General features: G+C 68.7%; 50 protein-coding genes and 5 tRNA genes (2 of these 55 cut by a window edge). 35 read left to right on the top strand and 20 right to left on the bottom strand.

Annotation, left to right across the window (positions count from 1 at the left end; all coding sequences use genetic code 11):
- The 3 genes from KOL93_RS06440 to KOL93_RS06430 form a co-directional block, all read left to right on the top strand.
- A protein-coding gene (locus KOL93_RS06440; RefSeq protein ID WP_221584474.1) for a glutamine synthetase family protein crosses the window boundary here: on the top strand, positions 1-53 show its end. The gene continues 1,282 nt to the left of window position 1, outside the view; the window shows 53 of its 1,335 coding nt (coding positions 1,283-1,335); the start codon falls outside the window, past its left edge; it ends in the stop codon at positions 51-53.
- An 8-nt stretch (positions 54-61) separates the two neighbouring features.
- Positions 62-3,085 carry a bifunctional [glutamine synthetase] adenylyltransferase/[glutamine synthetase]-adenylyl-L-tyrosine phosphorylase gene (locus KOL93_RS06435; protein WP_221584473.1) on the top strand — a complete coding sequence of 1,008 codons (3,024 nt, stop codon included), beginning with the start codon at positions 62-64 and terminating at the stop codon, positions 3,083-3,085.
- 112 nt (positions 3,086-3,197) lie between these two features.
- Positions 3,198-3,866, top strand: coding sequence for a GntR family transcriptional regulator (locus KOL93_RS06430; protein ID WP_221584472.1), 669 nt, complete (start codon positions 3,198-3,200; stop codon positions 3,864-3,866).
- Between the two features lie 138 nt (positions 3,867-4,004).
- Here the strand turns inward: KOL93_RS06430 and glnA are convergent, their stop codons facing one another.
- Complete coding sequence (gene glnA, locus KOL93_RS06425) at positions 4,005-5,429, bottom strand: type I glutamate--ammonia ligase (protein WP_221584471.1); 1,425 nt, start codon at positions 5,427-5,429, stop codon at positions 4,005-4,007.
- Between the two features lie 158 nt (positions 5,430-5,587).
- Between glnA and KOL93_RS06420 the strand changes: the two genes are divergently transcribed.
- Positions 5,588-5,989: an RDD family protein gene (locus KOL93_RS06420; RefSeq protein ID WP_221584470.1), complete on the top strand. Its 402-nt coding sequence runs from the start codon at positions 5,588-5,590 to the stop codon at positions 5,987-5,989.
- Positions 5,990-6,051: 62 nt separating this feature from the next.
- Here KOL93_RS06420 and KOL93_RS06415 read toward each other — a convergent pair whose 3' ends face one another.
- Positions 6,052-6,762 (bottom strand): DUF4191 domain-containing protein, encoded by a 711-nt coding sequence (locus KOL93_RS06415; protein WP_221584469.1) that lies wholly within the window; start codon positions 6,760-6,762, stop codon positions 6,052-6,054.
- A gap of 134 nt (positions 6,763-6,896) precedes the next feature.
- Between KOL93_RS06415 and KOL93_RS06410 the strand changes: the two genes are divergently transcribed.
- The gene (locus KOL93_RS06410) at positions 6,897-8,228 is read left to right on the top strand and encodes a hypothetical protein (protein ID WP_221584468.1); all 1,332 of its coding nucleotides are present in this window, start codon (positions 6,897-6,899) and stop codon (positions 8,226-8,228) included.
- A gap of 53 nt (positions 8,229-8,281) precedes the next feature.
- Here the strand turns inward: KOL93_RS06410 and sucB are convergent, their stop codons facing one another.
- The 3 genes from sucB to KOL93_RS06395 all read right to left on the bottom strand — a co-directional run bounded on the left by sucB (position 8,282) and on the right by KOL93_RS06395 (position 13,405).
- A complete protein-coding gene (sucB, locus tag KOL93_RS06405; protein ID WP_221584467.1) occupies positions 8,282-10,390 on the bottom strand; it encodes a 2-oxoglutarate dehydrogenase, E2 component, dihydrolipoamide succinyltransferase in 2,109 nt (702 codons plus the stop codon).
- Positions 10,391-10,485: 95 nt separating this feature from the next.
- On the bottom strand, positions 10,486-11,883 hold the full coding sequence (gene lpdA, locus KOL93_RS06400; protein ID WP_221584466.1) for a dihydrolipoyl dehydrogenase: 1,398 nt from the start codon (positions 11,881-11,883) through the stop codon (positions 10,486-10,488).
- A 28-nt stretch (positions 11,884-11,911) separates the two neighbouring features.
- The gene (locus KOL93_RS06395; protein WP_221584465.1) at positions 11,912-13,405 is read right to left on the bottom strand and encodes a leucyl aminopeptidase; all 1,494 of its coding nucleotides are present in this window, start codon (positions 13,403-13,405) and stop codon (positions 11,912-11,914) included.
- Between the two features lie 88 nt (positions 13,406-13,493).
- Here KOL93_RS06395 and KOL93_RS06390 point away from each other — a divergent pair, with 88 nt between their 5' ends.
- The 3 genes from KOL93_RS06390 to KOL93_RS06380 all read left to right on the top strand — a co-directional run bounded on the left by KOL93_RS06390 (position 13,494) and on the right by KOL93_RS06380 (position 16,577).
- Positions 13,494-14,420 carry a proteasome assembly chaperone family protein gene (locus KOL93_RS06390; protein ID WP_221584464.1) on the top strand — a complete coding sequence of 309 codons (927 nt, stop codon included), beginning with the start codon at positions 13,494-13,496 and terminating at the stop codon, positions 14,418-14,420.
- A gap of 220 nt (positions 14,421-14,640) precedes the next feature.
- Entirely contained in the window at positions 14,641-15,885 is a 1,245-nt protein-coding gene (locus KOL93_RS06385) for an RNA polymerase sigma factor (protein WP_221584463.1), read from the top strand.
- The gene (locus KOL93_RS06380) at positions 15,885-16,577 is read left to right on the top strand and encodes a coenzyme F420-0:L-glutamate ligase (RefSeq protein WP_221584462.1); all 693 of its coding nucleotides are present in this window, start codon (positions 15,885-15,887) and stop codon (positions 16,575-16,577) included. Before KOL93_RS06385 ends, KOL93_RS06380 begins: the two co-directional genes overlap by 1 nt.
- Before the next feature lie 60 nt (positions 16,578-16,637).
- Here KOL93_RS06380 and KOL93_RS06375 read toward each other — a convergent pair whose 3' ends face one another.
- Positions 16,638-17,663, bottom strand: a complete 1,026-nt coding sequence (locus tag KOL93_RS06375) for a sugar-transfer associated ATP-grasp domain-containing protein (protein WP_221584461.1) — start codon at positions 17,661-17,663, stop codon at positions 16,638-16,640.
- Positions 17,664-17,748: 85 nt separating this feature from the next.
- Here KOL93_RS06375 and KOL93_RS06370 point away from each other — a divergent pair, with 85 nt between their 5' ends.
- Together KOL93_RS06370 and KOL93_RS06365 are read left to right on the top strand one after the other, a co-directional pair.
- On the top strand, positions 17,749-18,426 hold the full coding sequence (locus KOL93_RS06370; RefSeq protein WP_221584460.1) for an alanine racemase: 678 nt from the start codon (positions 17,749-17,751) through the stop codon (positions 18,424-18,426).
- Entirely contained in the window at positions 18,423-19,463 is a 1,041-nt protein-coding gene (locus KOL93_RS06365; protein WP_221584459.1) for an alanine racemase, read from the top strand. The genes KOL93_RS06370 and KOL93_RS06365 overlap by 4 nt, the downstream gene beginning before the upstream one ends.
- A gap of 73 nt (positions 19,464-19,536) precedes the next feature.
- On the opposite strand, the gene KOL93_RS06360 is transcribed toward KOL93_RS06365, so the two are convergent.
- Positions 19,537-19,758, bottom strand: a complete 222-nt coding sequence (locus tag KOL93_RS06360; RefSeq protein WP_221584458.1) for a DUF7455 domain-containing protein — start codon at positions 19,756-19,758, stop codon at positions 19,537-19,539.
- Between the two features lie 199 nt (positions 19,759-19,957).
- Between KOL93_RS06360 and KOL93_RS06355 the strand changes: the two genes are divergently transcribed.
- Positions 19,958-22,051 carry a DNA gyrase/topoisomerase IV subunit B gene (locus KOL93_RS06355; protein WP_374107112.1) on the top strand — a complete coding sequence of 698 codons (2,094 nt, stop codon included), beginning with the start codon at positions 19,958-19,960 and terminating at the stop codon, positions 22,049-22,051.
- A 111-nt stretch (positions 22,052-22,162) separates the two neighbouring features.
- Here KOL93_RS06355 and KOL93_RS06350 read toward each other — a convergent pair whose 3' ends face one another.
- A complete protein-coding gene (locus KOL93_RS06350; RefSeq protein WP_260405946.1) occupies positions 22,163-24,607 on the bottom strand; it encodes a DNA gyrase/topoisomerase IV subunit A in 2,445 nt (814 codons plus the stop codon).
- Between the two features lie 173 nt (positions 24,608-24,780).
- Between KOL93_RS06350 and KOL93_RS06345 the strand changes: the two genes are divergently transcribed.
- Complete coding sequence (locus KOL93_RS06345) at positions 24,781-25,851, top strand: alkaline phosphatase family protein (protein ID WP_260405945.1); 1,071 nt, start codon at positions 24,781-24,783, stop codon at positions 25,849-25,851.
- Between the two features lie 7 nt (positions 25,852-25,858).
- Here KOL93_RS06345 and sepH read toward each other — a convergent pair whose 3' ends face one another.
- Complete coding sequence (gene sepH / locus KOL93_RS06340; protein ID WP_221584456.1) at positions 25,859-26,878, bottom strand: septation protein SepH; 1,020 nt, start codon at positions 26,876-26,878, stop codon at positions 25,859-25,861.
- Between the two features lie 319 nt (positions 26,879-27,197).
- On the opposite strand from sepH, the gene KOL93_RS06335 reads away from it, so the two are divergent.
- The gene (locus tag KOL93_RS06335) at positions 27,198-27,488 is read left to right on the top strand and encodes a DUF4193 domain-containing protein (protein WP_221584455.1); all 291 of its coding nucleotides are present in this window, start codon (positions 27,198-27,200) and stop codon (positions 27,486-27,488) included.
- 1 nt (position 27,489) lies between these two features.
- Here KOL93_RS06335 and KOL93_RS06330 read toward each other — a convergent pair whose 3' ends face one another.
- The gene (locus tag KOL93_RS06330; RefSeq protein ID WP_221584454.1) at positions 27,490-27,975 is read right to left on the bottom strand and encodes a DUF3093 domain-containing protein; all 486 of its coding nucleotides are present in this window, start codon (positions 27,973-27,975) and stop codon (positions 27,490-27,492) included.
- A 12-nt stretch (positions 27,976-27,987) separates the two neighbouring features.
- On the opposite strand from KOL93_RS06330, the gene dut reads away from it, so the two are divergent.
- The 5 genes from dut (at position 27,988) to dxs (ending at position 34,881) form a co-directional block, all read left to right on the top strand.
- On the top strand, positions 27,988-28,440 hold the full coding sequence (gene dut, locus KOL93_RS06325) for a dUTP diphosphatase (RefSeq protein ID WP_221584453.1): 453 nt from the start codon (positions 27,988-27,990) through the stop codon (positions 28,438-28,440).
- Positions 28,441-28,465: 25 nt separating this feature from the next.
- Positions 28,466-29,065 carry a DUF3710 domain-containing protein gene (locus tag KOL93_RS06320; RefSeq protein WP_221584452.1) on the top strand — a complete coding sequence of 200 codons (600 nt, stop codon included), beginning with the start codon at positions 28,466-28,468 and terminating at the stop codon, positions 29,063-29,065.
- A complete protein-coding gene (locus KOL93_RS06315) occupies positions 29,065-29,826 on the top strand; it encodes a DUF3159 domain-containing protein (RefSeq protein ID WP_221584451.1) in 762 nt (253 codons plus the stop codon). The genes KOL93_RS06320 and KOL93_RS06315 overlap by 1 nt, the downstream gene beginning before the upstream one ends.
- Before the next feature lie 179 nt (positions 29,827-30,005).
- Positions 30,006-32,816 carry an aconitate hydratase AcnA gene (gene acnA / locus KOL93_RS06310; RefSeq protein WP_308291556.1) on the top strand — a complete coding sequence of 937 codons (2,811 nt, stop codon included), beginning with the start codon at positions 30,006-30,008 and terminating at the stop codon, positions 32,814-32,816.
- A gap of 97 nt (positions 32,817-32,913) precedes the next feature.
- Complete coding sequence (gene dxs / locus KOL93_RS06305; protein ID WP_221584449.1) at positions 32,914-34,881, top strand: 1-deoxy-D-xylulose-5-phosphate synthase; 1,968 nt, start codon at positions 32,914-32,916, stop codon at positions 34,879-34,881.
- Between the two features lie 80 nt (positions 34,882-34,961).
- Here dxs and KOL93_RS06300 read toward each other — a convergent pair whose 3' ends face one another.
- The 4 genes from KOL93_RS06300 to KOL93_RS06285 form a co-directional block, all read right to left on the bottom strand.
- Positions 34,962-37,100: a 3-hydroxyacyl-CoA dehydrogenase NAD-binding domain-containing protein gene (locus KOL93_RS06300; RefSeq protein WP_221584448.1), complete on the bottom strand. Its 2,139-nt coding sequence runs from the start codon at positions 37,098-37,100 to the stop codon at positions 34,962-34,964.
- 8 nt (positions 37,101-37,108) lie between these two features.
- Positions 37,109-38,320, bottom strand: a complete 1,212-nt coding sequence (locus KOL93_RS06295) for a thiolase family protein (protein WP_221584447.1) — start codon at positions 38,318-38,320, stop codon at positions 37,109-37,111.
- A 76-nt stretch (positions 38,321-38,396) separates the two neighbouring features.
- Positions 38,397-39,578, bottom strand: a complete 1,182-nt coding sequence (locus KOL93_RS06290) for an HRDC domain-containing protein (protein WP_308291555.1) — start codon at positions 39,576-39,578, stop codon at positions 38,397-38,399.
- 104 nt (positions 39,579-39,682) lie between these two features.
- Entirely contained in the window at positions 39,683-40,261 is a 579-nt protein-coding gene (locus KOL93_RS06285) for a DUF3000 domain-containing protein (protein ID WP_221584446.1), read from the bottom strand.
- 25 nt (positions 40,262-40,286) lie between these two features.
- Here KOL93_RS06285 and KOL93_RS16335 point away from each other — a divergent pair, with 25 nt between their 5' ends.
- Positions 40,287-41,477: an alpha/beta hydrolase family protein gene (locus tag KOL93_RS16335; protein ID WP_308291554.1), complete on the top strand. Its 1,191-nt coding sequence runs from the start codon at positions 40,287-40,289 to the stop codon at positions 41,475-41,477.
- Here the strand turns inward: KOL93_RS16335 and KOL93_RS06275 are convergent.
- Positions 41,462-41,902, bottom strand: a complete 441-nt coding sequence (locus KOL93_RS06275; protein WP_221584445.1) for a SufE family protein — start codon at positions 41,900-41,902, stop codon at positions 41,462-41,464. The two genes, KOL93_RS16335 and KOL93_RS06275, sit on opposite strands and share 16 nt — an antisense overlap.
- Positions 41,903-41,968: 66 nt before the next feature.
- Between KOL93_RS06275 and zapE the strand changes: the two genes are divergently transcribed.
- The 3 genes from zapE (at position 41,969) to KOL93_RS16150 (ending at position 45,157) form a co-directional block, all read left to right on the top strand.
- Positions 41,969-43,009 (top strand): cell division protein ZapE, encoded by a 1,041-nt coding sequence (gene zapE / locus KOL93_RS06270; RefSeq protein WP_221584444.1) that lies wholly within the window; start codon positions 41,969-41,971, stop codon positions 43,007-43,009.
- A gap of 206 nt (positions 43,010-43,215) precedes the next feature.
- Entirely contained in the window at positions 43,216-44,493 is a 1,278-nt protein-coding gene (locus KOL93_RS06265) for an ammonium transporter (RefSeq protein ID WP_221584443.1), read from the top strand.
- Between the two features lie 304 nt (positions 44,494-44,797).
- On the top strand, positions 44,798-45,157 hold the full coding sequence (locus tag KOL93_RS16150) for a type II toxin-antitoxin system PemK/MazF family toxin (protein WP_374107111.1): 360 nt from the start codon (positions 44,798-44,800) through the stop codon (positions 45,155-45,157).
- Positions 45,158-45,272: 115 nt separating this feature from the next.
- Here KOL93_RS16150 and KOL93_RS06255 read toward each other — a convergent pair whose 3' ends face one another.
- The 3 genes from KOL93_RS06255 to KOL93_RS06245 form a co-directional block, all read right to left on the bottom strand.
- On the bottom strand, positions 45,273-45,707 hold the full coding sequence (locus KOL93_RS06255; protein ID WP_221584441.1) for a hypothetical protein: 435 nt from the start codon (positions 45,705-45,707) through the stop codon (positions 45,273-45,275).
- Positions 45,704-45,853 (bottom strand): hypothetical protein, encoded by a 150-nt coding sequence (locus KOL93_RS06250; RefSeq protein ID WP_221584440.1) that lies wholly within the window; start codon positions 45,851-45,853, stop codon positions 45,704-45,706. The genes KOL93_RS06255 and KOL93_RS06250 overlap by 4 nt, the downstream gene beginning before the upstream one ends.
- Before the next feature lie 495 nt (positions 45,854-46,348).
- Positions 46,349-46,422, bottom strand: a tRNA-Val gene (locus KOL93_RS06245).
- A gap of 201 nt (positions 46,423-46,623) precedes the next feature.
- Between KOL93_RS06245 and KOL93_RS06240 the strand changes: the two genes are divergently transcribed.
- From KOL93_RS06240 to KOL93_RS06210, 7 genes are all read left to right on the top strand, one after another.
- A tRNA-Gly gene (locus KOL93_RS06240) sits at positions 46,624-46,696 on the top strand.
- A 51-nt stretch (positions 46,697-46,747) separates the two neighbouring features.
- A tRNA-Cys gene (locus tag KOL93_RS06235) sits at positions 46,748-46,818 on the top strand.
- A gap of 25 nt (positions 46,819-46,843) precedes the next feature.
- Positions 46,844-46,915 (top strand) — tRNA-Val (locus KOL93_RS06230).
- A gap of 33 nt (positions 46,916-46,948) precedes the next feature.
- Positions 46,949-47,021 (top strand) — tRNA-Gly (locus tag KOL93_RS06225).
- 155 nt (positions 47,022-47,176) lie between these two features.
- Positions 47,177-47,512, top strand: a complete 336-nt coding sequence (locus tag KOL93_RS06220) for an ankyrin repeat domain-containing protein (protein WP_221584439.1) — start codon at positions 47,177-47,179, stop codon at positions 47,510-47,512.
- Between the two features lie 89 nt (positions 47,513-47,601).
- Complete coding sequence (gene thrS, locus KOL93_RS06215; protein ID WP_221584547.1) at positions 47,602-49,533, top strand: threonine--tRNA ligase; 1,932 nt, start codon at positions 47,602-47,604, stop codon at positions 49,531-49,533.
- The gene (locus KOL93_RS06210; RefSeq protein ID WP_308291553.1) at positions 49,530-50,087 is read left to right on the top strand and encodes an HIT family protein; all 558 of its coding nucleotides are present in this window, start codon (positions 49,530-49,532) and stop codon (positions 50,085-50,087) included. The genes thrS and KOL93_RS06210 overlap by 4 nt, the downstream gene beginning before the upstream one ends.
- Before the next feature lie 71 nt (positions 50,088-50,158).
- On the opposite strand, the gene KOL93_RS06205 is transcribed toward KOL93_RS06210, so the two are convergent.
- Positions 50,159-51,484 carry an aminotransferase class I/II-fold pyridoxal phosphate-dependent enzyme gene (locus KOL93_RS06205; RefSeq protein ID WP_260405944.1) on the bottom strand — a complete coding sequence of 442 codons (1,326 nt, stop codon included), beginning with the start codon at positions 51,482-51,484 and terminating at the stop codon, positions 50,159-50,161.
- A gap of 93 nt (positions 51,485-51,577) precedes the next feature.
- On the opposite strand from KOL93_RS06205, the gene pdxS reads away from it, so the two are divergent.
- Positions 51,578-52,477: a pyridoxal 5'-phosphate synthase lyase subunit PdxS gene (pdxS, locus tag KOL93_RS06200; RefSeq protein WP_221584438.1), complete on the top strand. Its 900-nt coding sequence runs from the start codon at positions 51,578-51,580 to the stop codon at positions 52,475-52,477.
- Positions 52,471-53,064 carry a pyridoxal 5'-phosphate synthase glutaminase subunit PdxT gene (gene pdxT / locus KOL93_RS06195; protein ID WP_221584544.1) on the top strand — a complete coding sequence of 198 codons (594 nt, stop codon included), beginning with the start codon at positions 52,471-52,473 and terminating at the stop codon, positions 53,062-53,064. The genes pdxS and pdxT overlap by 7 nt, the downstream gene beginning before the upstream one ends.
- Positions 53,065-53,164: 100 nt before the next feature.
- Here the strand turns inward: pdxT and pdxY are convergent, their stop codons facing one another.
- Positions 53,165-54,016 carry a pyridoxal kinase PdxY gene (gene pdxY, locus KOL93_RS06190; protein WP_221584437.1) on the bottom strand — a complete coding sequence of 284 codons (852 nt, stop codon included), beginning with the start codon at positions 54,014-54,016 and terminating at the stop codon, positions 53,165-53,167.
- Positions 54,017-54,041: 25 nt separating this feature from the next.
- Between pdxY and KOL93_RS06185 the strand changes: the two genes are divergently transcribed.
- The 4 genes from KOL93_RS06185 to ruvA form a co-directional block, all read left to right on the top strand.
- Positions 54,042-54,935, top strand: a complete 894-nt coding sequence (locus KOL93_RS06185; RefSeq protein WP_221584436.1) for a L,D-transpeptidase — start codon at positions 54,042-54,044, stop codon at positions 54,933-54,935.
- A gap of 116 nt (positions 54,936-55,051) precedes the next feature.
- Entirely contained in the window at positions 55,052-55,813 is a 762-nt protein-coding gene (locus tag KOL93_RS06180; RefSeq protein WP_221584435.1) for a YebC/PmpR family DNA-binding transcriptional regulator, read from the top strand.
- A gap of 64 nt (positions 55,814-55,877) precedes the next feature.
- Positions 55,878-56,462, top strand: coding sequence for a crossover junction endodeoxyribonuclease RuvC (ruvC, locus tag KOL93_RS06175; RefSeq protein ID WP_221584434.1), 585 nt, complete (start codon positions 55,878-55,880; stop codon positions 56,460-56,462).
- A 9-nt stretch (positions 56,463-56,471) separates the two neighbouring features.
- On the top strand, positions 56,472-56,905 hold the 5' portion of the coding sequence (gene ruvA / locus KOL93_RS06170; protein ID WP_221584433.1) for a Holliday junction branch migration protein RuvA. It continues 184 nt past the right edge of the window; 434 of the gene's 618 nt are visible here — the first part of the coding sequence; its start codon is at positions 56,472-56,474; the stop codon falls past the right edge of the window.

Here is a 56,905-nt window from a genome sequence, read left to right as displayed (position 1 = left end):
ACCGCGAGCAGGTTACGTCGCTCGAGCTGAAGACGACGTTCGACATCATCTGATCTCGCCGGTGACACCTCCTGCACGCCCGTCCATCCGCTCGGTCCTCGCGCGGGCGGGCTTCGCTGACCTGTCCGATGCTTCCGCGGCATTGGACGAGCTGGCCGAGCTCACGGACGTCGGCCGAGACGATCTCGTCGCCGGCGCGGCGCGCAGCGCGGATCCAGATGCCGCAGTGCGCGCCGTCCTCGCGATCGCCCGGCGCGACGCGCGCCCCGTGCGCGAGGTTCTCGCCGATCCGCGCGGCACCCGCAACCTGTGGCGGGTGCTCGGAGCATCGCAGGGGTTCGGCGACTTCTTCCTGCGGCGGCCGGCGGTGCTCGCCGACTTGGTGACGGCCGGCGTCCGGCTGCCGGCAGCCGGCGAGATGCAGCGCCAGCTGCTCGCCGCCGTCGACGCGGCGGAGGGGTTCGCGGGCAGCGACGACGCCGACGCGTGGAACGCGCTGCGGGTGGCCTACCGTCGTGTCCTCCTCCAGATCGCGGCGTTCGATCTCGCGGCCCCGGATCCGGTCGAGGCCGTGCGCGACGTGACGGCGGCGCTGTCCGATGCGGCGGCAGCTGCGATCGAGGCGTCGCTTGCGGTCGCGCGCACGAAGATCTCGCAGGGCATGGGATCCCGTGGGCTGTTTCCACGCGATGAGGTCGTCGCGACGAAGCTCGCCATCATCGGCATGGGCAAGGCAGGCGCGCGCGAGCTCAACTACGTCTCGGACGTCGACGTCATCTTCGTCGCGGGCGTCGCCGACGACGCCGATCTCGATGAGGCGCGCGGCATCGACATCGCCACGCGCCTCGCAGCGCAGACGATGCGCGGCATCGACGCATTCGAGACCGAGCCTCCGCTGTGGGAGGTCGACGCGAACCTGCGACCCGAGGGTCGACAGGGGGCTCTCGTGCGCACACTCGATTCGCACATCGCCTACTACCAGCGCTGGGCGCACTCGTGGGAGTTCCAGGCGCTCCTCAAAGCCCGCCCGCTGGCCGGCGACGTCGAACTCGGTGCGCGTTATGTCGCGGCGACCGCGCCGTTCGTCTGGTCGAGCTCGGAGCGCGCCGGATTCGTCGACAGCGTGCAGGCCATGCGCGAGCGCGTCAGCGACAACATCGCCCGCGACGAGGTCGACCGGCAGGTGAAGCTGGGACCGGGCGGGCTGCGCGACGTCGAGTTCACCGTGCAGCTGCTGCAGCTCGTGCACGGGCGATCCGACGAGCTCGTCCGTGAGCGCGGCACGCTCTCGGCACTCGAGGCGCTCGTGGATCGCGGATACATCGGGCGCGGCGACGCGGCGGCCTTCGCGACCGACTATCGTCTGCTCCGCCTTCTCGAACACCGCCTGCAGCTGCAGCAGCTGCGACGCACGCATCTCATACCGTCCGATGACGAGCGTCGCAGGATTCTGGCGCGTTCCACGGGACTGTTCGACCCCGCGGTCGGAGCAGCGGGCGGAACCGCGACCGACATCACGGCCACATGGAGGCGTGTCCGCGACGAGGTACGCGATATCCACGTGCGCATGTTCTATCGGCCGCTTCTCTCCGCCGTGGCCGCGACCCAGGACGATGCGCGGGCGCTGACCGGCGACGAGGCCCACGACCGTCTCTCGGCGATCGGGTTCCGTGACGCGAAGAGCGCTCTGCGCCACATCGGCGCCCTGACACGCGGCGTCAGCCGCAAGGTCACGGTGCAGCGCACGCTGATGCCCGTCATGCTGCGCTGGTTCGCGGAGGGGGTGGATCCCGACTACGGATTGGTCGCGTATCGCCGCATCAGCGAGCGGCTCGGCGAGAGCTCGTGGTTCCTCCGGATGCTGCGTGACTCCGCTGGTGCGGCCGAATCGCTCACGATGCTGCTGAGCGGGTCGCGCTACGTGGGCGAGCTCATGGAATGGATCCCCGAGTCGGTCGGCTGGCTCGACAGCGCCGAGCAGCTCCGCCCGCGAGCGATGGAGGTGCTCGACCTCGAGGCGCGCGCGATCCAGAGGCGGCGCCCGTCGCTCGACGACGCGATGCGCGCGATCCGTGGGATCCGTCGTCGCGAGCTGCTGCGCACGGCCATCGGATCGATGCTCGGGGAGCTGTCCATCAAGGACGTCACGACGGCGCTCACGACGATCACCGACGTCACGCTTCAGGCGACCCTGCGTGCCGTCCGGCGCGACGTGGTGCCCGACGAGCATGCGAGCATCGAGTTCGCGATCATCGGCATGGGACGCTACGGGGGCGGCGAGGTGGGCTTCGGGTCCGACGCCGATGTGCTGTACGTCTACCGCGCGCCCGACCTCGACCCGCAGGTCGCGGAGTCGTATGCACGCCGCATCGTGAGCACGCTGCGCGAGGCCTCTCAGGACCACCGGGTCCCGCTCGACCTCGACGCCGACCTGCGTCCGGAGGGACGCAACGGTCCGATCGTGCGCACACTCGAGGCCTACCGCGCCTACTATGCGCGCTGGTCCGTGTCGTGGGAGGCGCAGGCGCTCCTGCGCGCTCGCGCCGTCGCAGGAACGCCCGAGCTGCGCGACGACTTCATGGCGATGGTCGACGAGGTGAGATACCCAGCCCAGGCGAAGACCGAAGACGTGCGCGAGATCAAGCGCATCAAGGCGCGGGTCGAGAGCGAGCGCATCCCGAAGGGGGTGGATCCGAGCCGTCATCTCAAGCTCGGCCCGGGCGGATTGAGCGACGTGGAGTGGCTCGTGCAGCTTCTCCAGATGCAGCACGCGCACCGCATCGCGGACCTCCGCACGCCCCGGACGCTGCACGCGCTGCAGGCGGCGTACGACGAAGGCATCCTGACAGAGGAGCAGGCGCAGCAGCTGGGCGCGGCCTGGCGTCTTGCGACCCGCCTGCGATCGGCGAACACGCTGCTGACCGGGTCCAACAGCGACGTGCTCCCGACCGACTCTCATGCCCTCGACGGCGTCGCGCGCATCCTCGAGATGCCGCCCGGATCCGCGTGGGAGATCGAAGAGGACTGGCTGCGCACGGCGCGCCGAGCGCGACGCACGTACGAGAACGTCTTCTACGATCTGTGATCATCATGGTGTGCGGGTAGTCAGACGCGATTGTGAACAATATGATCGACGATGACGCTCAGCGGCGGATCCAGGGCACACGACGCCTGACGGGTTCCGAAGGGGGACACGCATGACGACGACGAACACACGCGACGGCCAGAAGCTCGGCGTCGACGGGCTGACCGACGAACTGCGGCGGGCGATCAGCGCCGGCGAGCTGGCGCCGAATCAGCGACTCATCGAGGCGGACCTCGTCGAACACTACGGCGTCACTCGCAGCGTCGTGCGCACCGCGCTCGGCAACCTCGCGTTCGAGGGGATGGTCGAGCGCCTTCAGAATCGCGGCGCCCGGGTGCGCGCGATCGACGTCGTCGAGGCGCTCGAGATCGTCGAGCTGCGCGCGGCGATCGAGTCCCTGTGCGCCTGGCACGCGGCGACGGCGGCGAGTGATGAGCAGATCGCGCAGCTCGTCGCGATCGGCGACCGCATGCGCGTGTGCGTCGACGAGGGTGACGTCGAGGCGTATTCCGAATGCAACAGGGCGCTCCACGACCTCGTGCTCGAGGTGAGCGGTATGCGCATCGCGCCGACGATCGTCAACCGACTTCGCGCGCAGAACGCGCGATTCCGGATCCGACTGGCCCGCACGCGCAACCGCCCGCGCGTCTCGTTCCCCGAGCATCTCGCGATCATCGAGGCGATCCGCGATCGCGATCCCGAACGCGCCCGCGGCGCGATGGCGGTGCATCTGCGCAGCGTCGAGGCGGCCACACGCGAGCACTTCGTCGACGGCGACTGACACGGCGTCGCCGATGCACGCGGCGATCTGGCCGCGGCGCATGCTCAGACGCCGGACGCGGGTGGGGACGGCGAATGCCCGGGGAGAAGACCCCGGGCATTCGCAATCCGCACGGCGTCGTGGACGCCGCGGCGAGGATCAGACGCCGTAGTACAGCTCGAACTCGAACGGGTGAGGGCGCTGGGCCATCGGAATGATCTCGTTCTCGTACTTGTAGTCGATCCAGGTCTCGATGAGCTCCTGGGTGAACACGCCGCCCTCGAGGAGGAAGGCGTGGTCCTCGCGGAGCGCCTCGAGCGCTTCGGCGAGCGTGCCGGGGACCTGGGGGATGTCCTTGGCCTCCTCGGGGGGAAGCTCGTAGAGGTCCTTGTCGACCGGCTCGTGCGGCTCGATGCGGTTCTTGATGCCGTCGATGCCCGCCATGAGCTGGGCTGCGAACGCGAGGTACGGGTTGCCCGACGAGTCGGGAGCACGGAACTCCAGGCGCTTCGCCTTCGGGTTCGATCCCGTGATCGGGATGCGGACCGCGGCAGAGCGGTTGCCGGCGGAGTACACGAGGTTGACCGGGGCCTCGAAGCCCTTGACGAGGCGGTGGTACGAGTTGATCGTCGGGTTCGTGAACGCGAGAACCGCGGGAGCGTGCTTCAGCAGCCCGCCGATGTACCAGCGTGCGACGTCGGAGAGCTGCGCGTAGCCCTGCTCGTCGAAGAACAGCGGCTTGCCGTCGAGCCACAGCGACTGGTGCGTGTGCATACCCGAGCCGTTGTCGCCGAAGATCGGCTTCGGCATGAATGTGGCGGTCTTGCCCCACTGGTCGGCCACGTTCTTGACGATGTACTTGAACTTCAGGATGTCGTCGGCCGCGTGGACCATCGTGTCGAAGCGGTAGTTGATCTCGGCCTGGCCGGCCGTTCCGACCTCGTGGTGTGCGCGCTCGAGCTCGAGGCCCGCCTCGATCAGCTGGAGCGAGATGTCGTCGCGGATGTCGGCGTGCTTGTCGACGGGGGACACGGGGAAGTAGCCGCCCTTGAAGGGAGTCTTATTGGCGAGGTTCCCGCCCTCTTCCTCACGACCGGTGTTCCACGCGGCCTCCTCGGAGTCGACCGAGTAGAAGCTCTTGCCCTGCGTGACCTCGTATCGCACATCGTCGAAGATGTAGAACTCGGCCTCGGGCGCGAAGAACGCGGTGTCGGCGATGCCGGTCGACGCGAGGTACTTCTCGGCCTTCTTGGCGACCTGGCGCGGGTCCTTCGAGTAGATCTCGCCGTTGCGCGGGTTGTAGATATCGAAGACGATCACGAGCGTCTTGTTCTCGCGGAACGGGTCGAGATAGGCCGTCGAGACGTCCGGGATGAGCTGCATGTCGGACTCGTTGATGCTGGCGAAGCCGCGGATCGAGGAGCCATCGAACATCTGACCGATGGTGAAGAAGTCCTCATCCACGGTCGATGCGGGGATGTTGAAGTGCTGCTGGACACCGGGCAGATCGGTGAACCGGATGTCAACGAACTTGACGTCCTCGTCCTTGATGAACGCGAGCACCTCGGATGAGTCTTTGAACATGGAGGCTCCAGATTGGTGGGACTTCGGGTCGCCGCCCGTGAAGGGTGACCCGTCGAAGCTATCCGCGGGGCATTGCCCGAGAATGTCTCGAATGTTTCCTGGAGGTTACGTGGGTGCTCGCCGTCAGCACAAATGCGCCCGGCGAATAGGCTGGAGCGGTGAGCCCAGACACCCCCGCGCAGGAATATCCCGGCAAGTCGATCGGCCTGCCCCCCGCTGGTCCGGGGAGCATCGCCCCGCTGAGCCGACGCGTCGGCGCGTTCGTCACGGACTGGGCCGCCGTCGTCCTTCTCTCGATGGCCTTCTTCGACTACGAGTGGTGGTCGACGCTCCTCATCTTCATCGTGATCCAGACCATCTTCCTCCCGACCGCCGGCGGCAGTCCGGGCCATCGCCTCTGGCGACTGCGAGTCATCCGTCGCGGCGGCGGGTGGGTAGGGGTCTGGCGCCCCTTCATGCGGTCGGTGCTGATCGTGCTCGTGATCCCGGCGGCCATCTGGGACGAGAATCAGCGCGGACTTCATGACCTGCTCGCCGACACGGTCATCGTGCGTGGCTGACGCCCCACCGGATATGACGAGGCCCCCGCCGCGGCGGGGGCCTCGTCGTATCCGGCATGCCGTCAGCGCGGCCTCGGGGCTCGCACCTTGGTCGGGTCGACGCCCTTCGGGATCGGCAGCGATGAGACGCCATGGCCGATCGACTCGGTGCGCGCGATCAGCTGGTGCATCCCGGCCTTGTCGACGGCCTTCGGGAGCTTCTTGATCGACGACGCGAGGCGGGAGACGGGGATCTCGTCTTCGCCGTGGCCCACGTAGAAGACGGTGACGGGGATCGCGCCGTGCGTAATGCGCAGTGCCGTCGTCTTCTCCTTCTTGATGAGCTTCTCGAGGCGCTTGCGGGATCCCTCGCCGACGAGCGCGACTCCTCCGCGGCCGACAGCACGGTAGACCGCATCCTTCGTCTTGGGGTTGACGGCGACGGGCATGTCCTCGCCGCGCCAGCGCCGACCGAGCATATTGGCGATCACGTGTCCGGCGCCGCCTGGCATGCCGTCGATCTTCTTGTACATCGCCTTCGTCGCGAGGCGGTTCATGATGAGCATCGAGGCGATGATGCCGATCATCACGCCGAAGATGCCCCAGAGGATGTATCCCCACCATGGCTGTCCCGAGAAGAACGCGAGCAGGATGCCGACGCCGATGCCCGCCACCAGGACGAGGGGGAGCACCCAGGCGACCCACGAGTACTCCTCGCGGGTGAACGAGAAGAGGTTCTTGATCGTGGTGAAGAACCCAGGACGCTTTTCGGGCTCGGACGTGCGTGATGCCATGCCCCCATCCTACGTGGGCGAGCGGCGTGTCGAATGCGGGTCAGCGTGTGCACACCCGCGGATCCGCCGGATTCGTCCACAATCACGGGGTCGAGCCACGTCAGGGGCGTGCTCATCGCGCCAGTGTGGATGCCATGACTGCTTCCGCGACCCGTTCCCGTGTGGACCCTCTCGGCGATGTCGTGCGGCGGATCCGTCGTGTCGAGCCGCCGCAGGCCCCGTTCGCCGCGACCCGTGCGGCGCTGTCCGAGTCGACCGTCCTGCTCGTCGATGCGCGTGTGCTCGACGACTGGCCGGGCTGGCGCTGCGCCGGCGCACAGCATGTGCTCGCCCCCGCCGATGTCGTGCGCCGCGCGGATGGCCACGATGTCGTCGTCCCTGACGTGCGCGAGCGCCTCAGCGCGGCCTGCGGCAGGCGCGAGGAGGCGCGCGAGTCGTGGCACCGAGGCGAGGTCGTGACGATCGTCGTCTCGGTCCTGCGGGGCATCGCCGAGGCCCGCGCGAGCGGTGTCGACGAGGGCGAGCACGGCTCCTGGTGGCTCGCGGTCGATGGCCGCCCGGTCTTCGGGTACTCGCAGAGCGAGGAGGACGACGAGACGATCGCCGAGGCGAGTCGCGCCCTCATTCAGCGTCTTCGACGCGGGTGCGACGACCGCATCGTGTCGCGAGCGATCGACGACGCGCTCGAGGCGATCGGTCGCCCTCAGGTACTGTCGCGTCGGCTGGAGTCCCTCGAGGAGACGCTGTTCGAGGCGGCGGCGCCGCAGCCGATCGATGTCTCGGTCACCGCGGCACCCGGGCGCGGCGCCCGACCAGCGCGTGTGATCGTCGATGAGGACGACGACGAAACGGGCGGCGTCCTCCACGTTCTGCGAGGTGCACTCACACGTCACATCGACGCGGGCGTGGGGGAGGCCGTCTTCGGCGCACTGCATTCTCTCCGGGCACGGTGGAGGGCGCGCGGCAAGCGGCCGCGCAGGCGGCGGTCGCCAGCCGAGTCCACCGGCCGTGGGCGTCTCGCCCTCGTGGGCGTGGCGGTCGTCGTGCTCGGGTGCGTCGGGGGCCTGCTCTGGCCCGACGCCGATCCCTCCCGTGCCTCGGATTCTTCGGCTTCGTCTCGCGCGGCGCCGGCATCGCAGAGCACCAGGGCTCCCACGTCGGCGCCCGAGACGGGAGCGCCGGTGCAGCCGGACGCGGCGGAGACGGCGGAGGACGATCCCCGGGCCGCGGCGACCGCTCTGCTGGCGGCCTGGGACGCGTGCGGACACGATCGCTGCGGGGTCGGGTACGAGCTCGAGCGCGAGGGCCCCGTGGCTGCCGCGGCAGACGGCCGCCATGTCGAGCTCGTCGACGACTACGGCGCCGTCGCCCTCCTGAGCGTCACCGCCGACGACCTTCGGCAGTTCCTCGTGATCGAACGGACGGACGACTCATGGCGGATCCGCGACGTGTCGGCCGCGCCCTGACACGACGACGGGGGCCGTGCGCGAAGCACGGCCCCCGTCGAAGCAGGCGGGACTCAGATGCCGAGATCGGCCTCGAAGTTCGCCTCCTCGAGGCGGTTCTTGAGCGCGCTGAGGTAGCGAGCCGCGTCCGCACCGTCGATCGTGCGGTGGTCGTACGACAGCGCGAGATAGACGTACGAGCGCACACCGATCGCGTCGACGCCGTCGACCTTCACGACGCCTGGCCGCTTGAACACGATTCCCGTGCCCAGGATCGCCGACTGCGGGAGGAACACGACGGGCGTGTCGAACAGCGCGCCGCGCGAACCCGTGTTGGTCAGCGTGAACGTGCCGCCCGCGAGGTCATCGGGCTTCAGCTTGCTGTTGCGCGTGCGATCGGCGAGGTCGGCGATGCCTGCGGCGATCTCCGACAGGTTCTTCGACGAGGCGTCGCGCAGAACCGGCGTGTACAGGCCCTTCTCGGTATCGACCGCGATCGAGAGATTCTCGCTCTCGGGGTAGACGATGTTCTCGCCGTCGAGAGTCGAGTTGATGATCGGGAAGGCCTTGAGCGCCTCGGTCGCGGCGAGAGCGAAGAACGGCAGGAAGGAGAGCTTGTTTCCCGTCTTCTCGAGGAACTCGCCCTTCTTCTGGTCGCGGAATCCGGCGAGCTTCGTCACATCGACCTCGACGACCGTGGTGAGCTGAGCTGTCGACGTCATCGACTCGACGGCGCGCTTTGCGAGCACCTTGCGCAGACGCGTCATCGGCTGAGTCGTGCCGCGCAGCGGCGACGTCTCGAGCTTCGTCGCCGGTGTCGAGACCGGCGCGCCCGCCGTGGCCGGAGTCGCCGTCTGCGCGGTCTTCGCCGCGTTCAGGACGTCCTCCTTGCGGATGCGACCTCCGACGCCCGTTCCGGTGACCTGCGCGAGATCGACGCCGTTCTGCGACGCGAGCTTGCGGACGAGCGGCGTGACGTACAGCTTGTCGCTGCCCTGTGCCGGTGCGGGATCGGGGGCCGGTGCAGCCGCGGGCTTCTCAGACGCAGGCGCCTTCTGTGCCGGAGCTGCCGGCGCTTCTGGGGCGGGAGTGTCTGCGGGCTTCTCCTCGGCGGGCTTCTCTTCCGCGGCGGGCGCAGACTCCTGCGCGGGCGATGCGTCTGCTGCCGGCTTCTCTTCGGCCGGTGCGCCCGAGCCGACGCGGGCGAGGACGGACCCTACTTCGACGGTGTCGTCTTCCGATGCGAGGAGCTCGAGGACCTTGCCGGCGACCGGGGAGGGGACCTCGGTGTCGACCTTGTCGGTGGAGATCTCGAGCAGGGGCTCGTCGACCTCGACGGTGTCGCCGACCTGCTTGAGCCAGCGGGTCACGGTGCCCTCGGTGACGCTCTCGCCGAGCTCGGGGAGCACGACGTCTGTCGCGTCGCCGGATGCAGCGGGCTTGTCGTCGGCCGGAGCGGGAGTCTCTGCGGGCTTCTCCTCGGCGGGCTTCTCTTCCGCGGCGGGCGCAGACTCCTGCGCGGGCGATGCGTCTGCTGCCGGCTTCTCTTCGGCCGGTGTGCCCGAGCCGACGCGGGCGAGGACGGACCCTACTTCGACGGTGTCGTCTTCCGATGCGAGGAGCTCGAGGACCTTGCCGGCGACCGGGGAGGGGACCTCGGTGTCGACCTTGTCGGTGGAGATCTCGAGCAGGGGCTCGTCGACCTCGACGGTGTCGCCGACCTGCTTGAGCCAGCGGGTCACGGTGCCCTCGGTGACGCTCTCGCCGAGCTCGGGGAGCACGACGTCTGTCGCGTCGCCGGATGCAGCGGGCTTGTCGTCGGCCGGAGCGGGAGTCTCTGCGGGCTTCTCCTCGGCGGGCTTCTCTTCCGCGGCGGGCGCAGACTCCTGCGCGGACGGTGCGTCTGCTGCCGGCTCCTGGGCCGTGGGAGCGGATCCCTGGCCGGAGCCGTCGCCGACGGTCGCCAGCTCGGCGCCGACCTCGACGGTCTCGTCCTCCTGAGCGGCGATCGACTCGAGCACGCCCGCCACGGGCGAAGGGATCTCGGTGTCGACCTTGTCGGTCGAAACCTCGAGCAGAGGCTCATCGACCTCGACGGTGTCGCCGACCTGCTTCAGCCAGCGGGTGACCGTTCCCTCAGTGACGCTCTCGCCGAGAGCGGGGAGGACAACGGAAGTGCTCATATTCGAGTCTCCTTCAGAAGGTGGAAGTGCGTTGTTCAGCTTAGGGGATCGGCTCTGCTCGCGTCCCGTGTGGGGCCAGCAGCGCCGATGGTGAGTCAGAGGGTGTGGAGCGGCGAGCCGGCGAGGGCGAGGAAGGCCTCGCCCAGAGCCTCGCTCTGCGTCGGATGCGCGTGGATGAGGGGCGCCAGATCGTCGGGGTGGGCCTCCCAGGCGACCGCGAGCTGCCCCTCGGTGATGAGCTCTCCGACGCGGTCGCCGACGAGGTGGACGCCGACCACGGGGCCGTTCGTCAGCCGCACGACCTTCGCGTGGCCGGCTCGCACGGGGGATCCGGCCTGCACGATCTCGCTCTTCGCGTTGCCGGCGAGCGATACCTCCGTCGTCCCGACGGCGTCCGCTCCGTGCGCGGCCACGGCCTGGTCCTCTGTCAGTCCGACAGCGGCGATCTCGGGTGAGGAGTAGGTCACACGCGGGAAGAGCCTGTCATCGAGAGGCGAGGGCGTGAGACCGGCGATCTGCTCGGCGACGTACATGCCGTGGCGGAACCCGCGGTGCGCGAGCTGCGGCCCGGAGACGACGTCGCCGACGGCCCACACGTGCTCGGCGGTCGTGCGCAGATCCTCATCCACGACGACGAATCCGCGATCGGTCTCGACACCGAGGTCGTCGAGGCCGATTCCGGCGGTCACGGGCGCGCGTCCGACGGCCACGAGCACGTAGTCGGCGGCGATGCGCCGCGCGTCCTCGAGCTCCACGGCGACGCTCGCGTCGTCGGCGCTCACCGACGACACCCGGGAACCGAGCTCGAGGGCGATGCCGCGTCGACGGTATGCCTTCTCCAGAGCACCGCGAGACGAAGGATCCTCATTCGCGACGAGCGAGTCGAGCGCCTCGACGATCGTCACATCGGCGCCGAGGGAGCGCCACGCGCTGGCGAACTCGACGCCGATGACACCCCCGCCGAGGATCACGGCGTGGCCCGGGATCTCATCGAGGGCGAGCGCACTCGTCGAATCGAGGATGCGCCCGCCGATCTCGACTCCGGGAATCGACCGACTGGACGCCCCCGTGGCGATGATGACGTCTGCTCCCACGTAGAGGTCGTCGTCGACGCGGATCGCCGGCTGCTCGCCCGAGCGCGTGAGCGTGCCGATGCCGCTGACCGACGTCACGCCGCGCGCCTTCAGCAGGGACGTCAGCCCCCGGAACTTGCCGTCGACGAGCTTCTGCCGCCAGTCTCGCGCGGCTGCCGCGTCGATGCCCTCGAGCGTCGCCCGGACACCGGAGGCCGCGGCGTGACGCACGGTGTCGGCGACCTCGGCCGTGTGCAGCAGCGCCTTCGTCGGCACGCATCCGCGGTGAAGGCACGTGCCGCCGACGAGGTCGCGCTCGATGAGGGCGACGGACCGACCGAGTTCGGCGGCGCGCAGCGCCGCCGCGTAGCCGCCGCTGCCGCCGCCGAGGACGACGACATCGAATGCGTGGTCGGTCACGACAGGTCCACTCGTACGATCGCGGAGGTCACGCGGTCCGACCGCCGGCGGCGACGAAGTCGATGAGCGCGCGGACCGATGCGCCGGTCGGGCCCTTGTCGGTGTAGCCGTATGCGCTCGACGTGCTCATCGCGGTTCCGGCGATATCGAGGTGCACCCAGGGGATCCGGTCGCCGTCGTCGGCGTTGTCGATCCTGCCGACGAAGCGACGCAGGAAGAGTCCCGCATAGAGAGAGCCGGCGGCGCGGCTGCCGACGTTGGCGTTCTGCAAGTCGGCGACCCGCGAATCGAGCTGCTCCTCCATGAAATCGGGGAGGGGGAGGGGCCAGGCCGCCTCACCCGTGCGCTCCGACGCCTCCAGGAAGGCGGCGACGGCGTCGTCATCGCCCATGATGCCCGTGTGGCGCGTGCCGAGCGCGACGACCATGGCTCCGGTCAGGGTCGCGACGTCGACGATCACGTCGGGGTTCTCGCGGCTCGCGGCGACGAGACCGTCGGCGAGGACGAGACGACCTTCGGCATCGGTGTTCGTGACCTCGACGGTCGTGCCGTCGGCCATCACGAGGACATCGCCGGGACGCGTCGCGCGGCCCGAGGGCATGTTCTCGGCGATGCACATCCAGGCCGTCACGCGCACGGGAAGCGCGAGCTGAGCGGCGGCGCGCACGACGGCGAGGACCTCAGCGGCCCCCGTCATGTCCTCCTGCATGCCGACCATGGATGCCGCGGGCTTCAGGGAGAGGCCGCCCGTGTCGAAGGTGATGCCCTTGCCGACGAGCGCAACATGTCGGTCCGCAGCATCGGGTGCGTAGTCGAGGCGCACGAGGCGCGGCGGTCGGTCGGATCCGCGACCGACACCCAGGATGCCTCCGAAGCCGCCGTCCGCGAGAGCCTTCTCATCCCAGACCGTCACCTGGATCGGGAGATCGGACGTGGAGGCCGCCGCGTGGTCGGCGAAGACCTCGGGGCTCTGGCGGTCGGCGGGCGTCGACACGAGGTCCTTGACGAGGGCGACGGCGTCACCGTGCGCGCGCACGGTGCGGAGGTCGTCGTCGGACACGTCGTCCGGCGCGGCCACGAGAACCTTCGCCGCGCGGCGCGACGATGCCTTCTTCTCGTCGGAGATGTTCTTGTATGAGTCGAACGCGTAGCCCCCGAGGATCGCACCCTCGGCGGCGGCGCGCCATCCTTCCTCGACCTCGGCGGCCACGGCGACGGCCACCGTGTCGAAGCCGGTCAGCTGGCGGACGCCGGTGCCCACAGCCTCGCGCACGACGTCGGCGTCGACGGAGGAGCCCAGCCCGACGACGGCGAGCGGCTTCTCGGTGAGCGACGGCGCGTAGACCCGCGCGTACGCGCCCTTCGCGCCCGTGAAGGAGATGGCCTCGAGAGCGGGGCGGAGGCCGGCGAGATCCGACGGGGCGGCCGCGTCGTCGTCGAGCGACGGCACCGCGAGGATCAGAGCGTCGGCCTCGTCGGACGGGAACGGAGCGTGAGTGATCGCGAGTTCGGGGAGAGGCATGTCACCCATCCTATGTACGCGCCGGCTCATCCGCCCCGGTGCGGTCATGGAAGGCCCGAGGTGCGTCTGCTGCTCGTAGCATGGAGAGATGCCTCGCACCCCCGACATCTTCGAGCGCGTGGCGAACGCGCCCGTGGTCCCCCCGCGCCTCCCGCTCGTCGCACTGCTGACCGGGATCACGGACGCCGGCGGCACGGTGTCGAGCATCGTCGAGTTCGCGCGAGAGGATCTCGAACCGCATCCCGTCGCCGTGTTCCGCAACGACGCACTGCTGGACTACCGCGCGCGTCGTCCGATCGTCACGTTCGATCAGGACCATCTGTCGGAGTTCCGCGCGCCGAGACTCGAACTCTCACTCGTACGCGACGCCCTGGGGCAGCAGTTCCTCCTTCTCGCGGGCTACGAGCCCGATTTCCAGTGGAACGCGTTCGTCGACGCGGTGCGCGAGCTGGCCGACGAGTATGACGTGGCGTCCCTCACATGGCTGCACGCGATCCCCATGCCGGTTCCGCACACGCGCCAGCTGACGACGACGGTCAGCGGATCCCGCACCGACCTCATCCAGGCCCACTCCGTGTGGCGTCCGCACACGCAGGTTCCCGCGACGGCGGGCCACCTGCTGGAGTTCCGGCTGTCGGAGGACGGCTTCCCGGTCGCCGGCTTCGTGATGCTCGTCCCGCACTATCTCGCGGAGACCGAGTATCCCGGTGCGGCTCTCGCGGCGCTCGACAAGCTCATGACCGCGACGGGTCTGGTGTTCGGGCTCGACGGGCTCCGCGACGACAATCGCGCCTACCTCGAACGCGTCGACGACCAGATCTCCCGCAACGACGAGCTGGCCCGCATGGTCGAGGCGCTCGAACAGCGCTACGACGCCTACATGGCAGGGGAGCGCGGGGCTTCGGTCTCGGGCGAGGGTCTGGTCGAGTCCGATCTCCCGAGCGCAGATGAACTGGCGGCCGAGCTCGAACGATTCCTCGCCGACCGGCCAGGCGACGACGAGCGCGGAGCCTGACGTCGGAGGCCTGGTGGGGAATACCGACGAGCGAGGCGATGTTTCCCTCGACACGGCGTCGGCTCGCCGTGTCATCAGTCGGCGCCGACATATGAGAGAATGGACATCCGACCCGTTGTCATCTCGAAACCCGCAAGGCGCTCGCACTTGACAAGGGTCTTAATCGTGCTCGAACACACCCGGGGCGCTGGCGCGCGGTGGCCCTGGTGAAAGGCGAAACGTGACTCCTGCCACGAAGACCACGAAGACCGACGAGGTCGACGAGACCACGGCCGCGACGGCCGAGAACGATACGGCTGCCACCAAGGGCGCCGCGAAGAAGGCGGCGACGAAGAAGCCAGCCGCGAAGAAGCCTGCGGCCAAGAAGACGGCTCGGAAGAAGAGCGACGTCGTCGCCGAGATCATCGGTGACGACGCGTCCGAGACCGAAGAGGCCGAAGATAAGAAGGCGCCCAAGAAGGAGCAGGCCGAGCCGCTCCCGACGGGCGCGATCGTCATCAGCGCCTCCGAGGAGGAGGACGTCCCGGTCTACTCGACGCAGATCACCGGGGCGACGGCCGACCCTGTCAAGGACTACCTGAAGCAGATCGGCAAGGTTCCGCTGCTCAACGCGGCAGAGGAAGTCGACCTCGCGATGCGGATCGAGGCGGGCCTGTTCGCCGAGGAGAAGCTGTCGAAGATGTCGGCGGCTGAGAAGTCGACGCAGCTCGGCCTCGACATGCAGTGGGTCTCCCGCGACGGAAAGCGCGCGAAGAGCCACCTGCTCGGCGCGAACCTCCGTCTCGTCGTCTCGCTCGCGAAGCGCTACACGGGCCGCGGAATGCAGTTCCTCGATCTGATCCAGGAGGGCAACCTCGGTCTGATCCGCGCGGTCGAGAAGTTCGACTACACCAAGGGCTTCAAGTTCTCGACGTACGCCACATGGTGGATCCGTCAGGCCATCACGCGCGCCATGGCCGACCAGGCCCGCACGATCCGCATCCCGGTCCACATGGTCGAGGTCATCAACAAGCTCGCCCGTGTGCAGCGCCAGATGCTGCAGGATCTGGGCCGCGAGCCCACGCCCGAGGAGCTGGCCAAGGAACTCGACATGACGCCTGAGAAGGTCGTCGAGGTGCAGAAGTACGGTCGCGAGCCGATCTCTCTGCACACGCCACTGGGTGAGGACGGCGACAGCGAGTTCGGTGACCTGATCGAGGACACCGAGGCCGTGGTCCCGGCGGACGCCGTGGGCTTCACGATGCTGCAGCGTCAGCTCGAGGGGCTCCTCGACTCGCTCTCGGAGCGCGAGGCGGGCGTGATCCGCATGCGCTTCGGCCTCGGAGACGGACAGCCCAAGACGCTCGATCAGATCGGCGACACGTTCGGCGTCACGCGCGAGCGGATCCGCCAGATCGAGTCCAAGACCATGGCGAAGCTGCGTCACCCGAGCCGCTCGCAGTCGCTGCGGGACTACCTCGAGTGATGGTGAGCGATGCCAACGAGGGCAAGGCCCTCAACGTCACGATCGACGGCGCCTCGTACCTGCGCATCCCGTTGCGCACACACGTGGTGATGCCCGGCGATCAGCTCGAGGAGATCGTCCAGAAGTATGCGGTCGACTCGGTCCAGCAGGGCGACACTCTCTTCATCACCGAGAAGATCGTCGCGATCATGCAGGGACGCTCCTACATGATGAGCGAGATCGAGCCTCGGCCGCTCGCGCGCTTCCTCTCGAAGTACGTCACGAAGTCGGCGTACGGCATCGGTCTCGGCATCCCCGAGACGATGGAGTTCGCTCTGCGTGAGGTCGGCCCGCTGCGGATCCTCTTCGCCGCCGGCGTCTCGGCCGTGACGAAGCTCTTCGGGCGGCGCGGCGACTTCTACCGGATCGCAGGCGACAAGGCGCGTGCGATCGACGGCCCGACTCCCAACACGATCCCGCCGTACAACGACGCGGTCGTGCTCGGCCCCGAGCGGCCGCGAGAGGTCGCTGCGGAGATGAAGAAGCTCGTCGGCTGCGATGTCGCGGTCGTCGACATCAACGACATCGGCGGGAACATCCTCGGCTCGACCCTCGACAAGACGGCTGAGCGCACCCTCGTGAAGATCCTCAGCGACAACCCGCTGGGGCAGGGGCATCAGTCGACGCCGATGGGCATCATCCGCGCGGCCTGACATCCCACACGAAAGCGGCGGGGAGTCTCATCCGAGACTCCCCGCCGCTTCTTCGTGTGCTCAGAAGCCGATGGCTGCGCGATAGCGCGGCTTGTGCCCGGTGCGGACACCCGACACGCTCGGCTTGTTCTCGTACACGCCCGCACCCCAGTTGCCCTCGACGAGCACAGGACCGGTCGGGGTCACGACCACGTCCCATCCCGCGTACTGCACGTCGGGGACCTCACGGGCGGCCTTGTCGACGAGCGCGACGGCCTCGTCGAACAGGGGGAGCTGGAAGTCGGCGATGCGGAAGCCGGTGTCGGGGTGGGTCTCGTGCACATGCGCGTGCGAGTCGTACCCGGCGCTCATCGCGTGGCCCGTGTCCGGGTCCAGCATCGTGTAGAAGCCGCCGTACGACATCTGGTCGCTGACTTCGCCGCGCCCGAACTTCTGCGCGACGGCGAGAACGTGCACGTCCGCGCCGTCGAAGAACGCCGTGATGCGCGTCGTGTTGACGGTGCCGGGGCAGACGGCGGAGATGTCGTCGTGCTGCGTGATGATCTCCTCGAGCAGCACCTCGCCGCGGTCGCGCAGCTGGCGGTGGAAGGCCGACCAGTCGTCGACGTCCTTCGCGTGATACCGGCGCACGCCGAGGCCCATGTGGCTCACGGGCACCTTCGCGATGATCGTCTTCTGGGTCTCGACGAACTCACGCACGGCATCCACGTTGTGGTCGTCGACGATGAGCCACGCGCGCTTCAGGAACGCGTCGAATCGGCGATTGAAGGCGATCTTGTCCTCGAAGATCTTCCGCCCGGCGGGCTGCGACCACTGCTGAGCGAGCTGTGCCGAGACAGGGTGGGTCATGAAGGTCTCGCGCTCGGCGGCGGAGAGGATCGCGAAGTCGAAGTCGACGTAGTCCTGGAACGCGACATCCTTCTTCGCGGCGGACCAGAGCATGTCCGCGAGCACGGCAGGCACCGCCTTGCCGTGCTCGTCGTGCACCTCTCGAGCGCGCTCGATCACCGAGCCGATGTCGATGCGGCGGGCGCGCTCTGCGAGATAGCGGAGCTTCGGTCCGAGGGCGAGGCCGTTCGCGGGCATGGATCCTCCGGGTCGGCGGGAAGTCGGTGCCCGTATGCGGATCGCTGGGTACGCGCTCAGGCGGGCGCCGCCTAGTCTAGGTCGGATGAGTGAGTCGACTCTGAGCATGAGCGCTCCGCGGGTGCGTGTGTCGCGCGCGGCGCTCGAGAAAAATATCGCCGCGGCGGCCGCAGGCCGTCGCGATGTCGTCGTGGATCTGCGTCGCGACGCGTGCGGCCACGGCGCCGCGACGGTGGCGGAGTCCGCACGCGCCGCGGGCGTGACCGCGGCGCGCACGGACGAGCCCGCTGATGCCGTGGCGCTCGGGATGCATCCGTCGGCGGGGCCGGCCCTCGATCTCGATGCCGTCTACGGGCTGAACGGACGTGGAGCCCCCGCACTGACGTTCGCGGCCCCCGTCCTGCAGACGAAGCGCCTGCGCGCCGGCGACGGTGTCTCGTATGGCTACAGGCATCGCGCGACGAGCGACACCAACGCCGCGCTGATCTCTGGCGGATACGCGCAGGGCGTGGCACGCGCGATCGGCGGAACGGCGTCCGTGCGCTTCGGAGACGCGGAACGCCCCATCATCGGCCGCGTGGCGATGGACGTGTGCGTGGTCGACATCGGCAGCGATCTGGAGCTGGAGTCCGGCGCGGAGGCCGTGTACTTCGGAGGATCCGCCCCGCATCTGCTCGACGACTGGGTGCGTGCCACGGGTTGGTCGGCGCTGGAGCTCGTCGCCGTGGTGGGGCTGTCCGCTCCGCGGGAGGTGGTCCCGTGAACACGGCAGAGCTGCGCGTCGACCTCGGACGCCTCCGCCGGAATGTTCGTGCCGTGCGAGCGCGCATGGCGCCCGCGGAGGTGCTCGTCGTCATCAAGGACGACGCCTATGCCCAGGGTGTCGAGCCCATCGTCGATGCCGCCCTCGATGCGGGGGCGGTCTGGTTCGGCGGCATCGACCTGGCGAGCTCGCTCCGCGCGAAGGCCGAAGCAGGTGATCGTGCGCGCGTACTGGCATGGATGACCGTGTCCGAGGAAGAGGCGGAAGCGGGCATACGAGGAGGCCTCGAACTCGGCGTCGGCGATATCTCGTATCTCGAGCGGATCGCGCGCGCGGCCCGCAGCGCGGGCGTCGTCGCGCCGGTTCATCTCAAGATCGACACCGGGCTCCACCGCAACGGCGTCCGTCCTGAGGCGTGGGCCGAATTCTGTGCGGCCGCGCGTGGCTGGGAGCGCGAGAGCAGGATCCGCGTGACGGGGATCTGGAGCCATATCGCGGAGGCGAGCGACGACGAGGACGATGTCTCCCGCGCCGTCTTCGACGACGCGGTCGACGCGGCGCGCGCCGCTGGGCTGGATCCCGATGTGCGCCACCTCGCGGCGAGCGCGGCCTCGTGGCACCGCCCGGAGTTCCGCTACGACCTGGTGCGCGTGGGCGCGTTCTGCTTCGGCGTGCGCTCCGAAGACGGCCCCGACCTCCCCGGAATCGCTCCCGTGTCCTCGCTTGTGGCCCGCGTGACCGGGGTGGTCGACGCGGGCGTGCGCATCGGCATCGGCGCCGTCGATGGCCTCCCGTCGACGTTGGGCGGCCGCGTCTCGGTGTCGACGCCCGCCGGTCCGCGGGAGCTTCTCCGCGTGGACCCGTTCGAGGCGTTCGTTGCGGCCTGGCCGGGCGCGGCGCTCGACGACGAGGTCGTCATCTTCGGGTCGGGCGCATCAGGGGAGCCGACGCCGACCGACCTCGGCGAAGCGATCGGCACGGTCGGGGAGGAGCCGCTCCTCCGGATCTCGCCTCTGGTCCCACGCGCCTACCTCTGAGCGTCGAGCGCCCCGTCGCCGCACAGAAAGAGCCCCTCCCGACGGCGGGTCGGGAGGGGCTCTTCGGGAAGTCTCAGTTCGCGGCCTCCGCGTCGAGCTTCTCGGTCTCGTCGTGCCACGCGGTGGCGACGGCGCGAAGCTTCTCTTCGAACTTGCGGCCGTGGTGCGCGCAGTAGAGCAGCTCGCTGCCTCCCACCTCGGCGGCGATGTAGGCCTGCGCTCCGCATGCGTCGCAGCGGTCAGCCGCGGTGAGGCGGTGCGAGACAGGTGCATCGGCGGTCGTCGTCGCAGTCATCGGGCTGCCTCCTTCGTTGTCGTTCAGCAGATCCACGTCTTCGTCTGTCCTCCATACAACCACGCCGGCCCCCGTGAGCTTCCCGAAACGGCGGCACATTTCGCGCTGGGCGTACGACGACTCGGATCCTCGCAGCGGGAGTCCGGCCGCGGGAGTGTCAGCGCGGCGCCGGACGGATTCGAAGATAGGATCGAACATCGTGACAGCTGAGTACTCCGCCCATCATCTGCAGGTGCTGGAAGGCCTGGAGGCCGTTCGCAAGCGCCCGGGCATGTACATCGGCTCGAACGGCTCGCCCGGGCTCATGCACTGCCTCTGGGAGATCATCGACAACTCGGTCGACGAGGCCGTCGCCGGCAACGGCGATCGCATCGAGGTCGTGCTCCGCCACGACGGCAGCGTCGAGGTCCAGGATCGCGGCCGAGGCGTGCCCGTCGACGTCGAGCCGCGCACCGGCCTCACGGGCGTCGAGGTCGTGTACACGAAGCTCCATGCCGGCGGGAAGTTCGGCGGCGGGTCCTACGCGGCCTCCGGCGGCCTGCACGGCGTGGGGGCGTCGGTCGTGAACGCGCTCAGCGAGCGTCTCGATGTCGAGGTCGACCGCGGCGGCAAGACGCACGCGATGAGCTTCCACCGGGGTGAGCCCGGCATCTTCGGAGATACCGGTGAGGCGCGCCCGGATGCGCCGTTCACGCCGTTCGAGAAGAACAGCGAACTGCGCGTCATCGGCAAGACGAAGCGCGGCGTCACCGGCACGCGCGTGCGGTACTGGGCCGATCGTCAGATCTTCACGAGCGACGCCGCCTTCCAGTACGAGGAGCTCGTCACCCGCGCCCGTCAGACGGCATTCCTCGTGCCGGGGCTCGAGATCGTCATCCGCGATGAGCGCGCGGCCGACGACCCCGAGGTCGGTGTGAAGGAGAGCTCCTACCGCTTCGACGGCGGCCTCGGCGAGTTCGTCGAGTTCCTCTCGATGGATGCCCCGGTCACGGACACCTGGAGGCTCGAGGGGACGGGAAGCTTCACCGAGACGGTCCCGACGCTGCAGCCCGATGGCTCCATGCGCTCGACCGAGGTCGAACGGGAGTGCCGCGTCGACATCGCGCTGCGCTGGGGCACGGGATACGACACGATCATGCGGTCGTTCGTGAACATCATCGCGACGCCCAAGGGCGGCACGCACCAGCAGGGCTTCGAGCAGGAGCTCACGAAGCAGCTGCGCGCGGAGGTCGACAAGAACGCCCGTCGGCTCAAGGTCGGAAACGACAAGCTCGAGAAGGACGACGTGCTCGCGGGGCTCACCGCCGTGCTCAACGTCAGCCTGCCCGAACCGCAGTTCGAGGGCCAGACGAAGGAAGTGCTCGGCACTCCTGCCGTGCGGGCCATCGTCGCGAAGGTCGTGCGCGAGGGGATGAAGCACCGGTTCACGTCGACCAAGCGCGACGACAAGAGCCAGGTGTCGATGCTGCTCGACAAGGTCGTGAGCGAGATGAAGGCGCGCGTCTCGGCCCGTGCCCACAAGGAGACGCAGCGCCGCAAGAACGCGCTCGAGTCGTCGTCGCTTCCGGCCAAGCTCATCGACTGCCGTTCGAACGACGTGTCGAACTCCGAGCTGTTCATCGTCGAGGGAGACTCGGCGCTCGGAACGGCGCGCAAGGCACGCGACAGCGAGTATCAGGCGCTCTTCCCCATCCGCGGGAAGATCCTCAATACGCAGAAGGCGTCGATCGGCGACATGCTCTCGAACGCCGAGTGCGCCGCGCTGATCCAGGTGGTCGGCGCGGGTTCGGGACGGTCCTTCGACATCGACGTGGCCCGCTACGGCAAGGTCATCATCCTGAGCGACGCCGACGTCGACGGCGCCCACATCCGGACGCTGCTCCTCACGCTGTTCTATCGGTACATGCGCCCGCTCATCGAGCACGGGCGCGTCTATGCGGCTGTTCCGCCTCTGCACCGGGTGATCGTCATGAATCCGGGATCGAAGCCGAACGAGACGATCTACACCTACAGCGATCGCGAGCTGAACACCCTGCTCGCCAAGCTGCGCCGGCAGAACAAGCGCTGGCAGGAGCCGATTCAGCGCTACAAGGGCCTCGGCGAGATGGATGCCGATCAGCTCGCTGACACGACGATGTCGCGCGACGGCCGCCTCCTGCGTCGCGTGCGCATGGAGGACGCCGAGGAGGCGGGCCACGTGTTCGAGATGCTCATGGGGAGCGAGGTGGCGCCGCGGCGCAACTTCATCGTCCAGGGAGCGGCGCGCCTCGACAAGGAGGCGATCGACGCATAGCCCCCGCCCGCCGGTGGGCGGGGGAGGACGCGTCGGCCGCGACGTGCGTCAGAGCCGTCTCCCGCACGATGCCTCCGGCGCTCGTCGACCGTCGCGTCGAGAGGGGATCTCCTACAGCGCGCGACCGATCGTGGCCAGCGGCGCCTCTAGCGGCTGCCCGGAGCCGTCGCGCTTCGAGAGTGTCATCGGAATCTTCCGGACGGCGCCCTTTGCATCGAGCGCGTAGGCGGGGTCGGGGCCCGCCCAGGCGATCTGCAGGTGATCCTCGCCCTTCAGGAAGGCATGTGCGCGTACGCCGCCCGTGCCGCGGCCCTTTGTCGGATACTCGCCGAAGTCGCTGATCTTCGCACGGCCCGCATCGGTGCCGAGGATGGTCCCCTCTGCGGTCGAGACGGTCACGACGACGTTGCCGTCGCCGGTCACGGATCCGAAGAACAGAGCGGAGGAGCCGGGCGACAGCTTGATGCCGGCCATGCCGCTCGCCGAGGCGCCCTGAGGACGAACGGCCGATGCGGAGAAGCGCAGCAGTCGGGCATCGGTCGTGACGAACACGACGTCAGCATCGTCTGCGGCGTCCGCGACGCCGACCACGCGATCGCCCGACTTGAGCGAGATGATCTCCAGCTCGGGGCGCACAGCCAGTGTCGACGGCACGATGCGCTTGACGACGCCGCCCGCGGTGCCCAGTGCGAGGGGCGTGTCGCTGCTGGGCACGACGAGGCCGAGGATGTCCTCGTTCTTGTCGGTGAGCCCGATGTAGTCGCGCAGCCGTTGGCCCGCGCCGAGCGAGATCGACGTCGGGGGGACCGACGGCAGATCGATGGGGGAGAACCGCAGCAGGCGGCCCGAGGACGTGATGGCGCCGATCTCGCCGCGCACCGTCGTGATGGCCGTCGACAGGATCGCGTCGTGCTTGCTGCGTCGCGCGGGAGGGGCGATCTGCTCGCCCTCGGGCGCATCGATGCGCACGGCGCGTCCGGTCGTCGACAGTGCGACGAGCGTGGGGGCATCGGCGATCTGCAGGTCCGCGTCTCCCGACTTGGCGGGGCGCTTCGGCTGCGGGCGCGCATTCATGAGCACCGTGCGGCGGGGCGTGCCGAGCTCGTCGGACACGGCCTCGAGCTCGCGCGCCACCTGACGCCGGATCAGCGCTTCGGACCCCAGCAGCTCCTCGAGCTGGGCGATCTCGGCGAGCAGCTCGTCGCGCTCGGTCTCGAGCTCGATGCGCGAGAACTTCGTGAGCCGCCGCAGGCGCAGTTCGAGGATGTACTCCGCCTGCACCTCGTCGAGGTCGAACACCTGGCAGAGGCGCGTCCTCGCCTCGTCGCTCGTCTCGGACGTGCGGATCACCTGGATGACCTCGTCGATGTCGAGGATGGCGACGAGCAGGCCCTCGACCAGGTGCAGGCGCTCGCGCCGGCGCCGGAGACGGTACGTCGTGCGGCGCGTCACGACCTCGATGCGGTGGTTCACGTACACGACGAGCATGTCCCGCAGGCCGAGCGTCGACGGCTGGCCGTCGACGAGCGCGACGTTGTTGAAGCCGAAGGAGTCCTCGAGCGGCGTCAGGCGGAAGAGGCGCTCGAGCACCGCTGCGGGATCGAAGCCGGTCTTCACACCGATCACGAGCCGCAGGCCGTGCTTGCGGTCCGAGAGGTCGTTCACGTCGCTGATGCCCTGCAGCTTCTTCGACTGCACGGCGTCCTTGAGCTTCTCGATCACGCGCTCCGGGCCGACCATGTACGGGAGCTCGGTCACGACGATGCCGGTGCGTCGCGGCCCGATCTGCTCGATCGTCGTCTTCGCACGGACCTTGACGGATCCGCGACCGGTCTCGTAGGCGTCGCGGACGCCGTCGAGTCCCATGATGATGCCGCCCGAGGGGAAGTCCGGGCCCGGCACGAACTGCATGAGGTCGTCCGTCGTCGCCTCGGGATGCTCCAGGAGGTGCGTCGCGGCGCCCACGACCTCGATGAGGTTGTGGGGCGCCATGTTCGTCGCCATGCCGACCGCGATGCCCGTGGCGCCGTTCACGAGGAGGTTCGGGTACGCCGCGGGCAGCACATCGGGCTGCTGGTACTGGCCGTCGTAGTTCGGCACGAAGTCGACGACGTCCTCGCTGAGATGCTCGGTCATCCGCAGGGCGGAGCGGTCGAGTCGCGCCTCCGTGTATCGAGACGCGGCCGGTCCGTCGTCAAGGGAGCCGAAGTTGCCGTGACCGTCGACCAGCGGCACCCGCATCGCGAAGTCCTGCGACAGGCGCACGAGGGCGTCGTAGATCGCGCTGTCGCCGTGGGGGTGGAGCTTGCCCATCACATCGCCGACGACGCGTGCGCTCTTCACGTGCCCGCGGTCCGGACGGAGGCCCATCTCGGCCATCTGGTACAGGATGCGTCGCTGGACGGGCTTGAGGCCGTCGCGCGCGTCGGGAAGCGCGCGGGAGTAGATCACCGAGTAGGCGTACTCGAGGTACGAATCCTGCATCTCGCTCTCGAGAGCGATGTCTTCGATGCGCTCGTCGGCCGGTGAGGCGGCGGGTTCCTGCGTGCGCGCCATGCAGCCCTCCTTCTGGATGGGACGTCGTGTGCGGGGTCTCGCCCGTTCCGCTCTGCGCGGGTGATGTCGGCACAAGGGTGCGTGTCGGGTGCTGTGCGAGACTGGCCCGGATGCAGAAGATCCTACCTGTGGGGCCCGCGGCTGCCCGGAGTCTCGCCGGAGTGGCGCCCGAGATGCTCCGATCTCTGCGTGGCGAGAGCACGTGGCTGCCTGCTGCGATCTCAGGCGTCGTGTTCGTCGTCGACGGTCTCGGGGCGATCCAGCTGCGTGCGCATCGTGCGCATGCGCGCCATCTCGCCGGTGCGATGCCCAAGAAGCATGTTGCGCGCACCGTCTTCCCCTCGACGACGGCCGCCGCGCTCACCTCGATTCTGACGGGCGCGGAGCCCGGAGAACACGGCCTCGTGGGCTACCGCACGCTCGATCCCGACCGCGATGTGCTCACCAACCAGCTCAACGGGTACGAGCGCGACGGCCTGGATCCTGACACCTGGCAGCGCTCCGAGACGGTCTTCCAGCGCGCGTCGAGGGCAGGGATCCGGGGGTACGCGGTGGGCATGACCGCGTACGAATCCACCGGGCTCACCTCGGCGATCATGCGAGGCGCCGAGTACATCGGAGAGGACGACCTTGCGCAGCGTGTGCAGGTCGCCTGCGCTCTCGCATCACAGGAGCCCGACTCGTTCGTGTACTGCTACCTGCCCGAACTCGATCAGGTCGGACATCGTCATGGTGTGGACTCCGACGCGTGGACGCAGACGCTGGAGGCGATCGATCTCGCGCTCCGCCCTGCTCTGAGTCTGCCGCCCACGGTCGGCGCCGTGGTCACGGCCGACCACGGCATGATCGACGTGCCGCGCCACCGCCATGTGCTGCTCGCGGACGGTGATCCGCGCCTCGATGGCGTCCGTCACCTCGGAGGAGAGCCGAGGCTCCTCCACGTCTATCGAGAGGGCGGCGTCGACGCCGACGAGCTCGCCGAGAGATGGCGCCGAGAGTCTGCGCAGACGGCGGACGTCTCGACGCGAGAGCAGGCGCTGTCCGATGGGCTGTTCGGCACGGTCATGTCACCTCACGTGCCCGCGCGCATCGGCGACGTCCTCGTCGCGGCGCGCGGCAGCTGGGCGTTCTACGATGATCGTCTGGCCGACAAGGGGCCGCAGAAGATGATCGGCCAGCATGGATCCATCACGCCGGAGGAGACGTCCGTGCCGCTCATCCGGCTCGGCGCATACGCGAACTGAATCGACGTCAGTCGTCGCCGCGCGCGCCGAAGACGATCTCGTCCCATGACGGCATGGCGGGACGGCCGCGGCGCTTCGCGGACTCCGACGCGCTCGGCTTGGCGCGCGCGTCCGACTCCTCGACGGAAGTGTCGTCATCGTTCTCGTTCGCGTTGTCCTCCGCGTCGTCGGCTGGCGGCGTCTCCTCCACGCGGGGGTCGATCGCACCGATCATGGCGACGGGGCGCTGCGGGCCGCGCGGCGCACTCTCGTCGTGCTCGTCGTCGTCATGGAGAGCAGGGGGCACCTCGCGCTGGCCCCTCTTGCGGCGAAGGGCCTCGAGGAGATCAGCTGTGTCAGCTGTGCGCTCGGGTTCGGGAGTGGGGACAGGCGCGTCCTCGTGGAACGCCTTCTCGTCGAACGTCGACGAGTCCTTCTCGTCCGCGACGACGTCGAGCGCGCGCAGTCGGGGGATGAGACCGTCGGGCATCTTGCCCTGGCGCGAGAGCTGCGTCGCGTCGTCGTTCGCGGGCGCAAGTGCGCTCCGGCGCGGGTCGAATGTCCAGCGGGCGTCGTGGTCGACGGATGAGGCGACGAAGGTGAGCTTGATGACCCACCCCTCGTCCTCCTTCCAGCTCGTCCAGCGCTCGTTCGTCGCGGACAGCTCGGTGAGCTTCTGCCGGATCGCGGTGCCGAACGTCGGATTCTCGTCCTGGTCGATCCGCACACCGGTGAGCACCGGCATCGCCAGCGCACGCCCGACGATGTGCTCGCGCTCGGCGAGCACAGGGCCCTCGAAGAGCCGGACGCGCTCGATGTCGCAGGAGAGCAGCTCCGCGACCTGCTCGGCGGCCATTCCCGAACGGATATGGGCCTGGATCTCCCGTGGGCTCGGTCCTGCTTCGCGCGGCTTCGGCTCCGCCTCGGCGCGCGCCTTGCGCACCTCCGTGCGCAGCATGTCGTCGATGTCGAGGGTGAAGCGCTGTCCCTGTTCGGTGGCGAGGACGAGCCTCAGCCCCTCCGCGCCCACGATGGTCAGCTGTTCCATCCTGCTCCTCTCCGCCGAAAGCGCCGCCGGGGGCGCGATCCGCACACATGTTGCCACGGCGCAGCCGGGAAAACGGGAATAACGCGGGCGCGCCGTAGGTTTGCTCGATCGGCAGCCCCAGGCGCGCCGCGCGCGTCGCCATTTGCGAAAGGCGGCGGCGTCGTGCAAACTGTCGCCGCCCCGCCCACGGTGCCGAGTTCGCGTCGGATGTCGATGACCGCTCGCTCCGAGTCGCGATCCGCCCCTCCTCAACCAGGTGCGTGACCCGCGCGGGGCTCCCGTTTCCTCCGCAGACTGTGAAAGAAGTGACGCCCTCACGATGGCAACCGACTACGACGCACCGCGTAAGAATGAAGAAGAAGGCAACGAGTCGATCGAGGCCCTGAAAGCGGCGCGCTCGAACCAGACCACGTCCGTCGAGTCCGAGGACGCCGACAACCCGAGCTTCGTGCTCGGTGGAAACGACCTCTCGAACGTCGAACTCGATGTCGTCGTGCTCCCGCCGCAGCAGGACGAGTTCACGTGCATGAGCTGCTTCCTCGTGAAGCACCGGTCGCAGCTCGACCACGCCGACACCTCCGGCCCGATCTGCAAGGACTGCTCGGCCTGAGTCAGCTCTCGCGCTGCGCCCGGCGGATCGCCGCAGCCAGGCGGTCGGGGGTGCGTGTCGAGATGGTCCACGAGCGCACGGGGTCGTCGGGATCGATGTTCGGAACGGACACGATCCCGGCGATCCCTCCGCGTATGAGGTGCCAGCCTCGTCCGTCGAGCCCGGGGCCGCGAGCGGCACGCGCATCGTCCCCGTCGAATGAGCGCGGATCGCCGAGCAGGGAGACGTCGATATGCGCGCGCCCGGCGCGCAGCTCGCCACCGGAGACGCGGATCACCGGCGCCGCCCAGATGAGCGCGGACACCAGGGCGATCGCCGAGAGGGCGCCGAGCGACAGCGCGAGCGTGCGGTCGACCTGCACGAAGACGAGCGACACCATCGGCGCCACGATCGCGGCTCCGGCGATGATCTTCAGCGACGGCGCGAGTCGTTCGCGATAGACCTCGGTAGCGTGGCGGTTGTCGCGGGAGTCGGTCTGGATCTGCATTACCCTCGTTGCGTGAGTGATTCCGTGGATGTTCCCATTGTGGCACCGCAGGTGCCCGCCTATGCGCACCCCGGCGATGCTGGTGCCGATCTCGTCGCGACGGAGGACGTCCGCCTCGAGCCGGGGGAGCGCGCGCTCGTCGCGACCGGCGTGCGCATCGCGCTTCCCGACGGATACGCGGCATTCGTGGTCCCGCGCAGCGGACTCGCGGCGAAGCACGGCATCACGATCGTCAACTCGCCCGGCACGATCGACGCGGGCTACCGCGGCGAGATCAAGGTCGCCCTCCTCAACACCGACAGCCGCACCGCATATGACGTCGGCGCAGGCGACCGGATCGCGCAGCTGATCGTCATGCCCGTCACGCGCGCTCGCTTCCTGCCCGTGGAAGACCTCTCCGACAGCGTGCGCGGAGCGGGCGGGTTCGGATCCTCCGGATACGCCGCGACGCGCGCCGACAGCTGAACGACGAAAGAAGACGACGAGACTGATGACTGAACCTCACGACGATCCCGGCACGACCTCCTCGCGGAAGTCGGCACCGGCCGACCGGGCGCAGAACGGACCCTTCGACGAGTCGGAGGCGAACCCCGTGCGCCCCTACATCGATCTCGGCGGCATCAAGGTCCTGCCGCGCGAGGGCTTGAATCTCCGGCTCGAGGTCGAGGAGAAGACCAAGCGCATCGTCGCGGTGGGTCTCGACTACGCCGAATCGACCCTGCAGGTGCAGCCGTTCGCGGCGCCGCGAACGGCCGGTCTCTGGCATGAGACACGCGAGCAGATCCGTGCGCAGGTGTCGCAGCAGGGCGGTCGGGTCGAGGAGCGTGAAGGCGCCCTGGGTGCGGAGCTTCTCGCCGAGGTGCCTGTCAGCGCGGAAGAGGGCTCCGGGATGCGCATCGCGCGCTTCGTGGGCGTCGATGGCCCCCGCTGGTTCCTGCGCGGCGTCATCGGCGGCATGGGGGCGAGCTCGCCGGAGCACGCCGAGCAGATCGAGGATCTGTTCCGTTCGATCGTCGTCGTCCGCGGCGGCTCCCCGATGCCGCCGCGCGATCTGATCCCGCTCGAGATGCCCTCGACGCCCGGATCCTGATGACGGATCCCGAGCGAGAGCCGAAGGAGGAGGCGGAGGCGACCGACCAGGTGCACGCCTCGTCGCAGCTCAGTCAGGCTTTCGGCCAGGCGGCGCGGCGCGCCGGGCTGGACCCGTCCGACACGACGTCGACGGGGCAGGCGGTGTGGAAGGCGATGGGCGGCGTTCGCGGCATCGTCGAGTCCGTGCTGCCGCTCGTCGTCTTCCTCGTGAGCCTCACGGTCTGGCGCGACCAGCTCGTGCTCGCGGTCGGTCTCTCCGTGGCGGCCGCAGGCGTCTTCACGGTCGCGCGACTGGTCCAGCGGCAGCCGCCGTCGGCGGCTCTCGGCGGGCTCATCGCCGTCGGCGTCGCGGGGGCGCTCGTGCTCTTCACGGGGCGCGCCGAGGACAACTTCATCCCCGGGTTCATCACGAACGTGATCTACGGGTCGGCCTTCCTCGTGTCCGCGTTCGCGGGGTGGTCCATCATCGGCCTCGCCGCCGGCTTCCTCATGGACGAGGGCCTCGCCTGGCGGCGGGATCGTCGTAAGCGCCGCGTGTTCTTCTGGCTCGCGATCATGTGGGGAGCGCTGTTCTTCGCGCGCCTGGCGGTGCAGTTCCCGATGTGGCTCGCAGACGTCGACGTGCAGGTGATCGGGACGGTGAAGCTCGTCATGGGAATACCGCTGTTCGCTCCGCTCGTGGCGATCACGTGGCTCGCCGTGCGGGCCGTGTATCCGGGCAGGGGATCGAAGAGCGCGCCCGACACGCCTGGCGGCTGATCGGAGCCGCGGGGACGCGGTCGGTCGTGTACGATTTATCTTGACATCAAGATAGATTGCGCCGATGCGCCCGTGCGCATCTCGCCCTTTGGACTATGAGGACGGCCTTACTAGCCGTCGTGCGTTCCCGGGAGCAAGATGGGAGGCGCAATGCCGAGGTCGACCAGGAGGAGACACCCGTGTCCACGGTGAACAGCTTCGGTGCCAAGAGCACCCTGACGGTCGGCAGCACCGACTATGAGATCTACCGCGTCGATGCGGTCGACGGTTACGAGAAGCTTCCTTACAGCCTCAAGGTGCTGCTCGAGAATCTGCTCCGCACGGAGGACGGCAAGAACGTCACCCGTGAGCAGATCGAGGCTCTCGGCAGCTGGGATGCCGCTGCGGACCCGGACACCGAGATCCAGTTCACGCCAGCCCGCGTCGTCATGCAGGACTTCACCGGCGTCCCGTGCATCGTCGACCTCGCCACGATGCGCGAGGCCGTCGCCGGTCTCGGCGGCGATCCGAACAAGATCAACCCCCTGGCGCCGGCCGAGATGGTCATCGACCACTCCGTCATCGCCGACCTCTTCGGCCGTGCGGACGCCTACGAGCGCAACACGGAGATCGAGTACGAGCGCAACGGCGAGCGGTACCAGTTCCTGCGCTGGGGCCAGACGGCGTTCGACGACTTCAAGGTTGTCCCGCCGGGAACGGGCATCGTCCACCAGGTCAACATCGAGTACCTGGCGCGCACGACGTTCACGCGCGAGGTCGGCGGCGCCCTTCAGGCCTACCCCGACACGTGCGTCGGGACGGACTCGCACACGACGATGGTCAACGGTCTGGGCGTGCTCGGCTGGGGAGTCGGCGGCATCGAGGCGGAGGCGGCCATGCTCGGTCAGCCCGTGTCCATGCTGATCCCCAAGGTCGTCGGCTTCAAGCTCACGGGCGAGATCCCGGCGGGTGTCACGGCGACGGACGTCGTCCTCACGATCACCGACATGCTGCGCCAGCACGGCGTCGTCGGCAAGTTCGTCGAGTTCTACGGCGACGGCGTCGGCCAGGTGCCGCTCGCGAACCGCGCGACGATCGGAAACATGAGCCCCGAGTTCGGCTCGACGGCTGCGATGTTCCCGGTCGACGGCGTCACGATCGACTACCTGCGTCTCACGGGCCGCAGTGAGGAGCAGCTCGCGCTGGTCGAGGCCTACGCCAAGCAGCAGCACATGTGGCACGACCCGTCGGCCGAGCCCACGTTCAGCGAGTACCTCGAGCTCGACCTCTCGACGGTCGTCCCCTCGATCGCCGGCCCGAAGCGTCCTCAGGACCGCATCGAGCTGACGAGCGCCAAGGAGCAGTTCTCGAAGGACCTCGTCAACTACGCGACCGCCGACTCGATCGTCGACGACCAGGTCGCCGAGTCCTTCCCGGCATCGGATGCCCCGTCGACGACGCCGGAGAACGAGGGCGAGGACCAGGAGCGGACCATCCGCCACACGGCGTTCGCCCCCGCGAACATCTCGAAGCCCAGCACGGTCTCGGGCCCGAGCGGGGAGTACACGCTCGACCACGGCGCCGTCACGATCGCGGCCATCACGTCGTGTACGAACACGTCGAACCCGTCGGTCATGCTCGCCGCGGGGCTGCTGGCGCGCAACGCTGCACAGAAGGGCCTCACCTCGAAGCCCTGGGTGAAGACGACGATGGCTCCCGGCTCGAAGGTCGTCACGGACTACTACGAGAAGGCCGGTCTCAACACCGACCTCGAAGCGCTCGGCTTCTACACCGTCGGCTACGGCTGCACGACCTGCATCGGCAACTCGGGGCCCCTCATCGAGGAGGTCTCCGAGGCGATCAACGACAACGACCTCGCGGTCACTGCAGTCCTCTCCGGAAACCGCAACTTCGAGGGGCGCATCAACCCCGACGTCAAGATGAACTACCTCGCATCGCCGCCGCTCGTCATCGCGTACGCGCTGGCGGGGTCGATGAACTTCGACTTCGACAACGACCCGCTGGGCGTGGATGCCGAGGGCAACGACATCTTCCTGAAGGACATCTGGCCCACGGCCGAGGAGGTGCAGTCGACGATCGACTCGTCGATCAGCACCGACATGTTCACCCACCAGTACGCGAGCGTGTTCGAGGGCGACGAGAAGTGGAAGAGCCTTCCCACGCCCACGGGATCGACGTTCGACTGGGACGGCGAGTCGACGTACGTGCGCAAGCCTCCGTACTTCGACGGCATGACCCTCGATCTCGAGCCCGTGAAGAACATCGAGGGAGCGCGCGTCCTGGCGAAGCTCGGCGACTCGGTCACGACGGACCACATCTCGCCGGCCGGTGCGATCAAGGCCGACAGCCCTGCGGGTCAGTACCTGCAGGAGCACGGGATCGACCGGCGGAACTTCAACTCGTATGGCTCCCGCCGCGGAAACCACGAGGTGATGATCCGCGGCACGTTCGCGAACATCCGCCTGAAGAACCAGCTCCTCGACGGCGTCGAGGGCGGCTACACGCGCGACTTCACGCAGGAGGGCGCACCGCAGTCGTTCATCTACGACGCGGCGCAGAACTACGCGGCGGAGGAGATCCCGCTCGTGGTCCTCGGCGGCAAGGAGTACGGCTCCGGCTCGTCGCGTGACTGGGCTGCCAAGGGCACGCGCCTGCTGGGCGTGAAGGCCGTCATCACCGAGAGCTTCGAGCGCATCCACCGTTCGAACCTCATCGGCATGGGCGTGGTTCCGCTGCAGTTCCCGGAGGGCGAGTCGATCGAGTCGCTCGGACTCGACGGCACCGAGGTCTTCTCGATCTCGGGTCTCGAGCAGCTCAATGAGGGTACGACTCCGAAGACGGTGCGCGTCTCGGCGCAGCCGAGCGAGCACTCGCCCGCCGGCAAGCAGACGGTCGAGTTCGACGCGGTCGTCCGCATCGATACGCCGGGTGAGGCCGACTACTACCGCAACGGCGGCATTCTGCAGTACGTGCTGCGCAGCCTGGTCTGATCGACGCACTCACGGAGAGCCCCTCGCACCGCCGATCGGTGCGAGGGGCTCTCGTCGTTCCCTGAACTTCTCAGAGCGACGGCGTAGTCTCGACACCATGAGTCTGCTTGATTCGATCGCCTCGCCGCGGGACCTGGATCGCCTGTCCTCGCGCCAGCTGACCCAGCTCGCCGAGGAGGTGCGCGCGTTCCTCATCGAGAATGTCGCGCGTACGGGTGGCCATCTCGGACCGAACCTCGGGGTCGTCGAGCTGACGATCGCGCTGCACCGGATCTTCGAGTCGCCATCGGACCCGATCGTCTGGGATACGGGACACCAGTCGTACGTGCACAAGCTCCTCACGGGGCGCCAGGACTTCTCCGACCTGCGATCGAGGGGCGGCCTCGCCGGCTACCCGCAGCGCTCTGAGAGCGCCCACGACGTCGTCGAATCGTCGCACGCATCGAGTTCGCTGAGCTGGGCCGACGGGATCTCGCGCGCGTTCGCCCGCACCGGCCGCGACGATCGGCACGTCGTCGCGGTGCTCGGCGACGGCGCCCTCACCGGCGGCATGACGTGGGAGGCGCTCAACAACATCACCGACGACAACGATCGCAACCTCGTGATCGTCGTCAACGACAACGGGCGATCCTACGCTCCGACGATCGGTGGCATGGCGCGCTATCTCAACCGCGTGCGCACGGCGGCCACCTATCGCGACCTCGACGCGAAGTCGGGCAAGCTGGCACGACGCCTCGGCAAGGTCGGACGCGCTCTCTATCGCGGCGTGCGCGGCGGCACGCATGGGTTCCTCTCGCGGCTCACGAACAACTCCGCGCTGTACGCCCAGCTCGACATCAAGTACCTCGGCCCGATCGATGGGCACGATCTGCCGGCCCTGCTGGAGACGCTCGAGCTCGCGAAGTCGTACAGCGCGCCCGTCATCGTCCACGTGATCACCGAGAAGGGTCGCGGCTACGAGCCTGCGCGCGAGGACGAAGCGGATCAGTTCCACGCGGTCGGACAGATCGACCCCATCACGGGGGAGCCGCTCGGCGCGTCGGCGATCGGCTGGACCGATGTCTTCTCCGAGAAGCTCGTCGAGATCGGCGAACGTCGGGAGGACGTCATCGCGATGACGGCCGCGATGCTCCGACCGACGGGCCTCGCCCCGTTCGCGGAGCGCTTCCCGCAGCGTGTGTACGACGTCGGAATCGCAGAGCAGCATGCCGTGACCTCGGCGGCGGGCCTCGCATACGGAGGTCTCCATCCCGTCGTCGCGCTGTACTCGACGTTCGTGAGCCGCGCGTTCGACCAGGTCCTCATGGACGTCGCCCTCCATCGAGCGGGCGTCACCTTCGTGCTCGATCGAGCGGGCGTCACCGGCCCTGACGGCCCGAGCCACCATGGAATGTGGGATCTCGCTCTCCTGCACATCGTCCCGAACGTGCGCATCGCGGCGCCGCGCGACGCCGAGCGGCTCCGAGAGGAGCTCGACGAAGCCGTAGCCGTCGATGACGCACCCACGGTGATCCGATATCCCAAGGGCGCGGTGGCCGCGCGGATCGACCAGATCGAGCGCACCGACGACGGCGTCGACGTCCTCTTCCGCGACGGCGACGAGGACGTGCTGATCCTCGGGATCGGCCCCTTCGCGCGCACAGCGCTCGACGTCGCAGAACGACTCCGGGCGCAGGGGATCGGCGCGACCGTCGTCGACCCGCGTTGGGTCGTGCCGGTCGCGGGTTCGATCGTCGAGATGTCCCGGCGCCATCGTCTCGTGATCACGATCGAGGACGGGATCCGTGTCGGCGGGATCGGGACGCGCGTGCGCCAGGTGCTGCGTGAAGCCGGCATCGACACCGCGGTCGACGAGCTCGGCCTCCCCGACGCCTTCATCGACCATGCGTCGCGCGGCGAGATCCTCGAGGACGCGGGCCTCATGCCGGCCAAGATCGCCCATGACGTGGTCGCCCAGGTCTTGGGCACGCGCGTTCCCGTCGCTCGGCCGGAGGGCGGATCCGCACGCGGCGCGCGCGAGGAAGCGGATGCCGGGGCCTCCCACGTGCGGCGCTCGTCGCGCTGAGGCGGAGGCCGGCGACCCGACACGCAGAAGCGGCCAGCGCTCCTCCTCCCGTGAGGTGCACTGGCCGCTTCTGCGGTTGATCAGCCGACCACACCCCGGATCACGGGGTCGTGGAACGTGCGCCCCGTCGCGCGCTCGGAGGCGCCGACGCGGTCGAGGTAGGCCGTGGCCCCGCCGTCGATGAACGGCCAGCCTGCGCCGAGGATCAGCGCGAGGTCGATGTCCTCGACTTCGGGGACGACCTTCTCGTCGAGCATGATGCGGATCTCCCTCGCGAGCTCGTCCTCGACGCGCTGTAGGATCTGGTCGGCCGTGGCGGGGGTCTCGCCGATCTCGAGCGCCTTCTTCGCCTTCTTCGTCCAGCCCGTGATCCGCTTCTTCTTGTCGCGTTCCAGCGGCTGGTCGATCTCGGCGAGTCGGTGCAGATTCTCCGACGCATAGAAGCGCTCCGGGAAGTGCGTCACCATCGTGTCCTGCACGTGGGCCGCGACCTTCCACCCGACGAGGTCGATGAGCTCGAACGGCCCCATCGGCAGTCCGAGCGGGGCGAACGCCTTCTCGACGTCGACGAGAGCCGCGCCCTCGTCGACGGCGCGCGCCGCCTCGCCCATGACCTTGGCGAGCAGGCGGTTGACGATGAAGCCCGGCGCATCGGCGGACCCGATGGCGTTCTTCTTGAGCGACTTCGCCGTCACGAATGCGGTCGACAGCGCCTCCTCGCTCGTCTGAGGCGTCTGCACGATCTCGATGAGCGGCATGACGGCGACCGGGTTGAAGAAGTGGAATCCGACGAGGCGCGCGGGGTGCGCGAGGACGGATCCGATCTCCTCGACCGACAGCGACGACGTGTTCGTCGCGAGGATCGCGTCGGCGTCGATGTGCTGCTCGATCTCGCGGAAGACCTCCTGCTTGACCGCCGTCTCCTCGAAGACAGCCTCGATCACGAAGTCGCAGTCGGCGAAGTCGGTCTTGTCGGTCGTGCCCGTCACGAGCGCGCGAAGCCGGTTCGCGGCATCGGCATCGAGCCGGCCCTTGCCCTCGAGCTTCGCGATCTCGTCGCGGATGTACGACAGTCCCTTGTCGACGCGCTCCTGCGAGATGTCGGTGATGACCACGGGCACCTGCAGACGGCGTAGGAAGAGGAGCGCGAACTGGCTGGCCATGAGACCGGCGCCGACGACGCCGACCTTCTTCACCGGGCGCGCGAGCGACGCATCGGGGGCACCCACGGGGCGCTTCGCACGCTTCTGCACGAGGTCGAACGCGTACATGGACGCAGCGAACTGGTCGCCGGCGGCGAGATCCGCCAGCGCCTCGTCCTCGCGCGCGAACCCTTCTTCCTTCGAGCCCTTCGCAGCTTTGTCGAGCAGGTCGAGCGCACGGTAGGGGGACTTCGGAACGGTGCCGATCCTCTGCTCGAGCATGCCGCGAGCGATCTTGATCGCTGCGGGCCACTTCGTGGCGCGCTCGATGCGCCCGGGGACATTCTTGCGTTCGACGGTCACCTCGCCCGAGATGACTCTGTCGGCCCAGGCGAGCGAGTCCTCGAGGTAGGCGGCGGGAGAGAACATCGCGTCGAAGATGCCGAGCTCGTACGCCTGCTGCGGCTTGAGCGTGCGGTTCTGCTTGAGCGGATTCGAGATGATGACCTCGAGGGCGTTCTCGATGCCGATGAGATTCGGCAGGATGGTCGCACCGCCCCAGCCCGGGATGAGGCCGAGAAAGACTTCGGGGAACGCGACGGCCGCGGCCGACGAGTCGATCGTCCGGTAGTCGGCGCCGAGCGCGACCTCGAGCCCGCCGCCGAGCGCCAGCCCGTTGACGAAGGCGAACGAGGGCACGCCGAGGTCACCGAGCTTGCCGAACACCTGGTGACCGCGCTGCGCGATCAGGAGCGCGTTGCTGCGCTCCTTGAGCGCGCCGATCTGGGACAGATCGGCACCGGCGGCGAAGATGTACGGCTTCCCGGTCACGGCGACTGCGTCGATCTCACCGGCGCTGGCGCGCTCGCGCAGAGCGTCGAGCGTCTCGCCGAGTTCACGCAGCGTGAGCGGGCCGAGCGTGTTGGGCCGCTTATGGTCGTGTCCGTTGTGAAGAGTGATCAGAGCGAGGGTGCGGCCGCTCGGAAGCGCGACGTCGCGCGTGAGGGAGTGCGTCACGACCTCGTCTGCCGAGGCGGCTTCGAGCTCGCTGAAGTCGATGGTGCTGTAGTCGGTCATCGCGCCGGTCACTTCCTCTTCGCCTTCTTGCCCGTGTAGTGGGGGTTCTCCCAGATCACGGTGCCGCCCTGCCCGAGCCCCACGCACATCGCCGTCATGCCGTAGCGGACGTCGGGGCGGAGGGCGAACTGCGCTGCCAGCTGGATCATGAGGCGCACACCGCTGGCGGCGAGCGGGTGGCCGAGGGCGATCGCGCCGCCCCAGGCGTTGACGCGCGGGTCCTCGTCGTCGATGCCGAAGTGGTCGAGGAACGACAGCACCTGCACCGCGAACGCCTCGTTCAGCTCGAACAGTCCGATGTCGGCGATGTCGAGGCCCGCCTTCGCCAGCGCCTTCTCCGTCGAGGGGATGGGGCCGATTCCCATGACCTCGGGCTGCACGCCCGCGTAGGCGAACGACACCATGCGCATCTTAGGGGCGAGCCCGTGCTCCTTCACGGCGGCTCCGCCGGCGAGCAGGCTGATCGTCGCGCCGTCCGTCAGAGGAGAGGACGTGCCGGCCGTGACGCGCCCGTGCGGGCGGAACGGCGTCTTCAGCCCGGCCAGATCCGCCATGGTCGTCTGCGGCCGACGGCCCTCGTCCTCCGCCGCGAGTCCGAAGGCGCCGTCTGCATCCGAGATCGCGACGGGAACGAGGTCGGGCTGGATCCTGCCCTCGTCGTACGCGGCCTGCACCTTCTGCTGGCTGAGCATGCCGAAGCGATCCGCGCGCTCCTTGGTGAGCTGCGGGAAGCGATCGTGCAGGCGCTCGGCCGTCACGCCCATGTTGAGGGCCTGCGGATCGACGAGGCGCTCGGCGACGAAGCGCGGATTCGGGTCCGCGTTCGCCCCGATCGGGTGGTGCCCCATGTGCTCGACGCCGCCCGCGATGGCGAGGTCGTACATTCCCGCGCCGATCGACGCGCCCATCGTGCTGACGGCCGTCATCGCGCCGGCGCACATGCGATCGATCGCGAGGCCGGGAACCGTCTCGGGGAGTCCCGCGAGCATCGCGGCAGATCGTCCGAGGGTGAGTCCCTGATCGCCCGTCTGCGAGGTCGCGGCGATCGCCACGTCATCGATTCGATCCTTCGGAACGCCTCCATTGCGCTCCATCAGTCCGATGAGCGCCTTCACGACGAGATCGTCGGCGCGGGTGTTCGCGTACATCCCGGAGTCGCCTGCGCGACCGAACGGGGTGCGTACGCCATCGACGAAATAGACATCCGTCAGCTGGGCCACTTTGCCTCCTGAGGTTGGTGTGCGTAGCCAGCCTAGAGGGATCCTCCACGTCGAAGGCGAGTCAGTTGGGGTGATCCTACGAAGCCGGTTCGGCGGGTGCGGCGGGTGATTGCGCCGCCTGAACAAACGCGAGCGCGATGATCGGCGCGGTCTGCGCGATCTGCCATTCGCGGGCCCCGAGGTCACGCAGCGCAGTGGAGACCGTCTCGATCGACAGAGACGTGGGCGGCTGCCAGGCGATTCGTCGGAGATGATCCGGGGTGAGGAGGTTCTCCGTCGGCATCGACAGGAACTCCGCGTGCGCCTCGACGGCCGGCTTGGCGGCCTTGAGCCGGCGATCCGCGTCGGCGCGTCGTCCTGCCCAGGCCCGGACGGGCGGGAGCGCGTCGGTCGGCACGCGCTCGAGGGGGAGCTCCTCGATCTCGCGCCCGTCGACGAACGCCTTCCACCATCGGTCGATCTCCGATCGGCTTGCACGTCCCGTGAACGCCTTGAGCCCGGTGAGCTCGCTCTTGCTGCGCGGCTGCGCCAGGATGGCGGCGATCAGGGCGCGGTCGGGGACGAGGCGCCCGGGCGAGACATCCTCGGCGCGCGCGAACTCGTCTCGCGCCGTCCACAGCTGACGCGCGACGGCGAGGTTGCGCCGCCCGCGGACCTTGTGGAGGCCGCCGAGTCGACGCCACGGCTCGGCCGGTGCCGGCTTGGGGAGTCGTGTGCGCACCTCCTCGAACTCCTCCTCGGCCCACTCGCGCTTGCCCGTCTCGTCGAGCTCGGCGGCCACGGCGTCGCGGACGTCGAGGAGGTGCTCGACGTCGAGGGCGGCGTATTCGAGCCAGTCCTGAGGCAGCGGGCGGGTCGACCAGTCGGCGGCGGAGTGCTCCTTCCTCAGCACGATATCGAGGGTGCGCTCGACGACGGCGCCGAGTCCGACCTTCGGCCATCCCAGCAGCCGTGCCGACAGCTCGGTGTCGAAGATCGACGTCGGCACCAGATCGAGCTCGTGCAGCGACGGCAGGTCCTGGCTGGCGGCATGGAACACCCATTCGGCGTCGCCGATCGCCTCCTGAAGCGGTCCGAAGTCGCCGACGGCGGGCGGGTCGAAGAGGAACACCCCGGCGCCGCGACGAAACACCTGAATCAGGTAGGCGCGGGCCGAGTACCGGAATCCCGATGCCCGTTCGACATCGACAGCGACGGGTCCCGCGGCGTCAGCCAGTGCGCGGGCGGCCTCGGCGAGGCCCTGTGCGGTGTCGATCACGCGGTACGGAATGACGGTTCTCCTTCGTGCGGCGCGGGCGAGTAGCCACGCGGCGGCTGTGGACGGGATGAACCCATTGTCTCGCGATGCGCAGGCGGCCGTGGTCAGGGGTGACGCGGCCCGGCTCGGAGGACCGCGATGTCCTCCGAGCCGGGAGGAAGCCCCGCGAGCATGCACACGAGCTCGACCCACGCCTCGATGTGCGCCTCCGACGGGCTCTCCGGGCTCCAGGACGCGCGGAGCTCGATCTGCGATCCGTCGCCCTGATCCGCGAGCGTGCCGAAGCCTCGCGAGACGGTCTTCGTGGCAGTCCCCGAGATGGCGCGGTATGCGGCCCCGCGGGAGGCGAGCGCATCGGTCAGCCACGACCACGCGACATCAGCAAGAAGTGGATCCGTGCCGATCTCGGGCTCGAGCGGAGCCTGCGCGAACGTGACGACCCGCCACGGTCCGCCCCACGCCTCGGGCTCGTCGGGGTCGTGCAACAGGATGAAGCGCCCGGTTCCGTAGGGCGAATCGCCGTGGGAGTCCGGGCGGACATCGCCCGCGAAGGCGATGCTGAAGGGCGCGATGTCGCCAGGCGAGGGAATCTCTCGCACCACCAGGTCGGAACGGTGGGACGCTGCTCGCAGCGCATCGGCAGCGGATTCGAATCCGCTCTCAACTCGCCCGTCTCTGGCCACGCGGTCAGACTAGGCTGGGAATGTGGTGAGGGGTTTCAGGCACGCCGCGAGCGCGCGAGGGCGGTTCGTCGAAGCCGCGACCATCGCGGCGGCGACGACGGCGGGCATCGTCGTGGGCGGCACGCTCGTCGCCTTCGCCGTCGCCCGGCAGGCGGTGACCCCGCTCACGCGTCGCATCGCCGATACCGAGGTGGTGGGTCTCGACCGCACGGCTCAGACGATTACGCTGAACCGCACACCGGACACCGTTCTGCCCGGGCGGTACGGACTGTTCGTCAACGGGGCGCGCGACTATCTGCAGCTGGGGTCCGTGCATGCGACGACCGACGCGACCGTCACCCGCAAACTTCTCACGCACGTCTCACCCGCGGAGAGAATTGGCCGCGATGCGACATTCAGCGGCTGGTACTTCACCCGGCCGGACCAGCTGCACATCCCCTTTTCCGAGGTGTCGATTCCCGCACCGGTCGGCGCGTGTCCCGCGTGGCTGTTCCCGCCCCGCGGATCCTCGGCGAACGACACCTGGGCGATCGTCGTGCACGGTCGCGGCACGACACGGTCCGAGGTCCTCCGTTCGGCACCCGTGTTCCGCGATGCCGGCATCACGACGCTCGCCGTCTCGTATCGCAACGACGGAGAGGCGCCGAGGTCCGGTTCCGGCCGCTACGGCCTCGGCGCGACCGAGTGGCGCGACATCGAGGCATCGATCGAGTACGCCCGCGAGCGCGGCGCGCGCCGCATTGTCCTGATGGGGTGGTCCATGGGCGGCGCGATCGTGCTCCAGACCGTTCTCAACACGTCGCACCCCGACGTGATCGCCGCGGTGATCCTCGACTCGCCTGTCGTCGACTGGCGTCTCGTCCTCGACTTCCAGGCGCGCGCCCTCCGTGTGCCCGCACCCGTGACGCACATCGCGCTGCGCCAGCTGACGCTGCGGTCGTGGTCGCGGGTGGTCCGGTCGGGAAACGCGATCTCGCTCGACGACCTCGACATCGTGAGGCGTGCCGACGAGCTGCGCCATCCGATCCTTCTCCTGCACAGCGATGACGACGGGTTCGTGCCCTCCGGGGCATCGCACGGGCTCGCCGAGGCGCGCCCCGACCTCGTGACGTTCGTGTCCTACACGGGCGCACGCCACACGAAGCTCTGGAACTACGACGAGGATCGGTGGGCGCGGACGATCACCGGATGGCTGGCGGATCAGATTCGCTGCTGAGCGCGCACCTGTCGCTGCGTGCGACGGAGCATGCCCGCCATGCCTGCGAGGCGCAGCGGTGAGACGAGTGAGCCGAGGCCGAGAGTGAGGGGGAAGTCCTCGGGAATCGCGAGCACCGACTCGACCGTTGCCCCCCGCACACCCTGCGCGAGCATGCTCGCGAAGCCGCGTGTCGTCGGCGCCTCCGCCGGGGCGATCGCGTGCAGCGTCACGCGGCGCTCGTCGTCGACCTCGACGGCGATGTAGACGGGGGACTGACACTCCTCGACGCGTTCCGTGCGCGACGGATCCTCGCGGTACTCAGCAGGGACTTCAGGCAGTTCGTCGCCGACCTCGACGAGGAACGGGAGCCGGTCGGCTTCGTCGATGTCGAGGAGGTCGTCGCGGATCTCAGCCAGGGAGGCAGGGAGAGCGGAAGTCATCATCACCGCCACGATACGACGATCATGGGCGGACGGGCCAGGCGGCGGGCGCGCATTAAGCTGTGAAGGATGACTTCTGCCGCCACGATCGTCCGTCTCTCAGAGCGCCACCCGCAGCTCACGGGAGAGGAGATGCTCGACAGTCTCGTACCGCCGCCTCAGTTCGATGACGCGACGTTCGAGACATATCGCGTCGACGAGGCGTATCCGTCGCAGCAGGACGCGAAGGAGACTCTGCAGAGCTTCGCGACGGGCGGATCGGCTCCCGTCAAGCGGGGGAGCCTGTTCTCCTTCGGCAGGAAGCGGCAGCCCGCGACCCCCGAGACGAAGCCCGGTGTCTACCTCGACGGCGGATTCGGCGTCGGCAAGACGCACCTGCTCGCCGCGATCTACCATGCGGTCCCTGCGCGCCGAAAGCACTTCGGCTCCTTCATCGAGTACACGGCGCTCGTGGGCGCGCTCGGATACAAGAACACGGTCGACCTGCTGTCGGGATCCGCTCTGCTCTGCATCGACGAGTTCGAGCTCGACGATCCCGGCGACACGATGGTCATGACGCGTCTCCTCGGCGAGCTCGTGCGCACGGGAACCCGTCTGGCCGCCACGAGCAACACGCCGCCGAACGCGCTCGGAGAGGGGCGGTTCGCGGCGCAGGACTTCCTGCGGGAGATCCAGGGGATGTCCGACAGCTTCGAGACGATCCGCATCGACGGCGTCGACTTCCGCCAGCGTTCGCTCGACGGGGGAGCGGTCGTGACGGACGATGCCGACTTCCTCTCCGCGCTCGGTGCCGCCTGCGACGGCGGCACCGCCTCCGAGGACGCGTTCGACGAACTCATCGCCCACCTGGCCGACGTCCATCCCTCGCGCTATATCCGTCTCATCGCCGGGGTCGCAGCCGTCGGTCTGCGCGGGGTGCGTCAGCTCACCGACCAGTCGGAGGCGCTGCGCTTCGTCGCGTTCATCGACCGGGTGTACGACGCGCAGCTGCCGCTGCGGGCGACGGGCACCGCTCTGAACGACGTCTTCTCCGACGAGATGCTCGCGGGCGGCTATCGCAAGAAGTACCTGCGCGCGATCTCGCGCCTCGTCGCCTCGACCCACGCGTGACAAGCGGATCCATCGGTCCCGTTCGCGGGTCCGGTCGTCGCGCGTAACGCAGCGTTTACGTGCGGCCGGTCCGCGAAATCCAGTCGTAACCTCCTCAGCACTGCTCGGGTAACGCCGCCCCACGACGATGGGGTCACCCGGTCGAGCGCTCCATGTCGACCTGCAGCTGACCGGTGTCCTGATCACCCGAATCGCAAAGGAACCGAATGTCTGAGGAAGAACTGCTCACCGCGGCAGGCGCGGACGGAAACATGGCGTGGCTGATGATGGCCACAGCGCTGGTGCTCTTCATGACGCCCGGCGTCGCCTTCTTCTATGGGGGCCTGGTCAAGGCCAAGTCCGTGGTCAGCATGATGATGATGAGCTTCGGCGCAATGGGCCTGATCGCGGTGCTCTATGTGCTGTACGGCTTCAACATGTACAGCGAGATCTCCGGTCCGACCGCATTCGCGGGCAACCCGTTCGCTGACTTCGGGTTGAACAGCCTGGCGGTTGAAGACGCCGACGGCACGGGAATGGTCAACGTCGCCTTCGCGGCGACGTTCGCGATCATCACGGTCGCGCTCATCTCCGGCGCGATCGCCGACCGCGCGCGCTTCTGGCCGTGGATGCTGTTCGCCGGCATCTGGGCCACCCTTGTCTACTTCCCGGTGGCGGCCTGGGTGTGGGTCGACGGGTGGATCATCAACCTCGGTTCGATGATGTTCCCCGACTCGGGCGTCGAGGTCATCGACTGGGCCGGTGGAACCGCCGTCCACATCAACGCCGGTGCGGCCGCGCTCGCTCTCGCGCTCGTGCTCGGCAGGCGCGTCGGGTTCCAGAAGGGCATTCAGAAGCCCCACAACGTGCCGCTCGTGATGCTCGGCGCCGCGATCCTCTGGTTCGGGTGGTTCGGTTTCAACGCCGGCGTCGTGGCCGCCCCGCTCGGCGTGCCGGAGGGCAACGCGGGCACCGGGCTCCTCGTGCTCAACACCCTGGTCTGCCCGGCGGCCGCCATCGTCGGCTGGATCATCGTCGAAAAGCTCAAGGACGGCAAGTCCACGTCCGTCGGTGCCGCCTCTGGTGCTGTCGCCGGTCTCGTCGCGATCACGCCCGCGTGTGCGAACATCACCCCGCTCGCCGCCATCATCCTCGGCCTGATCGCCGGTGTCGCCTGCGCCCTGGCGATCGAGCTGAAGTGGAAGCTCGGCTACGATGACTCCCTCGACGTCGTCGGCGTCCACCTCGTGGGCGGTCTCATCGGATGCCTCTACCTCGGCTTCGCGGCGATCGACACGGGCCTGTTCACGGGCGGTGGCCCCGAGCAGCTCATCGTGCAGCTCATCAGCGTGGTTGCCGTGCTGGTCTACTCGTTCGTCGTGGCCCTCGTGCTGGGCTTCGCGATCGAGAAGACAATCGGCTTCCGCGTCAAGAACGAGGACGAGATCGCCGGTATTGATGTCACGGTCCACGGCGAAGAGGGATACGCGCTCGCCGTGCGCTGATCGCCGGGCCCCTGCCCGGTCGAGCACGCCGCGGGGCGTCACCTCCGATGCGGAGGTGACGCCCCGCGGCGCGGTGGACCGGGCGGCCGTCTCTAAGCTGAGCTCGTGTCGAACAGACGAATGTGGAACAGGATCCTGCGGCAGGGGTTCCGCGCCATGCGCGACGTGCTCCGGGGATCCCACGGGACGAGCCGTCATACCCCGAGCCAGAGAGTCCCGTCGTCGCGCCGGGGCCGCCGGGGGGGCGGCCCCGGCGCGCGGGACGGAGACTGTGGAGGTCGACCCGCGGGTCGCAGGGGTGACGTTGGCGTACGCTCCTCGCACGGACGGCGCTCCCGACGCGGGCGAGATCGTCTGGGCCTGGGTGCCGTACGAAGAGAAGGATGGCCGCGGCAAGGATCGCCCGGTGCTCGTCGTCGGGAGGAACGGCGTCGACCGCGTCTACGCCGTGAAGCTGACGAGCAAGGAGAAGCACGACGACCGCGAGTACGTCGCACTCGGCTCGGGGCCATGGGATTCGCGCGGTCGGCCGTCATGGGTCGATCTCGACCAGCTCTACTCGGTCCATGTCGACGGCATGCGCCGCGAGGCGGCCACGCTCGACCTCGACCGATTCACACGGGTCGCCGGGGCGCTGCAGCAGCGCTTCGGGTGGCGGGCCTGACCGAGGTCGCGCAGGCCGACGGTGACAACTGCGTCCATCCCGCCACGGCAACGCGCACGCGGGCGAGATGCACGGCCTTGGTGAGGCGATCGGGCTCTAGGCGTGTTGCCCCGATCTAGCTGTGATACTTCCTGCCATCGCAGGTGATCGATCGGTCGAAGTCCCCGGCGTCGACCATCGTTAGGATTTTCGAGGGATCCTCGGGAGTGGGAACTACGGCGAGCTCGACCGCGGTGGAGGTCTCCCACGTCTTCCCGTTTCCGCACGCGCCCACGATCGTCCACTTCGGGTTCCCGAACTCGATGGGCATGTACGACGCTTCCTTGCCCAGGACAACCGACGCGTCTTGAACGTAGAGCACACCTTCGTTGTCGTTGGCGAGCTCCTTGAGCGCGACGGCGGACATCGGTTCCCCCACGAGCGAGGGCCACTCGTTTTTCACGGGTTCGGCTTCCTTGCTGTCGCCTGCGCACCCCACGAGGAAACCGCCGGTCATCGCCGCGACGACCGTCGCGACGATGACTCGGCTGGCTCTGGATCGGTATGTCATCGAACTGTGCAGTAGATGTGGTTGCGCTTGGGGTTGAACGCGTACTTCCATCCGGTGGTCTTCACGGCCAGGACCGAATAGGTCAGGAGGTTGTACGTCTTCTGGCGAACCTTGTAACGGTAGCGCTCGCCAACCGGGTGCGCCACGAACGTCTGTCCTGCCTTCATCTTGGGAGAGTGACACGTTGTCGAGTTCGACACGGTGCGCGACGAACTGATGCTCAGGGAGGAGGAGGCGAGCTCGGTCCGCACGCCTCCAGGAGCACCTTTGCTGTGCCGCTGATCACGACGGGAACGGCGACACGTGTGCATCACATCGGCAGGGTCCGGCGGGCCGCAAGATCGCACGGGCACGTGAGGTGCTGCACGCATCACGTTCTGGGGGAGTGGTGAGCTCGGTGCGTGGCTGCGGTCGCGGGTGTGAGTGAGGTGACGCTACCGGGTGAGTAGTGACGAGCGGGTCGGCGACCTTCGCGCGCGGCGCTGTTCATGCTGCGGCACAAGCAGGCCCTGCACGGCCTGGGCGAAGCGATCGGGCTGTCTTCAGCCCGTATGGGTATTTGGATGGGTACAGGCCGAAAATCGGGCCTCCGACGCCTTCCGGGGAAACAAAAAACCCCGGCGAGCCGGGGTTTCTCTCGGTGGGCGATACGGGACTCGAACCCATGACCTCTTCCGTGTGAAGGAAGCGCGCTAACCAACTGCGCCAATCGCCCGTGTGAAGTTGTGCGCCGTTCGGCACGAGCACCGATACTACAGGATGATCGGCACGGGGAAGAACGCACACGTCGGCCGGGGATGTCGGATCCGCGTCGCGCATGCGCGGACACGCCCGGCGGCGGCATCAGGTTTTGCGGGCGGTCGGATGTGGGCTAATGTATTTCAAGTGCCCGGCGCAAGAGGCTGGGGACAGAAATGCGGATGTAGCGCAGTTGGTAGCGCATCACCTTGCCAAGGTGAGGGTCGCGAGTTCGAGTCTCGTCATCCGCTCGAGTGCACAGAGCGCCTTCGGGTGGCTCGGCACGCGGGTTCGATCCCCACGGTGGCGTGGCCGAGAGGCTAGGCACCGGCCTGCAAAGCCGTTTACACGGGTTCGAATCCCGTCGCCACCTCGTAAAAACTGAACAGCTCAATTGAGCGCGATTGGCGCAGCGGTAGCGCGCTTCCCTGACACGGAAGAGGTCACTGGTTCGATCCCAGTATCGCGCACGAAGCCCCCGCACGACGGGGGCTTTCGTATCGGCGGATGTAGCGCAGTTGGTAGCGCATCACCTTGCCAAGGTGAGGGTCGCGAGTTCGAGTCTCGTCATCCGCTCGAAAGAAGAAGGCCCCGAGTCAGAGCAGTCGCTCCGACCCGGGGCCTTCTTACATCCATCGCAGCGCGTGCGACAGACCGGCACCGGGGATCCGCGCTCGATCCGCTTCGGGATCGTTATCCTCCCGAGCGCGGTGAGCAGAGATACTGATCCCATGGATCTCTTCGAGTTCGCGCGTACGGGAGACCCGGTGCTCCTCCAGGCCATCGACGACGGCTTCGACGTCGACAAGGCCAATGAGAACGGCGACACGCTCGTCATGCTCGCGACGTACCACGGCCATGCGGAGCTGGTGCGGGGCCTCGTCGCGCGGGGCGCCGACGTGAATCGCCCCAACGCGAAGGGCCTCGTGCCGCTCGCGGGCGCCGTGTTCAAGGGGCACGAAGATCTGATCCTGACCCTGCTGCGCGCCGGTGCCGACCCGGACGCCGGATCTCCGACCGTTCGGGCGACCGCCGCGATGTACGGCCGTACCCTCCCCGCCGTCTGAGAGAACGCGATGGCGGCTGCGCGACGCAGTCATAGGATGGATGGGTGAGCACTGGATTCGATCTGCACCCCGACCGCAACGTCGTCGCCATGCGCGTCGACGGAGAGCTGACCGACCTCGCAGCGGAGGTCACGGACATCCAGACGGTCGAGCCGGTCACGATCGACAGCGAGGAGGGCCTCGCGATCCTCCGCCATTCCGCGGCGCACGTCCTCGCGCAGGCGGTTCAGTCGATCACCCCGCAGGCGAATCTCGGGATCGGGCCGCCGATCACCGACGGCTTCTACTACGACTTCGAGGTTGCAGAGCCCTTCACGCCCGACGACCTCAAGGCGATCAAGAAGGAGATGCAGCGCATCGTCAAGGCGGGTCAGCGCTTCGTTCGCCGGGCTGTCACCGACGACGAGGCGCGCTCCGAGCTGGCCGACGAGCCGTTCAAGCTCGAGCTCATCGGCCTCAAGGGCGGGTCGAAAGAAGCCGCCGAGGGCGCGAGCGTCGAGGTGGGTGCGGGCGAGCTGACGATCTACGACAACGTCGACCCGAAGACGGGCGAGGTCATCTGGAAGGACCTCTGTCGTGGGCCGCACCTCCCGAACACGAAGCTCATCGGCAACGGGTGGGACATCGTCCGCCTGGCGGGCGCCTACTGGCGCGGCGACGAGAAGAACCCTCAGCTCCAGCGCATCTACGGCACGGCGTGGCCCACGAAGGACGAGCTCAGGTCCTACCAGGATCGCCTCGCCGAGGCGGCGCGCCGCGACCACCGCAAGCTGGGTCGTGAGCTCGACCTCTTCTCGTTCCCGGAGGAGATCGGGTCGGGGCTGTCGGTGTGGCACCCCAAGGGCGGCGTGGTGCGCGGCGAGATGGAGCAGCACGCTCGTCGCCGCCACATCGAGGGCGGATACACCTACGTGTACACGCCGCACATCTCGAAGAGCGATCTCTTCCAGGCGTCCGGCCATCTGTCCACCTACGGTGACAGCATGTGGCCCGCCATCCACATGGACGAGGAGCGCGACGACGACGGCGCCATCACGAAGCAGGGCTCTGACTACTTCCTCAAGCCCATGAACTGCCCCATGCACATTCTCATCTACAAGGAGCGTGCACGCAGCTACCGCGACCTGCCGCTGCGGTTCGCCGAGAACGGCACCGTCTACCGCAACGAGCTCTCGGGGGCGCTGCACGGGCTCACACGCGTGCGCGGCTTCACGCAGGACGACTCCCACCTGTTCGTCACCCCCGACCAGCTCGAGGGCGAGGTGACGAAGGTTCTCGAGTTCATCATCTCGATGCTCCGCGACTTCGGCCTCGACGACTTCGAACTCGAGCTGTCGATGCGCGACGACGAGAAGTCGAAGTGGATCGGCAGCGACGAGTTCTGGGCCGATTCGACGAATGCGCTGCGCAACGTCGCGGTCGCGAGCGGGCTGAAGCTCACCGAGGTGCCCGGCGAGGCGGCGTTCTACGGCCCCAAGATCGACCTGAAGACGCGCGACGCGCTCGGGCGCGTGTGGCAGCTGTCGACCGTGCAGGTGGATCCGAACCTGCCCGAGCGTTTCGACCTCGAGTATGCGGCCGCCGACGGAACCAAGCAGCGCCCGATCATGATCCACCGCGCGCTGTTCGGGTCCATCGAGCGCTTCTTCGCGATTCTCCTCGAGCACTACGCGGGCGATTTCCCGGTGTGGCTCGCTCCCGTGCAGGTCATGGGCGTTCCCGTGGCGGGCGACTACGCCGACTACCTCGGCGACGTGGTCGATCAGCTTCGGCGCGCCGGCATCCGCGCCGAGCTCGATGCGTCCGACGACCGCATGCAGAAGAAGATCCGCACGCACACGACGAGCAAGGTGCCGCTGATCCTCATCGCCGGCGAGCAGGACCGCTCGGCGGGCACCGTCTCGTTCCGCTTCCGCGACGGCACGCAGCGCAACGGCGTGCCGATCGATGAGGCGATCGCGCTCGTCGCCCGCCTCGTGGGAGAGAAGAAGCTCGTGATGACGGACGAGGACGCTGCGTGACGGATCCCCGCGACGAGTTCTCGCAGCTCGAGCCGGAGAGCGCACTCGGGGGAGTCCCCGACGCGTTCCAGCGCCTCTGGACGCCGCATCGCATGGCGTACATCACGGCGGGCGCCGACGTGAACCGCGGCACGGGGTGTCCGTTCTGCGCGGCGCCCGACAAGTCCGATGAGGACGGACTCATCGTGCATCGCGGCGAGCACGCCTTCGTGCTGCTGAACCTGTTCCCATACAACTCCGGCCACCTGCTCGTGTGCCCCTACCGGCACGTCGGCCACTACGACGAGGCGACGGTCGCGGAGACGGCCGAGATCGCGCACCTCACGAAGGTCGCGATGGGGGTCCTGCGGACCACATCCCGTTGCGATGGCTTCAACATCGGCATGAATCAGGGCCAGGTCGCGGGGGCCGGCGTCGAAGAGCACCTGCACCAGCACATCGTGCCGCGCTGGGCGAGCGACGCGAACTTCTTCCCGATCATCGGCAGGACGAAAGCGCTTCCGCAGCTGCTCGGCGAGGTGCGTCAGGCCATCGCCGACGCCTGGCCCGCTTAGCAGTCCGCACGCCGTTCACCGTCGTGCGACCGCGACGGATCCGGCATCTGCGGCGAACGTGCGGGGCTGCCTCAGCTCGCCGCCTCGATCGCCGCGGCGAGGTCTGCTGCGAGGCGCTCCTGTGCGTCGTCGTCGAGATGGTGCGCCGTGATCCGCAGATGCGTCGATGGGGAGTCGGGCGAGACCTGGAACTCGTCTCCCGCGCGTGCGAGCCAGCCGCGACGCATCAGCTGCTCCACGACGCCGCGCGCGGGCTTGCCCGCGTCCACCCACAGGGTGAGCCCTTCGCCGTCTGCTGCCGCGATCCCGCGCGCGGCCAGGCGATCGCGCTGCGCCGTGGCCCGCTCCGCATAGTGGTCGGAGGCGGCGGCGATGCGCGCCCGGGCGTCCGGATCCGCGAGCTGGGCGTGAGCGAGACGCTGCAGCAGGTGACTCACCCACGTGGTGCCGGGGCTGAGCCGCAGCGCGAGGCGCTCCGCCGTGCGCGGATCTGACGCGACGACGGCCAGCGACATATCCGGGCCGAGGAACTTCGACACCGAGCGCACGAGCGCCCAGCGACGGTGGCCGGGGCCGACGATCGCGCGATGCGGGCGGTGGGAAAGCAGCGAGAAGTGGTCGTCGGAGATCACGAGCACGTAGGGGTGATCCGCGAGCAGCGTCCGAAGTGCGGCCGCACGGCGACCGGACAGGCTCGCGCCGGTCGGATTCTGCGCGCGCGGCGTGACGACGATCGCGCGCACCCCCTCGTCGAGGGCGGCCCGGACGCTCCCGACCGTCGGGCCCTCCGCATCGACCGCGATCGGGACCGGTCGGTATCCCGCGAGCCGGACCGTGCGGATGGTCGCGAGGAAGCCGGGATCCTCGATCGCGACGGCGTCGTCGCGCGTGAGCGCCTGCGCGAGGAGACGCTCGACCGCGTCGAACGCCCCGTTCGTGATCGTCAGCGTCGGACGCGACGGCACGTCCGGGCGAACCCATTCCTCGGCCCATCGGGCGAGTTCGGGATCGATGACGGACTCGCCGTAGAGAACGGGGCGACTGGCGAGCGCGGCGAGCGCGCGCGACACGTCGGGGATGAAGGTGGGATCGGGATTCCCCGCGGCGACGTCGCGCAGCGCACTCGCCGGGTCGAGCCCCTCCTGCGGCGTCGCGGGGGCGCCGGCGACGCGGGTGCCCGCGCGACCATGCGAACTCACGAGTCCCGCGAGCGATAGAGAGCGGTACGCCGCCACTGCCGTGTTGCGGTTGACGCCGAGCGCGTCGGCGAGGGCGCGCACCGGCGGCAGGGAGGATCCCTGTGCGAGCGCGCCGCGCTCGATCAGGGCCCGCACGCTGCCGGCGATCTCAGCCGCGGTCGCGCCCTGGATGCCGAACGTCATGTCGTCGTGTGTCATCAGAGCTGAGTATATTGTCTGATCGTTCTATGCTTTTGGCCTAGATCAAACCGTCAACCATGCGGGTCCGTCCCGCCGAGGGCAGGAGAGCCCATGAGCACAGCACCCGAGACGCAGATCGGCACGGGGCGCGTGAAGCGCGGATTCGCGGAGATGCTGAAGGGCGGCGTCATCATGGACGTCGTCACGGCCGAGCAGGCGCGGATCGCGGAGGATGCCGGCGCCGTCGCCGTCATGGCGCTCGAACGCGTGCCCGCCGACATCCGCGCCCAGGGCGGTGTGGCCCGCATGAGCGACCCGGATCTCATCGACGGCATCATCGACGCCGTCGAGATCCCCGTGATGGCGAAGGCGCGCATCGGACACTTCGTCGAAGCTCGTGTGCTGCAGGAGCTCGGAGTCGACTACATCGACGAGTCCGAGGTGCTCTCGCCGGCGGACTACGTGAATCACATCGACAAGTGGCCGTTCACGGTGCCGTTCGTCTGCGGCGCGACGAATCTGGGCGAGGCGCTGCGGCGCATCACCGAGGGTGCCGCGATGATCCGCTCGAAGGGCGAGGCCGGCACGGGAGACGTCTCGGAGGCGACCCGGCACATCCGTCAGATCACGGGCGAGCTCCGCCAGCTGTCCTCGAAGAGCGACGACGAGCTCTACGTCGTCGCCAAGGAGCTGCAGGCGCCGTACGAGCTCGTCGCCGAGGTCGCGCGCACGGGGGAGCTCCCCGTCGTGCTGTTCACGGCAGGCGGCGTCGCGACCCCCGCAGACGCGGCGATGATGATGCAGCTCGGTGCGGACGGCGTGTTCGTCGGCTCGGGCATCTTCAAATCGGGTGATCCCGCCGGTCGCGCGAAGGCGATCGTCCAGGCGACCACCTTCCACGACGACCCGGCTGTCGTCGCAGATGTCTCGCGCGGACTCGGCGAGGCGATGGTCGGCATCAGCGTCGCCGACGTGCCCGCGCCGCATCGTCTCGCCGAGCGCGGCTGGTGACGCCGCGCGTCGGGATCCTCGCCCTCCAAGGCGACGTGCGCGAGCACGAGCGCGTCCTCTCCGATCTCGGCGCGCGCACCACCCGCGTGCGCCGGCCGGAGGAGCTCGACCAGGTCGACGGGCTCGTGCTGCCGGGCGGGGAATCGTCGACGATCGACAAGCTCGCGCGGGCGTTCGAACTGCGCGATCCGCTCGTCGGGCGGATCCGGGCGGGGCTGCCCGTCTACGGGACGTGCGCGGGCATGATCCTGCTCGCTGACCGCATCGTCGATGGGATCGCCGGGCAGCGCACATTCGGCGGGCTCGATGTCACGGTGCGGCGCAACGCCTTCGGTCGCCAGAGCGAGTCGTTCGAGACCGAGATCGACGTGCCGGCGCTGGGGGCGCCGTCTGTGCGGGCGGCTTTCATCCGCGCGCCCGCGATCGAGGAGGTCGGACCGGCCGCGACCGTGCTCGCCCGCGTCGCCGACGGACGCGCCGTGGCGGCCGAGCAGGGAGCCGTGCTCGCGACGGCCTTCCATCCCGAGCAGACGGGGGAGCGGCGCTTCCATGCGCGATTCCTCGCCGCGGTGCGCGCGGTCGCCTGACCCGCCCGGGAGGACCCCACCGAAAATCGCCCGGTCCTCGGACGCCCACGGTCGGAAGGGTTCGTGGATCGGGCGATCCGCCTGACGTCCGGTCGCGAGGTCAGCGCAGCCGGCGCGGGGCGAACTCCATGCGGGGATTCGCGTAGTGCTCCTGCGCCTCGACGAGCTGCAGCTCCTTCGTGCCCGCGGCGTGCGTCTGCTCGAGCAGGCCGAACACGCTCGACGCCGTGCGCGCGAGGGAGTCGGCCGCATCTCCCGTGCGCGCATAGTGCGAGGTGAACAGAGCCGCCGTGACGTCTCCGGATCCGTTCGCCTTCATCGGGAGGTACGGTGTCTGCACGATCCAGGCGCCGGCGTCGTCGACCGCCATCATCTCGATCGTGCCGTTGGGGCGATCTGGGCGCTCGACGCTCGTGACCAGCACTGTGCGCGGCCCCATCGCGCGGGCAGCGTCGGCTGACGCGAGAGTCGACTCCACGGTGTCGGGCGATGTGCCGGTGAGGAATCCGAGCTCGAACTGATTCGGCGTGATGATGTCGGCAGCCGGAACGACCTTGTCGCGCAGCAGGTCGGGGATCGCCGGGGCCACGAAGCAGCCCGACTTCGCGTTGCCCATGACGGGATCGCAGGCGTAGAGCGCGTCCGGGTTCTGGGACTTCACGCGAGCGACGGCGTCGATGATGACGTCCGCGATACCCTCGGATCCCTGGTAGCCGCTCAGCACGGCGTCGAGCGAACCGAACGCGCCGCGCTCCTCGACGCCGGTGATGACGTCGGCGACGTCGGCCGGGTCCATCACCGGACCGCGCCATGCGCCGTAGCCGGTGTGGTTGGAGAAGGCGACGGTGTACACGGGGAGCACCTCGACGCCGATGCGCTGCATCGGGAACACGGCCGCGGAATTCCCCGCGTGCCCGTATGCCACGGCGGACTGAATCGAGAGGATCTGCATCCCTCGATCATGCCACCATGGATCCATGGGGAAGCGCGGCGGGGTCATCGCGGTGGTCGCCGTGCTCGCGGTCGTGGCCGTCGGCGCGATCCTCGCCGCATCGCTCTGGTCGACCGGCGATCCGTCGGCGGATCCCACCCCGTCGCCGAGCGGAACTGCGACGCCGTCTCCGACCGCCTCTCCGACCCCCGCCGGCCCGCCGCCCGACGGGCGTGAGCACACCGTGGGAGACCTTCCCGCCGTCAACGTGCACGCGGTGATCGGCGAGCTGCCCGTCGACGATGCTCCCCAGGAGCGGACGCTCGGCATCACGGCGCGGCCCGCGGACGGCGGCGCGCCCGTCTACGCCGACCCGGCGGGCGATCCCGTGGCGTGGATGCACCGCGAGGAGACCTATCACGGCACCTCCGTTCCCGTTATCGAGAAGCACGACCACTGGGTGAAGGTGCTGCTGGTCGGGCGCCAGGCGCGTGCGGGAGATGGGGATCCGAGCCAGCTCTCGGGCTGGATGCGCACGGCGGACGTCGGCTTGACCGATAACGCGCAGCGCGTCGAGGTCGACCTCGACGCGCGCACGATTGACATCGTCACGGCGGAGGGCGACGACGAGACACGCGAGACGATCGCCACGGATTTCGCTTGGGGCGCCGACGCGACTCCGACGCCCGTCGGCCGCTCCTTCGTGATGCTGCAGGAGGAAGAGGTGTCGTTTCCCTATACGAGGGGTCATCCCATGATCTACCTCTCGGTGCAGTCGCCGACGCTTCCGGGCTTCTCGGGCCAGACCGTGGCCGTGACGGCGTTCCATTACCACGATGTGCGCACGGGGGCGATCTCGAACGGGTGCATCCGCGTCGACGCCGACGTCGCGGAGCGGCTGTACCAGCTGCCGGAGGGCACGCCGGTCCATATCGTCTAGGGGCCCGGCCCGAGGGGACGTGTCGCATCTGCGTAGGATGGAACGAGGCCCTCCGGCGCACCGCCGCGCATCGGTGCGCTGTTCTGTCCGGGCCGCAGACGCATTCAAGGAGTTCTATGTCCGGTCATTCCAAGTGGGCGACGACCAAGCACAAGAAGGCCGCGATCGACGCGAAGCGCGCGAAGTCGTGGGCGAAGCTGATCAAGAACATCGAGGTCGCGGCGCGACTCGGCGGCCCCGACGAGTCGGGCAACCCGACGCTTTTCGATGCCGTCCTCAAGGCGAAGAAGACCTCGGTCCCGAAGGACAACATCGAGCGCGCCATCAAGCGCGGCGCGGGCATCGGCGGCGAAGCCGTCGAGTACACGACGATCATGTACGAGGCCTACGGCCAGGGCGGAACGGCGCTGCTCATCGAGTGCCTCACGGACAACAAGAACCGTGCCGCGGCAGAGGTGCGCACGATCGTCACCCGCAACGGCGGCACCATGGCCGACCCCGGCAGCGTCTCGTTCAATTTCGAGCGCAAGGGGGTCATCGTCGTCCCCGGTGAGAACACGACCGAGGACGACGTCATGATGGCGGCGCTCGAGGCCGGTGCTCAGGAGATCGAGCCGCATCCGCAGGGGTTCGAGGTCATCACCGAGGCGAGCGACATGGTGGCGGTCCGCACCGCACTCGTCGACGCGGGCATCGAGTACGACTCCGCGGATGCCGAGTTCGTCGCGAACGTCAAGGTCCCGGCGGATGCCGACACCGCGCGCAAGGTGTTCAAGCTCATCGACGCGCTCGACGACAGCGATGACGTGCAGAACGTCTTCACCAACATCGACATCACCGACGAGGTGCAGGCCGAGCTCGAAGAAGACGAGGACTGATCCGTCTGCGGAAAACGCCCCGCGGGTGCCGAACGGCGCTCGCGGGGCGTCTACGTTTGTAGGCATGACGCGTGTTCTCGGCATCGACCCCGGCCTCACCCGGTGCGGCATCGGAGTCGTCGACGTCGCCGCGGACCGCACGGCCCGACTGGTGCACGTCGACGTCGTGCGCTCGCCCGTCGACGCCTCGGTCGGAGACCGGCTCGCGATCATCGCACGGGGGATCCGAGATGTGCTCGACGTGCACGAGCCCGAGGTGGCGGCCGTCGAACGGGTCTTCGCGCAGCACAACGTCGCATCGGTCATGGGCACAGCCCAGGCGTCCGGCGTCGCCCTGATGCTTGCGGCGGAGCGCGGGATCCCGACGGCGACGCACACCCCGAGCGAGGTGAAGGCGGCGATCACCGGGTACGGATCCGCAGACAAGCTGCAGGTGCAGCACATGGTGGCGCGCGTGCTGGGTCTGCCGAGTGCGCCGAAGCCGGCCGATGCGGCCGATGCACTCGCGATCGCGCTGTGTCATGCCTGGCGCTCGGGGCCGGCGTCCGCGGCGCCCGGCTCGGACATGTCGACGCCCGCCCAGCGGGCGTGGGCTGCGGCGGAGAAGCGGTCGCGTGTCGCTCGAACATATGTCCGAACAGCTCGATAGCCTGTGGGGATGATCTCGTCCCTTCGCGGCACCGTCCTGCATGCCGGATCCGACCAGGTGATCGTGGAGGTGACCGGCGTCGGGTTCACCGTCGCGGTGCCGACCGACGTCGCGCGCACCGCGCGGGAGGGCGAGCCGGTGTTCCTGCACACGCATCTCGTCGTCCGCGAGGATGCGATGAACCTGTTCGGCTTCGCCTCGCGCGAGGAGCTCGACGTCTTCGGCACGCTGCTCGGCGTGAGCGGGGTGGGTCCGAAATCGGCACTCGGGGTGCTGTCGAGTCTCACGATCGATCAGATCGCCGCCGCCGTGCAGGAAGAGGACGACAAGCCGTTCCGCAAGGTCTCCGGTATCGGCCCGAAGACCGCGAAGCTCATCGCCCTGCAGCTGCAGGGCAAGCTCGACGCGCCCGCTGCGGCTCCCACGGCGCAGACAGCGCCTGC

The organism is Microbacterium salitolerans, from assembly GCF_019720895.1.
GTDB lineage: Bacteria > Actinomycetota > Actinomycetes > Actinomycetales > Microbacteriaceae > Microbacterium.
This window is presented reverse-complemented; position numbering and strand designations above follow the sequence as displayed.

Excerpts from the sequence above, each read along its gene's own strand:
- KOL93_RS06430 (WP_221584472.1), top strand. The coding sequence starts at position 3,198 with ATGACGACGACGAACACACGCGACGGCCAGAAGCTCGGCGTCGACGGG.
- glnA (WP_221584471.1), bottom strand. The coding sequence starts at position 5,429 with ATGTTCAAAGACTCATCCGAGGTGCTCGCGTTCATCAAGGACGAGGAC.
- KOL93_RS06415 (WP_221584469.1), bottom strand. The coding sequence starts at position 6,762 with ATGGCATCACGCACGTCCGAGCCCGAAAAGCGTCCTGGGTTCTTCACC.
- KOL93_RS06410 (WP_221584468.1), top strand. The coding sequence starts at position 6,897 with ATGACTGCTTCCGCGACCCGTTCCCGTGTGGACCCTCTCGGCGATGTC.
- sucB (WP_221584467.1), bottom strand. The coding sequence starts at position 10,390 with ATGAGCACTTCCGTTGTCCTCCCCGCTCTCGGCGAGAGCGTCACTGAG.
- KOL93_RS06395 (WP_221584465.1), bottom strand. The coding sequence starts at position 13,405 with ATGCCTCTCCCCGAACTCGCGATCACTCACGCTCCGTTCCCGTCCGAC.
- KOL93_RS06390 (WP_221584464.1), top strand. The coding sequence starts at position 13,494 with ATGCCTCGCACCCCCGACATCTTCGAGCGCGTGGCGAACGCGCCCGTG.
- KOL93_RS06380 (WP_221584462.1), top strand. The coding sequence starts at position 15,885 with ATGGTGAGCGATGCCAACGAGGGCAAGGCCCTCAACGTCACGATCGAC.
- KOL93_RS06375 (WP_221584461.1), bottom strand. The coding sequence starts at position 17,663 with ATGCCCGCGAACGGCCTCGCCCTCGGACCGAAGCTCCGCTATCTCGCA.
- KOL93_RS06370 (WP_221584460.1), top strand. The coding sequence starts at position 17,749 with ATGAGTGAGTCGACTCTGAGCATGAGCGCTCCGCGGGTGCGTGTGTCG.
- KOL93_RS06360 (WP_221584458.1), bottom strand. The coding sequence starts at position 19,758 with ATGACTGCGACGACGACCGCCGATGCACCTGTCTCGCACCGCCTCACC.
- KOL93_RS06350 (WP_260405946.1), bottom strand. The coding sequence starts at position 24,607 with ATGGCGCGCACGCAGGAACCCGCCGCCTCACCGGCCGACGAGCGCATC.
- KOL93_RS06345 (WP_260405945.1), top strand. The coding sequence starts at position 24,781 with ATGCTCCGATCTCTGCGTGGCGAGAGCACGTGGCTGCCTGCTGCGATC.
- sepH (WP_221584456.1), bottom strand. The coding sequence starts at position 26,878 with ATGGAACAGCTGACCATCGTGGGCGCGGAGGGGCTGAGGCTCGTCCTC.
- KOL93_RS06335 (WP_221584455.1), top strand. The coding sequence starts at position 27,198 with ATGGCAACCGACTACGACGCACCGCGTAAGAATGAAGAAGAAGGCAAC.
- KOL93_RS06330 (WP_221584454.1), bottom strand. The coding sequence starts at position 27,975 with ATGCAGATCCAGACCGACTCCCGCGACAACCGCCACGCTACCGAGGTC.
- KOL93_RS06320 (WP_221584452.1), top strand. The coding sequence starts at position 28,466 with ATGACTGAACCTCACGACGATCCCGGCACGACCTCCTCGCGGAAGTCG.
- KOL93_RS06315 (WP_221584451.1), top strand. The coding sequence starts at position 29,065 with ATGACGGATCCCGAGCGAGAGCCGAAGGAGGAGGCGGAGGCGACCGAC.
- dxs (WP_221584449.1), top strand. The coding sequence starts at position 32,914 with ATGAGTCTGCTTGATTCGATCGCCTCGCCGCGGGACCTGGATCGCCTG.
- KOL93_RS06300 (WP_221584448.1), bottom strand. The coding sequence starts at position 37,100 with ATGACCGACTACAGCACCATCGACTTCAGCGAGCTCGAAGCCGCCTCG.
- KOL93_RS06275 (WP_221584445.1), bottom strand. The coding sequence starts at position 41,902 with ATGATGACTTCCGCTCTCCCTGCCTCCCTGGCTGAGATCCGCGACGAC.
- zapE (WP_221584444.1), top strand. The coding sequence starts at position 41,969 with ATGACTTCTGCCGCCACGATCGTCCGTCTCTCAGAGCGCCACCCGCAG.
- KOL93_RS06265 (WP_221584443.1), top strand. The coding sequence starts at position 43,216 with ATGTCTGAGGAAGAACTGCTCACCGCGGCAGGCGCGGACGGAAACATG.
- KOL93_RS06255 (WP_221584441.1), bottom strand. The coding sequence starts at position 45,707 with ATGACATACCGATCCAGAGCCAGCCGAGTCATCGTCGCGACGGTCGTC.
- KOL93_RS06220 (WP_221584439.1), top strand. The coding sequence starts at position 47,177 with ATGGATCTCTTCGAGTTCGCGCGTACGGGAGACCCGGTGCTCCTCCAG.
- thrS (WP_221584547.1), top strand. The coding sequence starts at position 47,602 with ATGCGCGTCGACGGAGAGCTGACCGACCTCGCAGCGGAGGTCACGGAC.
- KOL93_RS06205 (WP_260405944.1), bottom strand. The coding sequence starts at position 51,484 with ATGACACACGACGACATGACGTTCGGCATCCAGGGCGCGACCGCGGCT.
- pdxS (WP_221584438.1), top strand. The coding sequence starts at position 51,578 with ATGAGCACAGCACCCGAGACGCAGATCGGCACGGGGCGCGTGAAGCGC.
- pdxY (WP_221584437.1), bottom strand. The coding sequence starts at position 54,016 with ATGCAGATCCTCTCGATTCAGTCCGCCGTGGCATACGGGCACGCGGGG.
- KOL93_RS06185 (WP_221584436.1), top strand. The coding sequence starts at position 54,042 with ATGGGGAAGCGCGGCGGGGTCATCGCGGTGGTCGCCGTGCTCGCGGTC.
- KOL93_RS06180 (WP_221584435.1), top strand. The coding sequence starts at position 55,052 with ATGTCCGGTCATTCCAAGTGGGCGACGACCAAGCACAAGAAGGCCGCG.
- ruvC (WP_221584434.1), top strand. The coding sequence starts at position 55,878 with ATGACGCGTGTTCTCGGCATCGACCCCGGCCTCACCCGGTGCGGCATC.